This is a genomic window from Haladaptatus litoreus (assembly GCF_900156425.1).
Classification (GTDB): domain Archaea; phylum Halobacteriota; class Halobacteria; order Halobacteriales; family Haladaptataceae; genus Haladaptatus; species Haladaptatus litoreus.
The window spans coordinates 1-56,093 of sequence record NZ_FTNO01000006.1; the positions used below are offsets into that span (position 1 = coordinate 1).

Here is a 56,093-nt window from a genome sequence, read left to right on the forward strand (position 1 = left end):
AAGTTGTAGTGAGAATCTCACCGAGAGCTTTTAGCTACTGCGGTGCAGCAAGCGGTTCGTAGATGAGGACGGTATGGTTACTTCGGACGGTAATGAGATAGTTCTCAACCGTGAATCGCACCTCGACGCCACTCTTTTTCGACGCGCTTGCTTCGATGATGTCTTTGAGGGCATCTGGGTTCACGTATTCGTACAGTGAGAGCGTGGTCTGGCCGCCTGCTGGCTCCATTACGTCAATGAGTATGTCGACGACACTCGTAACGAGCTCCGAACTTGAGGATTCGAGGTCAATCGTCTCGGATGCGACCAGTGCATATTGTGGTGGTAGACTTGGTTCAGAGTGCTCTGTGGTGGAGCCGAACCAGCTGGTCGTTTTCGTTCTCATTGATTCACTGTTCATATCTTCTATTCATCCTCCAGAACCTTGAGTAACGGCTGCTTACCGCAGAATTCAATGAATTGAAAGAAAGAGGCGCTAGATAATTGAGTGTGATGAACACCGTCTGATTATTTAGGTAAATTGAACTGTGCCGAAGGGATTTCAACCCATGGATGTATATCATCTACTAATATGTGTGCTAATAACGCTGAAACAGTTATCAACAATTATTACGAAGCGCTTCGGCAGGGTGACGAGTTGGCTGTGTTCTTCGCTCCCGATGACTCATTAGTCAAGTTCGGCATTTCTGAGCAACTGACTGGCTACGAAGAAGTAGCTGACGGACTCGGTGAGCAAACACGCCACTCCAAAGAGTGGAAAATAACAAGTCATGACTTGCAAGTAACTGAACGAGACGATCATGCTTGGTTTAGCGACACAGTCGATATGGCGTGGACAGATACCACGACCGGTATCCGTCGGAGTTTTAATTCCCGATGGAGCGGCACATTAGAGGATCGAGATGGCTGGAAAATTGTCGGCATGCATGTAAGTGCTCCTCATACTCTCTGATCGTTTCAAAATCGAGACTTTCGAACACAACTCATTCTGCGATTCCAACTATTCTGCCGAGTTCGTCTGAAGAGAAGAAGTAACTGATGTCGATTCAGAAGCAGAAGCAACAGGTCCATTGACAAAGAGTGCATGCCCGATCAGGAGGACAGAGACGGTTGCACCGACTGGGACAGCAGCTGTCAGCGAAAGTCCAGCAGCGCTGACTATACCGGTTACACCAATCAATGCGAGTGGGATCAAGCCGAGAATGAGATCATAATATCCTGTCATAACCTATTCTATAAAATGAGACGTAGGTCCATAAGAGTTCTGCATAGCTACTCTAGAGGTTCTCCATTCTCATTGTATAACAGCTGGAGATTCAACCCATAACTTATGAACGATAGTTAGTTTTGTTGCAGCTCTCAGTCAGAAAGGATACTGTCTGATAGCAACGGTTAAGTGTGGTAGCATACCACGTAATACTGTCGTCGTATAGTTGTGTAATCAAGCCGGTTCAGGATTAGTTCACCTGTCATCCACGCCAGAGGTAGACGTCGTCCTGTCGTCTGCTTTCAATGCGCTCACAATTTTATTAACTTCGATTCTTACTCACCAGGACGCATCGCCGCGATCCTTGCTTGCATCTTATCGAGTTGTTCATCGAGGTTCTCGATAAACGAGGGAGTCTGATCAGTGCTTACGGCCCCTTGTTTCGTTGGGTTGATGAGATTCGCTTCCTCGAGTTTACGAAGTGAGTAGCGAATTTCATGACGGGCATGATCTGATTCGTTCGACATCTTCACAATCCCAATCGGTTCGTTTTCGCGTACCATTTCGAGGACGTGTAAATGCCGCTCGAGCATGTCGACTTCCGCCTTCACCGTATCGATCATTGTACGGAAACTCAGGAGTGTGATGAGTTATTCCTTCAGATCGCGGCAGTGTTTGACTCTCTAAATAAGAGCAAATCCACTCACGAAGAACTGGAGCGAATAGTCAGCCTTCGATGTCGTGAATTACTATGCTGTCTCGAGTGGTTCATAGATGAGAACGGTATTGTTACTGCGAACGGTGACGAGATAGTCCTCTACCGTAAATCGAACTTCGACGTCACTCTTTTTCGATGCACTTGCTTCGATGATGTCTTCGAGCGCATCTGGGTTCACGTATTCGTACAGTGAGAGTGTGGTCTGGCCAGCTGCCGGTTCGATCACGTCAATGAGGACGTCGACGACACTCGTAACAAGCTCCGAACTCGAGGATTCGAGATCTATCGTCTCAGAGGCGATCAATGCATATTGTGGTGATGGACTCGGTTCAGAGTGTTCTGGAATGGAACCGAACCAGCTGGTCGTTTTGGTTCTCATTGATTCGCTATTCATACTTTCTAATAGCTCCCCAAATAGTTGATTAACGGCCCCTTACCCCAGAATTCACTGGATCGAAAGAAAAAGACACTAAAAATCGAGGGTGATGAACGCCGTCTGGTTATTTGATCAAATTATATAATAAAATCAATCTATGTCTGACAAACTTATTTGACTCTTCGGATCGTTGGTGGAGATACGCTCTCACAGAGACCACCACCACGACACCGTCTGGCGCCATCACCCGATCGTGTCGTCGTGCTTGGTTGTGAGGGCTAGTTCTCCCTTTCCCCCGCAGTCTCTTCCGATACATGAATACATTTGTTGGTCAGTGGTTGCGTGTTGAGAGTCGTAGTTTCGGAAGTCCGAATCGGAAACGATTGGAAGAGGTCGAATTTCGTGACCACTAGCTGGTCTCTCGAATCGTGATTGACGGTGCTCGATCCGTGCACGACGCCGTCAACGGAGGGGGAATCGAACCATCTATAATTCTCCTTCGAACGGCCCTAAAAGTGGCGTGAAATTTCCCCAAACTCATCGACCAATATATTCGACATCATCACGCCCGCATCGAGATTTTGCGACCGGAATGTGAGATTCATCCCGACCAAATTTCAGGAATATCTCGAGTTTCCAGTGGGCTCCTACCGATGTAGTTGACCGGTCGAAAGTAGCGAGTAGGCAGAGTGTGTTCTTTCTCCACTGTGACGACTAGCACGACCGACACTCACTCCAATTACCATCGATATTTCCGGTATTGGAATATTCGGAAGCGACCCGGGCTTGCCTATCTGATACCCGGTAAATATGTTATCCGTGATGATGAACCAAACATCACCAGAACTTCCCTCACTTGAGCCTGGAATCACACTGCTCGAAACCGACGAGCGCATGACTGGCTCGCTCCAGTCACTCGTGCTCGATCAACTGCTCCTTGAGCAGGGCTCAGCCATTTGGATCGACGCCCACGGGCACGGAACAACACACCCGCTGACGCGAATTACTCCCTCAATGCGAGTCCTTGACCGGATTCACATTGCTCGAGCATTTACTCCGTGGCAACACCAGAGTCTCGTTCGAGATCTTGTTGGAGATATTATGGACGAAACCACGATTGCCGTCTTACCCGCTCTCGACTGGTTTTACCGATCAGAGGATCTGCCGCGTGGCGACGATGAGCGTATGCTCTCGACTGCGGCTGAGCGGATCGAATCACTTACCAAGCGATTCGAAATTCCGGTGCTGCTGACGTTGCAGACGGACGATACGCTAACAGCACCAATTCACGAGATTGCTGATCAGACGATTCAGTGTGAGCAGACCAAGTTTGGCCCACGATTTGCAGGGAAGGAGTACGAGACGTTGGTCTACCCGCTGGAGAATGGATTGGTACAAACAACGCTCGCGTATTGGAAGCGTATTCTTGCGAATCGACATCCCGCGATCGTTGATGCTGACGTTTCACCGGAGGTGAGCGTGAATGGGGCGTACTAACGCGACGTATCGTGATTTGCTCCAGGCGATGGAATCACGATGGCAGGAGTACCGACGTGCACTCCGACAGGCTGACCAGGCTGTATTCGATCGGCTCTTCGAGTATGCCAGGTTGCATGCGGACGCGAGTGGGGTTCAGAACCACCAATTCATCGAGATTCCCGCGCTAATTTCGATGCTCGTCGAACAGCAAAAGCAAATTGAGGATTTAGAAGAACGGCTTGATCACTTAGAGGACGATTTGAACGATCGAGGATGAGGTCATGGTGTACAAAATCGACTACATCGACGGCGACGTACTCCGGTGATCGGTAACTGAGACAGGAGTGAGTTGTGAAGCGGATGAGTCGTATACGCCGACGATCTACGTGTCGGTGCATGGAGACGGTGATTTTTCGACGGCACGTGCTGCACTTCGTGATCATCCTGCCGTTGTTCGGGTTGCTGTGGTCGATGAACGCGTGAGCTTTCGGCACGACCCCGAGCAGGTACTCCGAGTGGATGTGGTCGACCTCAAGGCGGTGAATTCGGTGGCACGGATGGTGAGAAAATGGGGCTCGTCCGGTGAGTATCGCTGTTACAACGTCGATCTCTCGCGGGAGTTCCGCTACTGTCTGGAAGAGGGGGTTGACCCGCTGCCAAAACACGAACTCTCACAGCTGCAGATAGCTGTCTCGGAGACGGAACTTGCGAGTGAGAGGGTTACCGAACTCACGATCGACGATGAGGTGGTGACTGGGAGTGGGGCAGACGTGTTAACGGCATTGTCGGCTCGCGTTGAGTCGGTTGACCCTGACGTTCTGTTCTTGAATACCAGCGACCTCATTCCAGTCCTGTTCCAGCAAGCCGATCGACTTGACGTAGAGTTTCAGCTTGGACGACGGTCGGGGTGGCAGCAATTGGCGGGCGAATCGACGTACGAAAGCTACGGGCAAGTCGGCCACTCCCCAGCACGCTACAATCTTCCCGGTCGGGTGATCGTCGACAGCTCGAATACGTTCATGTGGAATCAGACGAACCTCGATGGCTGTCTGTATCTCGTTGAACAGTCGGGCAAACCACTCCAGGAGTTGGCGTGGTCGTCGATCGGGAATATTCTGACAGGGATTCAGATCCAGGAAGCCCGCGAACGGGATGTCCTTGTCCCGTGGCGGTCGTGGCGTCACGAGAAGTTCAAAACGATGCGCCAGTTGCACGACGCCGACCGGGGTGGGTTCACCTTTGCACCGGACGTCGGGTTACACGAGGACGTTTACGAACTCGATTTCTCCTCGCTGTATCCGAATATCATCGTCACGCGGAACGTGAGTCCGGAGAAGATTCGGTGTGAGTGCCATGCCGGTCGGGAGGACGTGCCGGGCATCGGGTATTCGATTTGTGACGAGCGTGGCTATCTTCCGGATGTACTTGAGCCGTTGATTGAGGATCGGGATGCGATCAAAGCCGAGATTCAAGAGACTGAGGACGAAGACCGTCGCGACGAGTTGGAAGGCCAATCGAGTGCGATTAAGTGGATTTTGGTCTCGTGTTTCGGCTATCAGGGCTTTTCGAATGCGAAGTTCGGGCGGATCGAGTGCCATGAGGCGATCAACGCGTATGCACGGGAGATTCTGTTGGAGACGAAAGCAGTGCTCGAGGAGCATGGGTGGCAGATTGTGCATGGCATCGTCGATAGCGTGTGGGTGACGCCGATCGAAGGCGAAGAACAGACGTCGCTGTCTGCACTTGCATCGGAGATCTCTGAAGAGGTGAAGATTCGGCTTGAGCATGAATCCCACTACGACTGGATATCGTTTGTGCCGTTGCGTGATTCGGATGCTGGTGCGTTGACGAAGTACTTCGGAAAGGTCGCTGGGGAGGACGAGTACAAATATCGGGATATCGAGTGTCGACAACGGAGTACGCCGTCGTATATCGATGCAGCGCAGAAGGAGCTGATTCGAGCGGTGGATGAGTCTCGTGATCCGGAAGCGGTTTCTGAGGAACTGCGGCCGTGGATTGATCGCCTTGAGCGGGGAGCGGTTGATCCGAATGAGTTGGTGATCACGAATCGTGTCTCGAAAACGAGGGAGGAATACACGCAATCGACACGGAGTGTGGCGGCGCTACAGCGGGCGGCGGATTTGGGGCTGGCTCGTGCGCCTGGTCAGAGTGTGTCGTATGTAGTGGTGGACGATTCAGAGGGGTCGCGTGAACGGGTAATGCTGGCAAGTGAGGAGTTAGACGAGTATGATGTTGGGTTCTATCGAGAGTTGTTGGTTCGTGCAGCAGCGAGTGTACTGTCGCCAATGGGTTGGCGAAAATCAGATATTGAGGAAGAATTGGGGCAATATACCGAGTCGAGTTTGGCGTCGTTTGGTTGAGGATTGGAGAGAATCTCTATGAGATAGCGCAACTTTGCGCTGAGAGATGGAAGAGAAAAACAAGTGGTGAGTTGAGAGTAGTCTCCCTTCTCGTCATAGTCAAAAATATTCTCTGAGTGGGCCATAAGAATAAAAATCCGGATAGCCGTGTGTACAAAAAATGGGATTTGACACTGTTGATTCACACCTTGTCAAATATCAAAAATTAAATGGATCTACTGATGTCTACCTTCTCCTCAACTAAGTGATCATACAATGATACGGGAACACAGTTCAGCTGAAACGTCGCTTAACGCACTTTTTGAAATATTCGCCAATCAACATCGTCGGTATACCCTTCACCATCTCTCGAACATGGATGGCGTGACAGCAACGGTCTCTGCGCTCATTGAGACGCTTGCCCAGTTCAGCACGACATCCTGTAAGCGTCTTCGAATACAGTTACATCACTGCCATTTGCCGAAGATGGCTGCGTACAACTTGATTGAGTACGATTCACGGAGTCAAACCATTCGATATCATGGCGATAATCGCGTTGAGACGCTTCTAGCGGTCAGTCGGACCCATGAGATAGAGTGATCGGGAAAGTAAGCTCGAGAGTTGTATTCTCTTTGGAGGCAGTGCTGAGCACTATTGGACAGAAAAGCTCCAATAGTTACTTAATGATGGCTCCAGTTTACCGACTCGTCAAGGACAATCGCTCAAAGAACACCTTGCACGATCAGGGTGGTTGTTCTTGTGGGAGACACAGACGAATATGGATTCAACTGATGTCAGGAATGGATCAGCGACTGGTGGTGCATCTGATTCACTAACTGAACGAATCGTCGCTGCGGTCGCAGAAACAGACGACCAATCGGTGGACGACCTCGAACCGCTATACGAGGTAATTGATCCAGATGCACTGAATACACTCTTTGGACCGCATGTAGATGGCTCGTCACGAACCGTGGGTGAAATCTCGTTTCAGTATGCAGGCTATTGGGTGACTGTGTCGAGTGAATACGTCATTGACATCGAACCGAAAGACGGCTAAGTACGAAAAGTCGTGTGTGTGTAAATATATTCTCCCAGAGACACTATGTGGAGTCAGAGTGAACAACAGACAAATCGATGGCTACTATTGTTGAACTCTCACTCCCAGCGACGGAGTTTCCGCTCGGTCGCTTGCTTACCGCAGGGACAGAAACTCAAATCGAATTTGAGCGCATTGTCCCCGTCGGAACGAATGCTATTCCCTTGTTTTGGGCCTGGAATACGGATTTAGATGATTTCGAGCGACGTGTTCGGGCTCATGAGCAGGTGTTAGAACTCTTGGAGGTGGAGGAGGTCGACAATCGTCGATTGTATCTCCTAAATTGGGACGTGCCTGAAGGCGGATTTTTTGAGGGGTTTACTGCCGCCGAGACGATCATTCGGAGCGCATATGGCTACGACACTGAAGCGTGGGAGTTCGAGATCCTTTTTCCCGATCAAGAAGAGCTTACCATATTCCATAATCATTGCCGCGAGAACGATATTCAGTACACTCTCGGCCAGATGCACACGCTCACCGAAGCGGGAGACCATCTCCTTGAGGATGTCCTCACCGAAAAACAACGTGATGCCCTGTTGTTGGCCCTTCAACGGGGCTACTTTCAGACGCCTCGCCAAGTCACGCTTTCAGAGTTGGCGGAGGAATTTGATATCAGCCAACAGTCGCTCTCCGATCTGATCCGACGTGGGAATGAGGCACTACTCGAGCACGCGCTTTTGAACGCTTCTGAGACGACGCCACCCGAATAAGACGTTCTGTCGTAGTTAAACAAAAACACCCTGTTCGAACAGCCCCAGTGTATGTACAATTTGTCCTGGTACATCCAACGAGATGGCCCAGCATCAACGTCCCTCGCTTCCACTGAGTGAGGCCTGTCAAATTTTATCAAGCCATTATCGACGCCAGCTTCTTTGCTATCTCCAAACGAAGGATGCTGACGTCGCAAATCTTGACGAGCTTGTCACACACATCCACAAAAAGAGTAAGAGGGAAACGACACCTGAGCAGGTGCGAATCTTACTTATCCATACCCATATTCCGAAACTCGCTGATTATGGGGTCATCGAATTCGACCGGCGAAACAAGGATATTCGCTATCGTGATGGCACGAAACTCGAAGATTTTCTTGAGCTTCTGCCTGCGCATACTCATTCAACGTAATACAGTGTGGAGCTTCTCAGAAGAAAATGTACCTCACTGCATCTCGGCCGCGAATGTAACCGTGATTCTTTTTATCGTGCTGAAAAGCTTCACATTCTGTCCTCCAAGACTACTAGAATAGTTCAACATATGTAACAAAATGGCTCACGATACATGGTTATACTTGACACATCCATCCAGTACTATTGGACGCAGCTGTTCTGCTCTATCCGAACTGTAAGTGACACTCGAGATTGTGACTCAAATAGTCGGTGTCTATTTGCGAATGTCGACACTGTGGGAGGATGCTGACGGCCACTGAGCAGGCGTGTTCTATCTGTGGGTCAACCGAAATCGTCGAGTTCGATGTTTCCTGATCCCCTAGCTACGTACTTAGATTACTTATCACGAGCTTTCAACCACTGATCGAGGAGTTCACGTATTGCCGCATCACGGTTCTCTCGATGATGAGCAAATGCAATGTTATCAATTTGATCGAGTTCCTCGGCTGTAAATTCGAGGGTAATCGAGTCCATATCAAGAAAATTCTGATCCATTGAGAGAGGTCTTGGACGCTACCGTTAAGTAAATTCGTCAGACGTCCGTCTGGCTCACGGGATAGGCACTCATCGGTTTTGCAACTTTCCATAATTCGGGCCACACCAGATAAAAATTGTCCAAAGTATTATATTGATTCTCACTCTCTATTTCTTCCATCGAATACTGCTACGTCACCGCATATCACCATGACTCACCAACCTGATCACGACACAGATGCCGAAGAGTTTGCAGCACGCATCGGTACTGAAACCACTTTTTTTCGTGACCTCGTCGAACATGCACTCGATGGGTTTCTTACCCTCGATTCGAGTGGAACCATTGTATTCTTAAATCACGCGGCTGAACGCCTTTTTGGGTGGTCTGACGATGACCTTGTTGGTCAATCAATACTGCAATTGTTCCCAGAGCGTCACCGCGAAGAGTATTATGACTCATTCTCTCGACGCGTCCACGATGATACGCGGGAGATAGATCACGAGTACGTCGAACGAGTCGGAGTACATGCAGATGGATCTGAGCTTTCCTTGGCGTTCTCGTTTTATGAACACGAGTACGAAGGACTGCAACTTTTCACGGCGATTATCCGTGATATCTCGGAGCGAAAGCAACGAGAGACAGAACTCAAGAATACCAAGGAGAAGTACGCAAAACTCATTGAGACCGCTCCTGATGCAATCTTCATTGCGGACGCTGAAACAGGAACGGTTGAGGACGTTAATCAGGCTGCAGTATCGCTCACGGGCAAGACACGTGAAGAACTGTGTGGACTGCATCAGTCGGAGTTGCATCCCCCAGAACAGGCCGAGCAGCATAGGGCTAACTTCCAAGAGCATGTCGAGCGTGGTGGCGTCCGCGGTGATTCGACAGGTGTGATTCGGCACGATATTGACCAGCACGTTGTCCAGGACGACGGCTCTTGGATTCCTATCGAAGTGAGCTCTGGTGTCACTGAATTGAACGGAAAAACAGTCATACAGGAAATCTTCCGTGATATTTCCGAACGGCAAGACCGGGAAAAAGAGCTCCGACAAGAACGCGATCTCACCGAACGAATTCTCGAAACGAGTCCGATCGCAATCGGCGTCTTCACACCAGACAGGCAACTCGTTCGGGCGAATGAACAAGTCGCAGAGATTCTCGGGCATTCCGTCGATGAGTTGCTGGGTCTTCCGTCACTGTATGATGACTTTACGCTGTACGATTCCGAGAATCAGCCTATCGATCCTCAAAACGGTATAATGGCAAAAGTCATCGAGACTGGGTCCGCGGTGTATGATTATGAAACGATTCTTGAACGAGCGGATGGAAAGCGACTGTGGATTTCGCTAAACGCTGCACCGCTCTGGTCGCCAGATGGTGAACTCGAATATATTGTCCTCGTTGGCGTGGATATCTCCGACCGAAAAGAGCGTGAGGAGGCGCTTGAACAGCACCATGATCGCCTCGAAACGCTGAATCGAATTAATCGACTCATCCGTGAGGTCAACCAAACACTCGTTCGAACGACAACGCGGGACGAAATTGAGACCAGCGTTTGTGAGCGACTCGCTGCGTCTGATCTCTACCAGGACGCGTTCATCGGTGAACGTTCGTTACCGAGTGGCGGAATTAAGCCCCGCACAGGTGCAAACCTTGATGCAAATTATTTTGACCTACTAGACGAAATGGATTCGGTCGAGACGAGCACTGGTGGTGCTGCCGAAGCGATCCGGACCCAGAAACCACAACTGATCACGTCGATCCAATCTGACCCTCGATTTCCCGATTCATTGCGAGACGAAGCACTTGCACGTGGCTATCGCTCTGTGCTGTGTATCCCGCTTGTCTATGGTGAGACGGCGTATGGTGTGTTGGTCATCCATGCCTCCCGGTCTGATGCGTTCGGCGAACGAGAACAAGTCGTCTTCGAGGAATTAGGCGAGACAATTGGCTACGCAATTCATGCCGCGGAGAGTAAAAAGCTCCTCCATACGGATAGCCACTATGAGCTTACGTTCGATCTCACCGAAACGACCGCGTTCTTTGTCACTGCATCTGCTGATTTAGAGTGTTCAATCACCCTTGAAGACGTCGTGCCTTCAACAGACAAAGAACTGCTCTACTATATCACACTAAAAAATGCTCCAGCCGACGCATTTCTCGAGCTCGCACGCAACCAGCCGATTGTTAAAAAGGCACGCTGTATCAGTACAGAGGCGGAGACCAGTTTGCTTGAAATCGTATTTATGGGTGCCTCGACGTCCCCACAAGTTCTCATCGAACGGGGTGCCCGCATCGAACACGCGAAGGTGACTGAAGGGAGGGGGTCGCTTGTTGCTGAGGCCTCTGCTGATGCTGATATCCGTGCGCTTACGGATGCTGTGCAGTCAATTTATCCAAATGCTCGTCTCACAGCGAAACAGGAGGTCAAGCGTTCTCCCCCACCGCTCAGAAAGCAGCACGCGCGCCTGAGAGATCAGTTGACTGACCGCCAGCAAGCATCTTTGACTGCAGCATATAATGCAGGCTTCTTTGAATGGCCGCGTGAAAGTACTGGTGAAGCGGTCGCAGATTCTCTTGGAGTTTCGGCACCGACGTTCCACCAGCATCTCAGAGCAAGCGAACGCAAGCTTTTGGCAGTGTTCTTTGGAGAAGCAGAACGAATGGACTAGCACGTCGTTCCTAACTGTTTAGGAATGCTGCTTTTTGAGGGGAGTATACAATCAGGATCCATGAGTACACCGCAATCGACAAGTACGGAACATCTCTCCAAAGAGCAGGTAGCAGGCCTGTTGCGACATAAACAGCGCCGTGCGATCATTAGGTATTTCAATCAGAAGACGACCGATTACACCAGCCTTGACGACCTCGTTGAATACATTGTTTCTTCGGACTCGAAGAGAGGAGCAACGTCAGTTGGGCACAGTAAGCGCATAACGATCGGGTTGCTCCACAACCACTTGCCGAGATTAGCGGATGCTGGAGTGCTTGAATACGATCAGCGGAGTGAAACGGTACGCTATTGGGGTGATTCTCGACTCGAAACCCCTCTCGAGACTGCTCCCAGCAATAAAAAATCGATTTGACTCTTCACCCAAGCGCCGGAAAGCGGAATTGAGCGAGAGAACGTACGTTCTATACTAGGCGGAAGTTACACTCATGAGATGTTTGTGGGTCACCAAACGCTGTACGATCGTGATTACGTCCTCTCTTTCCGCGGTTGTCGCCAAAGTGTACCGTCGATTATACCGTTGTAATAGAGGGGGATCGCGAGAGCGACCCCCTCCATTTCGCAGAAATAGACGCAGAAATAGACACACTCCACAGTAGCCGTACAACCGTTACCACCGTGTGTCACCAGCAATGCAGTGTGAATCTCTTGTGGTGGCGTCGCCGAAATGGGGGTTCGTTGAACCCCCGTGATTACAACGCTCTAATCAGCGTCCTCAGTTTCCTCCCGCGTTCACTTCGTGGGTGTGCATCCACCCGGCTAAGTCGGGATGGGCGAACGTGATCTCGATGTGATGCCCGCCAACACCCATTGCGTCGTCAACACACAACGTTCGAGATTCCTTGTAGGTCACACCGGGTACACGTTCAGCCATCTCCTCCATCACCCGATAGCCGTCGTTCTTGTACGCACAGCCGTAATGTCGCAACCTCCCGATAGCCCAACCGTGCGACCATCACGTCGTTCGTCTTGGCGACGTTCTTCGCGTGTTCGAGGACATCGAGGTACTTGTCCTCGACTTGTTGGCTCTCTGCGCGCTTCTCGCGTCGACCTTGACTAAATGTGTATATGGGTACTTGCCACGAATGTGGGAACAGAGTTATACATGCCCACTCCCAATCTAATAATGGGTATGTCGGAAATAGCTACTGACGAACGGGGTCGTATCACGATCCCGCAAAAAACACGCGAACGATTTGGCGAGCATTATCGCCTCGTCGAACTAGAGAACGGGATCAAACTCATTCCGATTGATGATGACCCACTTGAAGGCCTTCGAGACGCTGTCGGGGATGCGTTTGCTGACAAAGATGCCGCCGAGCTGAAAGAAGCGGCTCGAACGTCTGCGACTCAACAGATCAACGAGCGGCATCGCGATCGTAGCAAAACAGAACACGAACAGAGTGAGGAATAGCTTGTGTACGTTGAGACCGATTTTCTCACCGCCTTGGTGAAAAACGACGACTGGCTGCAAGACTCGGCACTGGATGCCCTCGAAGAGTACGATGACATCCACACCTCCATTCTTTCGTACGCCGAGGTTCTGGTCCTCTTCTATGACCACATTGAGGCAGAGTATGAGATCGATGCGCCGCGAGCTATTACGAACTTGCTCGAACTCGTTCCTATCGTCCCAGAAATTCACGAAGATGCGATTCTCGCAGCTGCAACGTATATCGACGAGTATCATATGACGCCATTCGATGCTCTCCACGCTGGTCTTGTCGCGACGAAGGGCGAGCAGATACTTTCAACCGAACTAGATTATGATACTGTTGGTCTTGATCGGGTACCGCTTGCTCCATCAGAAGCGGATGACTGATTCTACGGTTGGTTCTCGATTGACTGGCTGTTAGTATTAGATACTAACGCAGACGATCAATTGGAGACGAAAGCAGTGTTTGAGGAGAACGAATGGCGGATTGTGCATGGCATCGTCGATAGCGTGTGGGTGACGCCGATCGAAGGCGAAGAACAGACGTCGCTGTCTGTGCTTGTCTCTGAGATTTCTGAAGAGGTGGCAATTCGGTTTGAACACGAACACTACGACTGGATAGCGTTTGTGCCGTTGCGGGATTCGGATGCTGTGCCTTGACGACGTACTTCGGGACGGTCGCAGGTAAAGACGAGCACAAATATCGGGGCATCGAATGCCGTCAGCGGAGTGCGCCGTCGTATATCGATGCGGTGCAGAAAGCGTTGATTCGAGCGGTCGATGCGTATCGTGATCCAGAAGCGGTTTGCGAGGAATTGCGGTCGTGGGTTGATCGGTTTGAGCGTGGAGCGGTCGATCCGAATGAATTGGTGATCACAAACCGTGTTTCGAAGAAGAAAGAGGACTACACGCAGTCGACACGGAATGTGGCAGCACTAGAGCGGGCGGCTGATCTGGGGTTGGGGCGTGCCCCTGGTCAGAGTGTGTCGTATGTGGTGGTGGATGATGCAAGGCATTCGCGCAAACGGGTGCTGTTGGCGAGTGAGGAGTTGGGCGAGTATCATGCCGGGTTCTATCGGGAATTGTTGGTTCGTGCTGCAGCGAGTGTAGTATCGCCATTGGGCGGCGTGAGAGACGCATTGAGCAATTCCTCGCGAGTCATGTCGAAATTAGCCTCAAATCGTATCTCTCACGACCACAGGGTAGAGACTGGATCAGTTGCACACTTTTTCTTCTAACGAATCACAAATTACAGCTTCGCTGGAAACCCCTCAATTGATAACCGATTTCGCGGTCGTGCTGATTGCAGAACCGAATCAAGCCAGCCACGAGCAGACACAGGAGATGGGTGGGTTGTTCAATACACAGAAAACAGATTTCATATCAATACTGAACAGGTAGCCAACCAGTTCTCACCGCCATTCTGGCTGGAATTTATGTTAGTTTAGAGACAGCACTTTGTAGAAGTCCATCGTATAGAGTGCGAGTCGAGTGAGGCAGTGTTGTTGGGCACCGCACGAGAGAAAGGAGGACATGAGCCATGGACAAAGACACACACAACAAAACGGCTGAAACGGAATTCGAACCACTGCAAGCAACACGTCGAACCGCACTTCGCGGGGCAGGCCTCGCCAGCTTGCTTGCGATGGGTATCGGTAGTGCCAGCGCTGACCAAGACACGCCAAGCCAGACTACCACCCAAGCCGAGCAACAGACGACGGACAAGAGTGGTGCAGTCCCTGTGACATGGGCGAACTACCCCCGCGCCAACTGTCATGCGTCATTCCAGGCAACCGTCGACGAGGGTGGGTTCGGACAGCTCTATAATTTCAGAAATATAACTCCTGTCAGTAACCAGTTGGACGTCGAGCCAAATCGTGACACGATCTACTCACTCGGGGTGTTCGATCTGACCGAGCCAGTCACCATCACACTCCCAGACAGCGATGACCGATACATATCAATGAATATCCAGAACGAGTGCCAATATGCGAAGCTGAGCGTCACCGAGCCTGGCACGTACACGATAACACAAGATATGGTAGGGACTCGGTATGCTGGCGTCCTGATCCGCATGTTTGTTGACTCGAACGACTCGGCCGATGTAAAGCAAGTCCGGCAACTCCAGGACGAGATCGGCGTCGAACAAGCATCGGCTGGCTCGTTCGAGATTCCCAACTGGGAGCAACAATCATTCAAACAACTCGACGACGCGCTCACGGCTGTCTTTACCACGCTCGAGAATTTCTCGGGCGCGTATGGTGACGTCGGCCAGGTCGACCCGGTGAAATTTTTCGTCGCCAGTCCGTCGGGGTGGACCGGCGTCCCGCAGCCGTCAGAAGCGCTCTTCCTCCAACGGATTCCCACCCGAAATGATGGCACAACGCCATACGAACTCACCGTCGACGAAGATGTTCCCGTCGACGGGTTCTGGTCGGTCACCGTCTACAACCGGGACCTCTATCTCGAGGAGAATAAGTACGACGCGTATTCGATCAACAATGTGACCGCAGAGCGAGCCGATGACGGTAGTGTCACGATCCATTTCGGTGGTGATCCCGACCAGCCGAACTTCATCTACACGCCAGAAGGATGGCACTATATCGTCCGGCTCTACCAACCGCGCACGCCAATCATCAACGGGAGTTACCAGTTCCCCGAAGCCCAACCGGTCGAGTGAGGTACGCGGGCGGCTGGCAGCTGTGAGCGCTATTGGCGACCGTTTTGCTGTGATGGCGAATTTCGATTTTTCTCATCTTCTACAGGCGGAGCAGGCCGAGTGCCCCGGGGTCGTTTTGAAGACGACGTCTTCCGTAATGACAAGAGACGGTATCTCTCGAACCACTTGACCCGAGACGGTTCACTGACGGTCGTGCTGAACTTATCCTCTATATTCAGCAAGCCGGTTGTGACAGCAGCTCGGTAACTTATCATGCTGGTGTAAGATCCGAGGTGAGAATGCAGCACGCTCACGATCTCGAAACGGAACGAATCTGGCTGTTCGGTGGCGAGAGAACCGATTTCAGATTTCAACTGAATTGGTTGCCCAAAAATTACTATTTCTATTCTGTAAACATATTATGTGATTAAGCCACCCTCTCTTTATTTGGAGTTGTCGTAGGAGAGTGGGAGTTGGGTGGAGCAGTACCGCTGGGCACTAGATGAGAGAAGGGGGACATGACCCATGAACAACGAGACACACGACACGCCGGCTGGCGCCGAATCGGGCTCCGAACCACTACAAACAACCCGCCGCACCGCACTTCGCGGGATGGGCCTCACCAGCTTACTTGCGATGGGCGTCGGCAGTACCAGTGCCCGCCAACCCCGGAATGAGATGTCTGCAGATGACGGAACAGATGCCAGGGTGGCATCGATCGCAGAAGACGCCTACCTCTACGGCCTCCAGCAAGTCATCTTCTACGAGACGCGCTTCTCACGAACGTTGACGAACTCCGTATTCTGTTTTGAGCGCTAAACTGTCTCGAAGAGCTGCACGCATGGTGAGCATGGTGAACAAGCGGGGCACTCTCGCTGAGTATCGATGCTACAACATCGACTTCTCGCGGGAGTTCCGCTACTATCTCGAACCGGGATTGATTCGCTTCCGACCCACTACCGCTCGCAAATGCACATTGCTATGCCGGAGACAGTTGATTGATCTTTCGCTAGTCAGAATTTTGGCAAACCTAAAAATTCAAGACAACCTCCTGTCTACCTGTAGTTGTGACTACTGCGATAGGAGAAGGGTCAAACTTCACCTTTGACGATGTGAGCGTCGTTATGGGCACGTACAACGAAGAGGCTGCAATCGAGACCGTCCTTGTCGATATTGACAGGGTCACAGATGGCCAAGCAGAAGTGGTTTGTGTGGACGGATCAGATGATCGCACGCCAGAAATCGCTAATGAACTTGGCGCCCGAGTGATTCGACAACCTCCGCGTGGGTATGGCGTTGCGGTGCGCGAAGCCCTCGAAAGTGCATCTCGACCGATTATCGTTACCACGGATTGTGACGATACGTATCCAATGGAGCGCTTACCAACGATGCTCGACGCGATCAACGCAGGCTACGATGTGGTGAGTGGCGATCGCCTCTACTACGGCGCTGATGCAATGCCACGGTTAAATCGAGTAGGAAATCGCCTGTTAGCGGTTCTAGCGAGTTTGGTCGTCGGTCGGCGTGTCTACGATGTCACGACAGGAATGCGGGCCTACCGTCGCGACGTCATCGAATCGATCGACTGGACCGAAAATACTGGGCTCTCCGCAGAACTCCTCATGCGACCGATCAGACGTGGGTACAATGTTCGCGAACTCCCGATCGAGTATCGAGAACGCCGCGGTGCAACCACGCTTGACCCGTTTTCCGGTGGTCGAGAAATCGCGTCGTCCATCGTCAAAGTGGGACTCGAAGAGCGATTTGGGTAGCTACAATGAACGCACCACGTGATCGGCCGCTTTTAAGGCCAGTGCAGCGATTGTGAGCGTCGGGTTCATTGCGCCACTCGTTACGAAGACGCTGCTCGATGCGATCCAGAGATTGTCGAGGTCATGTGTCTGCATCTTCGCGTTGACGACGCTTTCGGTTGGATTTTCCCCCATCCGCGTTGTCCCCATGTGGTGAAAGGCAGGGCCTGTGTTCTCGGGCCCGACTGTCCACGTCACGTCGACGCCGAGTTCCTCAAGAATCGCGCGTTGTATCTCGTTCGCCCGTCGAATCGTTCGCTTTGACCGCTGATCCACCTGCCATTCGATCTGTGGAACCGGGTTTCCGTGATCATCAGTCGTTGAACGGTCGAGGCTGACACGGTTTTCTGCCCGTGGAAGTTGGCCAACTAATCCACCCATTGCGATGTGGTTGCCATATTGGTCACGAAGGGTCTGTAATAATTCGTCCCCCCACGTGTCACCGTTTAAGGCGATCTCGACAGGTGACGGACCTGCGTAGTTGAGAAATTCAAGTTTTATCGGACCGTGGTCGGTATCACTTTCTGGAATCCCGTTCTCGGTTCCTCGCGTCTTTTGTCCCGGATTGTCGTAGAATTGATGGCACTCGCTAGTAATAAACCCGATGTGATTTTGGCGAGTTTTCTCACGAAGGGTTCCACCCATCCCGACGAATAGATGATCCATGAAGTATCGACCGACGAGACCACTTGAGTTAGCGAGTCCCTGAGGGTAGTGCGACGATTCCGAGAGCAGTAACAGTCGAGGAGTCTCGACGCCACCACATGCCACTACGAACGCTCTTGCTTCTTGTCGGTGAGTGCTCCCGTCGGGAGTCGCGTAGACGGCTGCTTCAACTTGCTTGCCGTCGGAATCGTGCTCTAAACGCTGAACAGGCGCTCGATCAACGATTCGAGCACCCGCCTCTGCTGCCTTTTGGGCATGAATGTCGGCGCCGTATTTCGCCCCGGATGGACAGACTGGGTTACAAGTACCGTATCCAACGCATGCGCTCCGGTCGTCGTAATTCGTCGAATTACGAGCGTTCGGGACGGAATGCATCGTAACGCCGAGCCGTTCACACGCTGCTGCGAACAGCGAATCGCTATAGGATGGCGGAAATGCCGGTTGTGGGAACGGTTCGTCCCGCAAGGGTGCAAACGGGTTGTCGAGTGCTCCTGCAACACCGAGTTCGCGTTCTGCTCGAGTATAGTACGGTGCTAAGTCAGCGTATTCGAGAGGCCAATCGGCGGCAACACCGTCGTGCGTTGATCGGTTGAAATCCTGTTCGTGCAGGCGCATTACCATGCCTTGCCAGTGAAGCGTTGAGCCACCAACTCCCTTTACACGAGCGCGGTTCAGCGGATAAAACTGCTCTCCCGTCGAGGTGTACGCGTCGCGGGGGCCACCCATGTTCCACACGGAGAGCGGATCGTGTGCCGATCGGATATCCCGTTCCATTCGTTCGAGTCGATCGTCGGAATCGAACCGTTCACCTGCCTCCAAAACAACGACCTCTAACCCCTGATCCGTAAGCTCGGCGGCGATTAACGATCCAGCCGGTCCCGAGCCAATGACGCACACATCGACACGCCGATGAGGAGTGCGATCCATTACCGAGATCTCCGTTGGTAGCTTGCAGTACCGCCTGGATACCCCTGCGGATTTTCGATGCCGACGAGTGTGCCGCCAGTCGGGGAGGTGTAAAGCGCATACAATAGTTCGTTGATCAAATAGTATCGAACTCGCTCGACGTCAGTACCGTCCGGAACGGGATCCACGACATTGAGTCCCATCTCCGAGAGCAGACGCGCTTGTGTTTGCCTCTCGAGCTTGCGGTACGCGTCATCGTACCACGTCTGGGCATATTCGTCCAGTGTCGCAATCGCTTCGAGTATTCCTCGCCTATCGGTCGACCGATCCTGAAACCGACCGACGACGTACGTCTCCACGAACCGTGGAATTTCAGAAACGGTCGAGGGATAAATAACGCGTGCGACCGCTTCGAGCGTTCTGGATTCGTGCTCACCCACGCCATCATCATCGATATTAGCCCATCGAAGTGCCGCGGTACCACCGATAACCGTGCCGCCGGCCGCAAGCGCCGCGAGCGCGTCGCGTCGCGTGAGCTTCATTGATGAACCACTAGGTCATCCTGACCTAATGGCTTTCTGTCTCCCCGCTGATTCGTCTCAGTTTGGTTTTTCACCAGTCGTGTCTCGACCGACACGTCGGGGACTGTTTCGCCAGGAATATACATCGCTTCTCCGCCACAGCGCCGTGGATCTTGGCAAACCTCGACGTACGGCGTGAGTACACCTACCGTCCCATTGGAGCGTTCGACCGGCATCCGTACCCGATAGTTGAACCCGGAGCCAGTTCCTTGATCGACGAACGCCGTTATCTGGACGCTATCTTGGGGGCCAATCGGTACCGAACGGTTTCCAAGCGACTCGACTTCTCCTACTAGATGGACGTTCCGCTCGGTTGTGACGAGTCGGAAATCGAGTGACTTTCCGGGATCATCCGCCGCATAATACGCATAGCCCTGGTTAGTGGCGAGGCGAATTGAGATACTGCTGGCAGTGGCCGGAACCGTAAGGTGGTTCTCGAGGACGATCCGCTCGCCGCGGACGACCTGAACTCGTTGGAGATTTGCGTCGACCGGCGAACCAAAAAATGGACCCCATTGTCCGCGATAGCCGTAGCGATAGAAGGTGCGGTTAGGGTATGCGTCGACGACTGCGAACTGATTTTCTTGAATGGCGTAGAGTACATTCCCGTCAAATTCGGGATCGTTTCGAAGTGCTTGAAACGGGTGATTGAGCCAATCACCGTACGGTGTCGGGAGAAATACGAGTGCGTTGTCGAACGAGCGGTTCTCGAACGGCTCGTAGCCATCTTCGAGCTGTGTCGAGACCGCAGCATTCTCCCGAAGCGGCTCTGCTACAGTAACTGCCGCTACCCCACCGAACGTTACTGTGGAGGCGAGCAGCACAACTGCAAGGATTGAACCGGTGCGACCGGTGTCGAATCGCCCGGAAATACGGTGTCTCAGCCGTTCCGTTCCGACTACCGCCCCATGAGCGGCAAATGCTGCCGTCGGGACGAGAAGATCGAAGTGGTACTGTGGCCCGTAATAATTGATTAGTCCATCATCAGAGCTCTCGAGCACTCCGAGAATATTGAGATTCCCCCAGAAGCATATGTTCCCTACGATTATCGAACAAAACAGTGCTGCGAGTACCGCCTTTTTACCGTCCCATTGGCGGCGAATCGTGATCGCAAACAGTCCGCCTGTGGCAAGTGCGGTTCCGAGCGGCCCAGCAACGACCCAGTCGCTAAATAGCGCACTGACAACTCGGGCGTTCGCTTCGAGCGCGAGAGCCGGTGTGTATATCCGTTCGTAACCGAGAATCGCTCGATGACCGAACCCGAGGCCGTCATGCGGTGCGAACGCCTGGTACGGAAACAATAACGGTGATCCAGTCATCAGCGCGTTATAGCCCATGGCAATCATGACACCACAAAGACCGACTACGGCGGTCGTGGCTTGCCGCATTCTGGCAGACCGATTATCGCCATACAGCGTCCAGATCGCATGAACGATGAACGGGATAGCGAAGAGAACCGCCGTGTAGGGCCGCGAGAAGAATGCAACGCCGATGAATAGTCCAGCGAGCGCGGCGGTGTGAAGGTCACCGGTACGGTTGGCGCGAAAGTACGCGAACGCAAATGCGAGGTTCAAAGCGGTTGTTGGTGCGTAGGAAAGAAACAGCGCAGACTGTATCAAAAACAGCGGCGACAAGACCAAGAGGAGAGCGGCGATGATACCCGTTCGACGATCGAACACCTCGGTGACGAGGCTGTACGTCAGCCAAACGTTACTACCGGCGATGAGCGATAGGGCAAAGCGATAGGAGCCAAGGAGCTTTCCGAAAGCGAACATCGCGGCTGCGACGGGTGGATATTTCGGGTAAAGTACCGATTTGCTGGACGACACAGCGTTCGACTGAACGAAAAACCATGGGCGAAATGACGCTTCGATCGGTGGTCGTAGCACAAGGGTTCTGTCGAGTATCATCCCTGCTTGCTGGAGATAAACGGCTTCATCGTGATTGGTCGAGTGATACGGAAAAATGTCGACAGATATGTAAAAAATACACCCGGCTGTAACCACTGCAAGTACACCAGCCAGAAGTGTACGACGATCAGCCATGTAACTTACTCGCCCGGATACCAAGCGAGTGTATGGTCGGCAACGAGGTCAACATTCACTCGCTGGTCTAGACTAAACTCTGTTGCATGGTTGTGTTGGCAGTGGACGAGATCGCCTGTGTCCAATTCGACTTCATAGACGAACGACGGTCCTGTGTACTGACGATTGATAATCGTACCGTCACCCATCCCCTCCGTCGGTATCGCTCGAAGATCATCCGGTCGTACGAGAACATCGATATGAGCACTATCGTACTCGTCGGAGATTCCTTTGAGCATCGATCCCCTGAGTCGGCCGATTCCGGTTTCGATGACCCCGTCTTCGAAGCGGCCGGAGATGAACCCAGCCTGCCCGAGGAACTCCGCGACGAACCGTGACGTGGGGTGTTCAAACACCACTTCAGGACGGTCGACTTGTTCGATGTGACCGTCGTGCATAACAGCAACACGGTCACTGATCGACAACGCTTCCTCCTGATCGTGTGTAACCGAGATGGCCGTCACGCCAGCTTTCTTCAGTATACGGCGTACTTCCTCGCGCATCTCGGTTCGGAGGCGTACGTCGAGATTCGAAAACGGTTCGTCGAGCAATAGCACTGCTGGCTCTGGCGCGAGTGAGCGAGCGAGTGCGACACGTTGTTTTTGTCCGCCGGAAAGTTGGTCAGGAGTACGGTCGGCATAGCCAGCAAGACTCACTAACTCGAGCAACTCCGCGACTCGTTCGTGACGCTCGTCTTCGCTGGCGTCGGATAAGCCGAACGCGATATTCTCCTCGACTGTCAGGTGGGGGAACAAAGCGAAATTTTGGAAGACTAGACCGATATCGCGGTTCTCGGGTTCGAGAGTCGTACCGCTGTCTGCAACGACCGTGCCATCGACGTGGACTGCTCCGTCGGTTGGACGTTCGAGCCCGGCGATGAGCCGAAGCGTCGTCGTCTTTCCGCATCCGGATGGCCCAAGCAGGGTCAGTAGCTCTCCTTCACGAACGGAGAGTGAGATCTCATCGACCGCGGTCTCCGAACTGTACGACTTAGTGACGGCGTCGAGTTCCAGCACCGATTCTGAGGGCGACCCGTCCGGGTTGCTGTGCTCGACCGTCGAAGTGTTTGCTTCTGTGTAGCGTTGTTCATTCGACATTGTATCGCTCCTTTGCAATGATGATCATCATGGAGAGACTGGAGACTCCGACGAGGACGAGTGCAGGCACCGCAGCTTGCCCATAGTACCCCGCGCCCGTGACGAGCCAAATATGGGTGACGATCGTCTCGAAACCGGTCGGGTGCAGCATCAACGTGGCAGGAAGTTCACGCATCGTCGTGAGGAAGACAAGCGCGGCTCCGGCGGCAATGCCGGGCGCTATCAGCGGTAGCGTCACGCGACGGAACGCGGACGATGGTGAGTGATCGAGTGTCCGCGCTGCCTCCATCAGTCCCGAATCGACCTGCAGTATCGACGACCGAACGGTACCAACCGCTTGAGGCAGAAAGCGAACCACGTACGCGAACAGCAGCACTGGAATTGACTGATACAGCACCGGAATTTCTTGAGAGGCGGAGACGAGCGCAAATCCGAGAACGATTCCAGGCACGGCATACCCGACGTAAGTGGCGCGATTCGCGAGTCGAGGGAATCGCGTATCGCGACGTGCAGAGAGATATCCGACGGGAAGTGCCGCAAGCACGCAGGCAACCGCCGCTACACCCGCCACAGCGATTGTATTAAAGACGACCGTCCACTCGAATGTGAATCCGCCGCCATAACTCGCTTCGGGACGTACTAACCACATCAGAAGAATTCCTAGCGGAACAATCAGCGTCATGAAGGCAACCAGCGCGCAGAAGGCGACCGCGGGCAGCTTCCACGCACCCAATTCGAAGGTACCCGCTTGGCCACTGGCACCGATGCGCGTCTCACTGGCGTCACCAAGTTGTGATTCGAGCGAGAGTATGGCGACGGTGACGACAACCAGCTGGAGCGACAGCAGCGCGGCCATCTCCGGGTTAAACGCGTTCGACTCGACGTAGATCGCTTGTGTGAACACCTCGTATCGCATAATGGCAGGTGTTCCGAAGTCTGAGAGCGTGTACAACGCCACCAATAGCGCGCCCGCACTGATGCCCGGCATCAGTTGTGGAAGCACGACCCGCCGGAACGCCGAGAGTCGCCCGTGGTTGAGAGTACGCGCCGCCTCGATGAGTTGTCCGTCGAGAGAGAGTAGTGCGGCTCGCGTTGCTAAAAATACGTACGGATAAACGAACAGCGCAAGCACGAGTGTCGCTCCCGGAAATCCGTATATCTCCGGAATGCGCTCGATGCCGACGGGTGCGAGTACGGTCGTGAGGACGCCGTGTGGACCGAACGCAGAGACGAACGCGAATGCACCGATATAGCTCGGAATTACAAGGGGGAGCGCTGCGGTGACGGTCCAAAATCGACGGAACGGAAGGTCACTCCCGGTCGTCAGGATCGCGAGCGGAACCCCGAGGAGGAGTGACCCAGCAGTGACGCCCACCACGAGCGTAACGCTATTGAACAAGATATCCACATTCTGCCCACTTGTGATCGTCACGAGTGCTTCTTCGAAGCCGACGCGGCCTGCGCGAATGAATATCCAGAGCAGCGGCGACAGGACGGTCGCGGCGATAGCGCCACTAAGAAGAACGAGTGCGGTCGCTGGGCCATCTTCATCGGCTTCGAACCCATCGTACTGCGTGATGCGCTCTTGGAGCGACATCAGAGGACGCCCACCTCCCGCATGAGAGAGAGCGTCGGTTCGAGATTCGATAGTTTTTGGAGGTCAATGCTGGGCGGTGCAAGTTCGTCGACGCGTGGAAGTCCACCCACCGGCGGTACCCCTGAAATCATCGGGTACGCAAACGCCTTCGTCGCAAAGAATTCCTGTGCTTCAACCGTGAGGAGGTGGCGCACGAAGTTCGTTGCCAACTGTTCTTTCTCGGTTCCCTGTATGATTGCTGCCCCAGCAACGTTGACGAGTGCCCCGGCGTCGTTTTTCGTGAACGCGATTTCGATGGGCGCTTTCGGTCGGGATGCCTGTACCCGAAGCGCATAGTAGTGATTCGCAAACCCAACATCGACCTCTCCATCTGCGACTGCGTTAGAGATGAACCACTCGTCGCGGAATCTACTCACACTTTGGTTCTGTACTCCAGTAAGCCACTGCCTCGTCTTTTCGCGTCCGTCAATTATGCGCATGGCGGTGACGAACGCTTGGAAGGCTTCGTAGGTCGGTGCCCAGCCAATCGCGTTTTTGAACTGATTCTCGCGGGCAAACGCAAAAATATCGCTAGGTACCTCCGACGCCGAGAATTTCTTCGTATTGTATGGAATGCTTCGAGCTCGACCAGCGATCCCGACCCATCGGTTGCGCTTTCCGCGGAATGGCTTTGGTACTGGTTCAAGGGCATTCTTCGAAAGTTTCGTCGCAGCACCGTTCTCAGCAACAAATCCGAGTGAACCAGCGTCGACAGAGAGAAAGAGGTCTGTGGAACTGTCACCCCCTTCGACTTCCTGTGTAATCCGCTGAGCGAGGTCGCTCGATGGCTCGATTCGGTGGTTCACTTTGAAATCCGGGTAGTGAGATTCTAATAATTCGATAAGTTCGAGATACAGGCCGCCTTCCCCCCCACCGAGATACAACGTGAGTGTTCCCGAAAGGTCGGGGATCTCATCTATGTGTGTTCCTGATAACTCGGGTCGGCTCTCTACGAGTGGCCCTGACCCACGAAAATCGGATAGGGTTACTTTCTTCGGCTCCTTAGAGTTATTCCCAGAGAGAATACCGGTACAGCCAGCGAGAGACCCGAGTGTCGCTGCTCCGCCAGCATGGAGGAACCGTCGACGCCCGAAAGCAGTTCGTTTCATCATAATCATTTAGGCCCGCCTAAATCGTTTATAGATATCGGTTTTCGGTTAGTCATCCGCGGGAAGGGGACGACGGATGCTATCGAGTTCGGCTAGGCAGTCGAGCCAATCCCTCATATAGGCACCAACGTGATTCAGAAACGCGCCGTTGTTGTACATGCTCCAGTCGCCGTCAGCCAGCACGTCTGCCATGGCGGCAAACACCTCCGCGTAGCTATCACCGTCTGTGCCAACGTCATCGATGATTTGCCAAAGATACTCGTTGAGTTCGAGGCCTGGGGCTTCGTTCGCAAGGTCGTCGAACGTTGGACGCGGTGCTTTGTTGTGTTCACAAAGGGGGCCGCCAGTGAGTATCTGTTTGTCGAGGACGTCCGCGGCGCGTTTCAGGAACACACCGCTCCAGATGTCATCGAAACGTCCGACGTCCCACTCGTTGTCGTCCATCGGGAGTTGATAGAACGCCGGAATAACCTCACGCTTGAAGGCGAGGTTCATCGAGCAGACCGTCAGGTACTGGTCTGGTGCCGTGGCAAACGTCCCCGTGAAATCGCTCGCCGTAGTGCGCGTCTGAGCCTGTCCTTGTAAGTCACCATCCATCAAGATACGAACGGCGTCGAGGTCAGGTACGTTGGTCCAGAGACCCTGTGATGCGACGACATCGTCGACGTATCTCGTCTCTGCTGTGATTGATTCTCCCATCGCTGTGTAGGGGTACCCCCGTGGATAGAGGCCGTGGTCTTCGACATTCTGATAGAGTACGTTCACCCAATTCGAATTGGAGCTGACGCAGTCGATCTCGCCTTCATAACCAAGATTGTTCAGGTGGGTGCCAAAGTAATCGAACTCTAGATGAGGGAGCGTGTCATCGTCGATGAATAGTCCATACGTGAAATCGTTCGCCCACATATATAGGAGCCCAAAGCTTGTTTGGGCGTGACTTGCCTCGGGGATGAGGTGAGTGTACTCCGCGATTTCGTGCTCTTCGAACCACTGGCGGCGGCGAGTGCCATCAAATACTTCCCCATCAACGTCCGCATCGTCAAGGAGTGATTGCATTTCTGCAGTCGAGCAGAAATCTTCGGTGACGAGAACGATATGTAAGCGGTCGAGATCGAAGTCGTGTTCTCTCGCATTCTGGAAGTACGAACGAAGACATTCAAATTCCCGAATGGTTGGCATTATCACACAGATATCTGGGCGCATCAGTTGCTCCGTATTTTTAGGCAGTCCTAAAATCATTATCGCTTTCGACTCCGACCACAGACGCGGTGGCCGGTACTACCTCTCCCTCACCCGCTGGTTTGTAGCCGATAGATACCGATACAACCGCCGTACTTACGAGTAACCGTACGGCGTCAGTCCCGAACTGTGTCAATTCGGGGCGTCCACTTCCGCGTTTGTGTGGGGTTTCGTGTTAGATTTGTGTCCCTCTCGGGCGTGAGTTGGTTCCGACCACGTTACTTTCCGGCAACCCCGTCTGTGGCCGGACTGTCGTCCGTGTTGCCGTTCGTCACCTCACCGGGAAGCTCAACGTCCGACTTGAGCACGAGACGTGTCTCTTGGTATCTTAGTCCGTCTTTGGACCGCTGACGTTTGATTTTCCCGAGCCGTCCGTTCGAGAGCTCATGCATTGCGTCTATCGTCCGGCGAGCGAGTTCCTGGCTGTACTTCTTGCTCACACCAGACTCTTTGAGTCGAAACCATTCGGCGAGATCCGATGCATCGAGATAGGCACGGATCTCTCCACTGCCCTTCGACCAAAGAGAATAGCGACCCGAGTCGTCACGTTCGCGCCACACCTTGGCGGCGAGCTCGTCGGGTTTGCGATTCGTGACGGACGCCAGCATCTCGTCGTCATAGCGGGCGAGTCGTTGCAGTGGGAGGAGATCCGCAGTCGAGTGAGCGACGGCACCCCCGCGACCGAGCGCATCGTCCTCACCGGGGAGTCGGAAGTAGGTCTCTCCGTCGTCTTTCGTGATGCGTTCGAGTTTGTTCCCTTCGACGAAGATACGGTCTTTGTCGACGTTGTCGGCGAGCAGGTGAGCACCTTTCTCGAACTCGCGGGCTTGCAACTCATCGATGCGTTTGCCAGCGGACTGCGTTTTGCGGGCAATCGCGTTCCTGTGGGCTTTCGCTTTGGCTGCTTTGTCTTCTCTGGTATCGACTCGCTGTTCGAGTTCATCGATTCGTTCGTCTTTCTGGGTGACTTCTTCTTCGAGGTCGTCGATACGATCACTGAGCGATTGGACGTGCTTAGCGAGGTCGCTAATCAAGACATTTTCGAGCGTGGTAGCTCCGGACGTGGTGGGGTCACTCATTGGCAGGCACCTTCACTGGAACCGCAGTGTCCTCTGTTGGCGTGGAGAGACGCGGGAGGTGGGCGATGGTGGTGAGCGAACCGATATAACGGGAAGTCTTGTCAGTGGCGGTGTGAATGTACTCGAGAACAGTCATGGCAGAATCGGGCTGACTGGTGCAGTGGAAGGTGGCTTGCTGAATGTCGTCCTGTGCCGTCGTGGTGATCGGTGGAGCCGTCAGAACGAGATGCGGTCCACAGCATGTCGGTGGATTCGTCTCCCTGACGGTGAGGATCGTCCGCGGGAGCTCTGTTGTGGTGATACGAACGCGGTCACTCGGTTCGAGGTGTGTAACGAGTGCGTCGGCATCGCGAGGATTCAACGGCGTCAGGGCATACCCACTCACGCCTGCTCACCTCCCGTTGGATTGGTTGTTGACCACTGGGGTGATTCGGGTTGGTTGATTCATTCTTCGGCTTCCGGTACCTGCCGTGGCAAGAACGTCGATGCGATAAGCAGGAGCAGCACAAACAGTACGAGGAGGAGCAGCGCCGCCTGTTGAGCGTCGAACATCGCAGCCTCAAAGATGCTGCGGAGTAATCGTCGTTGCGGAGGAGTAAGTTGGTTGAGGAAGTGTTGCTGCGTGGCTTCGGTCGCTGTCTCTGCTGCATTTTCGAGCGCTATCACCAGATCATTTCGTTGTCCCACTGAAACGGTCACGTGTTCTGCTCGTAGTACTCTATCGACGACACTACCATAGAACTGGCCGAGAAAAAACGAGCCTACAACTGCTGTTCCCAGGGCAAATCCTATTGAACTGCTCACGTTCAGGACGCCGGATGCCTCGGCGGAGTCCCCGGTAGGGACAGCCGACATTGTCATATTGGTGATCTGTGCCAATATGAGTCCGACACCGGCTCCATAAAGTGCCACTGGGATAGCCATCCTACTGATCGTCTGACCGGGGCCTGTTTGCTCGTACAATAGCATCAGCCCAAAGCCCATACACACGATGCCGACCTGGATAAGCGTCTTTGGCGAGATGTACTTCCGCCAGCTGGGCGTAAACGTCGCAAAAAGGATCGACGCAAGTGAGTACGGTAATAATGCTAGCCCCGTTTCAAAGGCGGTGTATCCGAGTACGGCCTGGAGATAGACCGGGAAGATAAAAAAGAAGCCAGCCGAGATTATCGAGCGAATATTGTATGCGATAACACCAGATAAAAAAGGGCGGTTCGTCAGTACATTCAGTGGAACGAGCGGCGACTTCCCAGCACGTTCCATCCGGCGTTCGTACTGAACAAAGGCGGCGAACGCGAGCATTCCGACCCCAAGGAACCATATCGCCGGGGATGTGCCGAGCGGGTTGAACTGCACGTCACCGACGAAAAACGGTCGCCTCACGAGGAGCCACCCGTACTTCCCGCTGAGAAGGAATCCCGTAACGAGCGTCGTCGCACCGACGATAGACAGAGCCGTCCCACCTTTGTCCAGCGAACTACGTGTTTCTGACAGTGGTTGCGGACTCACATACCGAACGAAGAAGAGAATAACTCCCACACCGATAATTTGGAGCGCAAATCCCCACCGCCAACTGGCGTATGTGGTTAGTGCTCCACCGATAATCGGTCCAAGAGTTGATCCAACCCCGCTCACGCCAGCCAACAGTCCGAATGCCTTCGCCCGATCATCGTCTTCGTAACTGACTCTCAATACAGTGTATGTCAGGGGAAATATCACAGCGGCCGCGGAACCCTGGATGAATGACCAGCCGATATAGAGGACCGTCGTATTCCAGCTCATCGCCGCCACCAGCGTCCCACTGGCAAATACGATCAGTGCAACTGCCATTACACGCCTACTACTATGCCGAGACGGCAGCGTACCGGCTGGGAGAATCAGCGCAGCTATCACTAGCGAGTAGAGTGACACTGCCCCTTGAATCACGGTGACGGTGGTACCAAATTCATCCACCATCGTGGGAATGGCCACGTTCATCAGGGATGCATTGAGAACCACAAGGAACGTCGTCAGACTCACGGCGATTGCTGGGGCCCAGTATTGGATCCTTGTCTTCACGTTCGTAGAGAGATGAGAACTTCCGTTGGAAGTAGACTCATCTGGAGACATACAGTGGTCTACAACTTTGACCCTCAAATAGCATGGACGCGGTTCGATCGTTTAGTGTCGATCGAACCTATATCAGATTCCAATTGAATTGGTCGTTCAACTATTCTCACCACCATCATATGAAAAATTATGAAATTTTGACACCATCTCTTTATCTGGGGTTGTCGTAGGAGAGTAGGAGTTGGGTGGGGCAGTGCTGTTGGGCACTGCAAGAGAGAAGGAGGGTATGAGCTATGACAAACGAGACATACGACACGCCGGCTGACGCAGAATCGGACTCTGGACTGATGCGGACAACCCGCCGCACCGCACTTCGGGGAGCGGAGCTTGTCGGGTTACTCGCGATGGGTGTCGGCAGCGCTAGTGCCAACCAGGAGACGTCGAGCCAGACCACCAAACAAGCCCTGCAACAGACGACGGATAAAACCGAGACGGTTCCAGTGACGTGGAAGAACTTCCCACGCGCACAATTCGGTTTCGAGATGGCGAGCTACGTCAAACGGGGTGGGTTCGGCAAGTTCTATCATCACCGAACGCTCTTTCCCATCAACAAGCAGGTCGAAGCGGCGACCAATCGAGACACGCTCTATTCGGGTGGGTTCTTCGACCTGACCAAACCGGTCACCATCACCAAACCGGATACCGATAATCGCTACCAGTCGATGGTTGTCATCAATGCGGACCAGTACCTCAAGATGCTCGAATACGAGCCTGGCGAGTACACGTTGACTGAGGACGATATCGGAACGCGGTATGCTGGTGTCCTAGTCCGCACGTTCGTCGACCCGAAGGATCCGAACGACGTAGCGACCGCCCACCGATTACAGAACGAACTCACAGTGAGCCAAGACTCGGCCGGCACGTTCGAGATTCCAAACTGGGACCGCCAATCACACGATGAACTCTTCGACGCGCTCACAACAGTCGGGAAAACGATGGACAACTTCGATGGCGCTTACGGCGACGTCGGCCAGGTCAATCCCGTGAAGTTCTTGCTCGCGAGTGTGACACCGTTTGGGTTTCCGGCATCTGAGACGATCTTCCTTTCGAGGGTTCCCGCCCAGAACGACGGCACGACGCCATACGAACTCACCGTCAAGAACGTCCCCGTCGACGGGTTCTGGTCGATCACCGTCTACAACCACAACTGGTATCTCGAGAAGAATAAGTACGACGCGTATTCGGTCAACAACGTGACCGCCGAGCGGAACGCTGACGGGAGTGTCACGGTGCATTTCGGTGGCGATCCTAATCAGTCCAACTTTCTCTACACGCCAAAGGGATGGAACTACATGGTTCGGCTTTACCAACCGCGCAAGGCGATTCTCGACGGCAGCTATCAATTCCCCAAAGCCCAACCGATCAAGTGAGGCGAGCGTGAAGTGCCTCGGGGACTAGACCCGAGGCACTCGCCTTGTTCGTCTGTAGATCGCCTGCTCGATGGGGATGTCGCCACCGGAGATCCTGATTGTTTCAACAATTATCCACTCGTTTACAAGATAGGTGACGACCGTCTGGGCGACATCGACACGTGGGATGTCCTCTCCACCGTCGCCACGGTAGTCGAAGCTAGCGAAATGCGTGGTCTCCGCTTCATCGGGTGCTCTTACTTGGGTTCGGGTGCGCGAAGCGCTAAGAGGACACCAATGAAGGCGACCCCACCGGCGACGAGGAACGCTGGACCGTAGCCTGCACGGTCGATAATGGTGCCGGCGGCGATGGGTGCGGCAAACGCGCCCAACAGGCCAACGCTCGTCAGCAGCGAAACAGCTGTGGTTCGCACCGGCGGTGGGACGAGTTCGACGATGTACGAAAAGAGTAGTCCAGTAACGAGCTGGATGGCGAAGCCGACGACGACCACCGCCCCGCCGACGAGCCAAAGCTGTGAGACAAACGCAAAGGCGACGACGACGGGTGTGGCGACTACGAACGACGACACGACAACGGGGCGACGTTCCCCGCCGAAAACTCGGTCGGAGACGACACCGCTGCTTGACCGTCCAAGCGCTCCAATCGCCGGGAACAGCGCGGTCAGTAGACCGCTTGCCGCTAGCGAGATCCCGAATCTGTTGACGAGGTAGCTCGGTAACCACGTGTTGACAAAGAGATACAGCGAGTAGGCAAGAAAGCAGAGCACACAGACAATCCAGACCGCTTGATTGGTGAACAATTTGCGCAGCGTTGTGCGGTCCGGCGCAGACGCATTAACGCCGGGAACGTGGCGACGGGTCGCGAGCAAGAAAATAGTGACGCCGACGACACCCATAGCGGCATACAGTGGGAGGATTGCAGGCCAACCGGCAATGGTTGCGATGAGGGGACTGCCGAACTGGCCGAGCGCGAATCCAACGGGTGCGCTTGCGGTAAACACGCCGACTACGGTTGCCCGATGGTGAGATGCAACGGCGCTTCCGACGACGTTCGCACCCGCGTTCCAGAAGATGACATACGCGACCCCGCCGAGCACGCGCGAGACGAGCAACCAGAGAAAGGTGCCGGCGGTGGCCGCATACCAGCCCCAGACACCCGCGACAACGAGTGCGACGGTGCCGAAAATGATCATCCGACGCACCGAAAAGCGGTCGATGGCGATACCAGCGGGGACGCTGGTGACGACCGCAGTCGCGTACATAATGCTGACAAGCCAACCTGCCGTGCTCGCCTTGAGCTTGAGGGATTCTTGAATCACCGGCAAGATGCTCGCCGGGGCGATCTCATAGGCTGCGGCCGCTGTCGAAAGCAGAAAAAAGCCGATGAGCAGACCGAGCGTCTCCCGTTGAGAAGCACCTGTAGTTGGTCGATCACTCACAGTCTGTGTACTCGGTTCTCGGAGCGTTGTCAAACCCTTTCTGTTTCTTCGTAAAGACAGAAATTCGAAGACCCGGGGGAGACAAAGACAATGAATTTGCGCTATATATTCACAACTGGACGCACTGCCGAATTGCTGTTGAGAGCACCATGTGGTGGATAAAGGTTGCATCGAGCGAGGTCACATCCTCTCGAATCACGCTTCTAGAACTCAACTGCTAACGAATATCCCGTTTTCAATCAAAAACAGTTTCCAGTCTCAAAAAGAGGACTCCATTTTTGGTCGATGGAGCCGTATGTGATCTATGGCGGGGATCATCACTATTTTTGGAACTGGTGAGGGACAGACAGCGAAAGTGGCCGAGCGAATCGACGCCGAACTTCGAGCTCGCGGCCACGAGACGACGACAGTGAACGTAAAGGAGATCGACCCCGGTCTTGACATTGACGACTTTGATGCCGTACTCGTCGGGGCGTCGATCCACATGGGCAGACAGCAAAAGGCGGTCCGCAAGTTCGTCAACGCCAACCAGGCCGTACTGGCGAGAAAGCCAAACGGCTTCTTCCAAGTCTCTGGGTCGTCCGGCGAGGAGACCGAGGAGGGTGCAGCGGAGGCAGCGCGGTACGTCGATGAGTTCATCGAGGCCACAAACTGGCACCCGGATAGGATCGGTCTCTTTGGGGGCGCGCTGCGGTTTTCAGAGTATGGGTTCCTGATGCGTGCGCTGGTTAAATTCGTCGCTCGAGTGGAGTCATCGGAGGAGAATCCCCTAGCCGACGTCGAGTACACCGACTGGGAGGAGGTTGAGGCGTTTGCCAACGAGTTCGCAACGTTCGTCGAGGAACGGTTGGGCGAGACGGCTGAGGATTGAACGGTATTCGTTCGGTACAACGGCGGGTTTACATCGGAGATCCCCGAGCAGATAGAGATCCGACTCGAAGACGAAGCCCTCTACGACAGGATTACGCTTGTCTCGTTGCGTGATTCGACTGTACGGATTCTCCGACAACGATGCTAAGCCACTGTGTAGCATAGAGAAAAACGGGGGTGAATCATCCTATGGCAGAAGCAACACCACCAGATTCAGGTGGAGAAACGGAAACGGTCACATCAGCAGATGGTACGACGATTGCATTCGAGCGGACGGGGAGCGGGCCACCACTCGTGCTCGTGCACGGGGTTACCGATGTTCACGAGTTCTGGGACTTGACTGGCGTTCGGTCTGCCTTTGCAGAACACTTCACGGTCTACGCGCTTGATCGACGTGGTCGCGGCGAAAGCGGCGACGCCGTCGAGTACGAACTGGACCGAGAGGCCGAGGACGTGGTTGCGGTCGTCGATTCGATTGACGATCCAGTAATCTTGCTCGGCCATTCCGGTGGCGCCCTCTATTCGTTGGAGGCGGCCCTGCGAACCGATAATCTCCGTAAACTCATCGTGAATGAACCACCAATTCAGGTCAGCGAGCACGAACTTGAGGTCGAAGAGGTGGTCGCTGAAATGAAGCAGCTATTGGACGACGGTGAAAACGAGCAGGCGCTCATGCTGTTCCTGCAAGCAGAAGCCCACCTCACACCGGATGAAATCGACGTGGCTCGCTCGGCTCCGATCTGGCAGGATATGGTGGACGCGGCTCATACATTGCCCCGCGAGTGGCAAGCGATCGCCGAGTACGAGTTTAATCCTGCTCGGTTTGCGGACTTGACCACGCCGACCTTGGTGTCGGGCGGCGGCGAGAGTCCATCATTCTACAAAAATGCGACGGATGCGGTCACCGAGGCACTCCCGAATAGTCGGCTTATCAGGTTCGACGGGCAATCACACGAGCCGATGAACACCGCGCCAGACCGTTTCACCGAGGAGATACTCATGTTTATCCGTGACTCGAACTAAAACCACAAGGTCACGAATCACCCGCTTACTGGGACGTTCAGCTCACTTTGGCACTCTACACGTCCTATTTCGAATAGAAGGACAATGAGCAACTTTCTTCCGGTAGTCCCGGTATCACCGACTCCACTTGTCGGAAGATCCTGGTGAGTCGATTTTGGCCACCACTTGGCATTTCAACGGAGACACGCTACTCTCGCTTCCATTTGAAATATTCCATCGCCGTGAAAAGAAGCAAACTCTTATCCCCGCAGAAATACTATTTAATCAAATGGACGATGTCTTTGTCGGGAGTCTTATGTCCTCGCCGGTGTACACTGTAAGTAACGACACGTCACTCCAGAACGCTGGCGAGACAATGCGCGAACACAAGATTGGGTCGACAATCGTCGTCGGTGATGACGACCATCTCGAAGGGATCATCACTGCAACTGACTTCATTCATGTCGTCGCAGAAGGCGATCCGGATCCGAATGCAACTGTTGCCTCTGTTATGAGTACAGAGGTCATTACAACGACCGCAAGTGAATCGGTTCAAACTGCGGCGGATATAATGATCGAACACGGCTTTGATCATCTCCCTGTTGTTGACGGAGAAGCGGTCATCGGTGTTATCACGACGACTGACCTCACGGCTTATCTTTCGACGACAGAGGATCCGAGCCCATCATAAGGGCATCTGAGTCGGGAAGAGTCGATGGTCAGTTGGCGAACAGTAGCGTTCCACACGATGGCAAACAGAAGTCGGTACTCTGACGATGTCGCTTAAGGCAACGGCTGGTGAATGTGGGACCGAAACCAGCACAAAGGTTGTTCACTCCTCGAACGCTTCGTCGTGTTGATCGTAGTGGATAGTCAGCGTGCCTGGGGTAGGACGTCTGGTCGCGTTGCGTATGGCCTCGAACGTTTCGAGCATCTCGGTTGAACTGTCTTCGTCTCTATATATTTCTCGTGTTTCTTCACGTAAGGCGTCATAAACCTGTTCCGCAAGGAGTCTGATTGCTTCTGCGTCGGATTTTGATTCGATTTCGAAAACGGCCTCGTAATGGGACATGTAACTAGTTGGTTCCCCAATGAGTAAACCCATACCCTATAATCGTTGACAAGGAAAGGTCTCCCTGAGTACCGCCTTCTCGTAGGATCGAGATATCTACAATGCTTTACAAACGTTGATTTGTGTTCCACTCCTTTAGATTGCATGGCCGAATTCCCTGACGAGAGAGAACTCGTACTGCGAGTGCGTTCCCAGTTGGAACAATGGACGAACAATGCCCGAACACAAGCATATAGTGAATTGTTCGAAGGCGATGATCCACTCCTTACGACCGAAGAAATGCAACGGCTTGATGCGCTCGATTCTGTAATGGAACGGAACGGTGGCGATGGTGTGTGGGGCACCGATCAGTACGGAATCCACACAGCGGGAACCACGAGTTCGGACAGTTCGATCGGAATCGTCTGTGTGTATCACCCGCAAATCACCAAAGATTCCGTCCTTCAGGGAGACGACGGTATCGATGACGAGACCGAGGAGAAATTCAACGCAGCACTCTGGCAATATAGCGAACGCGTTGTGACACTCATCGAAGAACGGCTTGACGAGTTCATCCGCCAAACACAGAGGTAGCTCTGTGTTCGATTCCGTTTCCTGAAATTGGTCGACTCATCGATAACTGGAATGGCCCTCCCAGCCAATACCGCCACAAACGAGGAGAGGAAACGACGACGATCAGTACGACACCGCTTGTCCTTTAGAGGAACAGGTCACCAAGTTCAGCCCCGCTTGCTAGCAAGCGAATCGTACCGCCCGGAACGATTGCCTCCCGTGTACTGGAAGTCAAGACCGTTACCCGCCGAGCCACCACCCGTAGAGTTGCGCTTGTTCCTCTGTGTCCGGATGCTTCTTCGACTGGCCGTAGGTTTTACCCTTAAGAAGTTGGCGTTCGACCGCATTCGCGGCGAGACGAAGTGCATGCGTAGCGCCGTAACCCTCTCCTTTAGCGGTGAAGTAACCACGGTCAGTGACTAGTCGAATCCGTGCCAGCACCAGTGGCACTCCTCGACTCTTTTCTTTGTGCTCATGCAGTTCGATACTGGCCTTGATCACACTCATCTCCCCATACTTCGAGGTCATGCTGTCGATCAACGCAGAAACGTCATCGTAGTCCATCCCATCGAGTAATTCGAGACCGAACACCTGCACGGGACGTCGTTCTTCCTGCTCCCAGGTGAGTGCCTCGATGACGTCCGTCTTTGTGATGATTCCGATCGGTTCGTCCGTCTTGTTAGCCGTGACGACAAGTGAAGAAATCTCCTGATCGAACATCGTTTCGACTACCGCATCGAGCGGTGTGTCTCGCTGAACTGTCGCAGCTACATCGGACATCAGGTTCCGCACTGGCAGATCGAGCATCCGGTCGGAAGTACCGTCCCGTTCACCAAACCCGCCGCGGCCACTAAACTCGTCTGACGAGCCACCCTGACTCTTGTTCCCGCCGCGTGTCGTGAATTCGATGACATCGTATAGGCTCAGTATGCCTACGAGTTCGTCATTGTCGATGACTGGTAGGTGTGCGATACGTGCTTCCCGAAGCGTGTTGAGGGCTTTACCCATCGTGGACGTCGGAGCCACACTGATCAGCGTTGTCGTGTATGCATCGTCGACAGTCACCGCGTCGAGAAACGGGCTCACGGCCTCCAAGACGGCATCTGCGGTCACCACACCAACGACGCGGTCTTTGTCCAGCACTGGGAGCGTCTTGGCGTTACTCCCGATCATGAGTCGTGCGACTTCACGGACATCCTCGGTTCGGTCGACGGTTGGGACGTGTTGCACACGTGAGCCAACCTTCGCCGAGGGTTGATTGGATGACGAGGCCAGTTGTCGGCGGCTGACGACGCCACGATACTCCTCGCCGTCCGTAACGACGACGGCGTCGAGTTCTTGATTCTCGAACGCACCGGCGACCTTCGAAAGGGGTGCCCCGATATCGAACTCGGTGAACTGTGTTGAAACTATCTCAGAGATATCCATTGTGTACTCACTATTAGGAGGGTCCGCGGACGGTTACGCTTGCTTCACTTTTTGGTGACACGATGCCGCTGATTTGTGGTGGTCCCATTTAGATGTGAGGAGACGTATCGTAACACGGTCCGGAATTCGTCGGCTTCGATATCGACGATGGGAGAGAAAGTCCACAGATTTTGACGCAGAAAATGGCTATGGATGGTCAGCGATGAGTATACGTATGGGCCTCACGGAGACTGTCAAACATCGACTCGAAGTTCGTGAATACGCTGATAAGCCCGTTTCCGACGACATCGAACGTGCTGTGATAGAGGCTGCACGACTGGCTCCCTCAAGTCGAAACCGCCAGGACTGGCACTTTCATTTGATCGATGGCGACGCTCTCGACGATTTGGCTACGGTGAGCACCAGCGGGAAGTGGGTCGCGGATGCTGCCTTTGTTGTCGTTGTCCTCACTGACGATTACCCCTCCTCCGGCGTCGATGTCGGACGTGCAGTCAGCCACATGCAATTTGCAGCTTGGGATCACGGCGTCGGCTCTTGTATCTACACTGGCATTCAAGAGAAGGCCCTGAAGAGTCGGTTTGGTATTCCACTCGAACTCGTCAGCGGCGCTGTTGTCGGCTTTGGCTATCCCAAAGGGTCCGGGATGGGAACGAAACGACGGCGATCGATTGCGGAAGTCGTCTCGAAGAATCGGTTTGGAGAGTCGCTATAGGCTAGTCGATTTCGTCCTTGATCACACTATCCTCGGTTGTCGCCACTGTGGATGGCTGATTACACCAGTGTAATAGAGTAAAATCGCGAACGAAATCCCCTCTGTTTCGCAGAAACAGACGCACTCCACTGTACCCAACCGACTAGTACCATCATGCCACCGGCAACGGTGTGAATCTCGTGTGGTAGCTCGGTTCGAAAGGGGGTTCGTCGACCCCCCGTGATTGCAACGCTCTAATTAGCGCCCTCCGTTCCTTCCTGTGTTTGCTTCGTGTGCTCGCATCCACCCGGCGAGGTCGGGATGGGCGAACGTGATTTCGATGTGATGGCCACCGACACCCATTGCGTCGTCCACCGACAGCGTTCGTGACTCTTCGTAGGTTACGCCAGGGACACGTTCGGCCATCTCCTCCATCACTCGATACCCGTCGTTCTTGTACGCACAGCCGTAGTGAGTCGCGACTTCGCGATAGCCTAACCGTGCGACCATCACGTCATTCGTCTTGGCGACATTCTTCACATGCTCAAGGACGTTGAGATATTTGTTCTTGACTTGCTGGGTATTTATTCACGTTAAAATGAGGCAAACGCCGGTGCTTACCGGTTCGATAACGTCATCTATGAATCATCGATGATTTCTTCCGGTGAACGCGCTCCTGCTTCAATCAGTTCCTTGTCGAACGAGACCAATGTCGTGTCTTGGCTCTCGGCACAGGCTAAAATAAGACAGTCCATCGGATAGAGCAATGTCTCTTGATGGCGTTTGTTGGCAGCAAGCATATCGGATGCATCCGGGACGACAATTTCAACTTGAGAGGTAACTCGCCGCTCTAATTCGGCCACGCGCTCTTGTTTGAGTTGCTTCTTTTTCCCGAGGACACTCCGCAACTCCATTACATTCAGGAGCGAGGTGTAGAAGTCTGCCTCGTGATTTAGAAAGTCGACTGCAACATCTCCTCGGTTGGGTTCGTCTGTGAGTGCTGCAAAAAAAATTCGTATCGATAAAATATCTCATTCGCGTTCCCGTAGCTCCCGAACCGCAGCAACAGAATCCACGTCCAGTTCGCTTGCCTCACCAGCAAGCGCGTCACCTAATCGCTCTTTTTCATCGGTGGTTTTCGTCAGATCCGTGAAGTCGCTCGCTAAGATACTCATTACGTAGCCATTTGTGTGCCAGCCTAAGAAACCTTCCCCCGTATTTGCGGACCAGACGTAGCACTCAAGCAATCACGGGATTTCGGTGTCCCGCTCCGACCACAAACGCGGTGGTCGGTCCCACCCTTTTCCCCTCCCACTGGTTTGTAGCCGATAGATGCCGATACAACTGCCGTACTTACGAGTAGCCGTACGATCGGTGACGTTCCCGCCGCTATAGAGACTCAATTACAACGTTTCGGGCTTGGTCGTTCGGAAGCTGCGCACAAGATTGACAAGTTAAAACAGAAAGGAGAGGTGTTCGAACCTCAGACAAATCGCTTGGCGACGACGTAACTTGGTGCTGCCCCAAATCCCCTTTGTTAACTATATTTGCTAAGCACAGAGAACGATTTGCACGCATTTGTAGTCCTGTTAAGCACTCATCACTGATACGAATCACGTGCGGAATGTGGGAGCATATCGACTGTGGAAACCTTCCTGATTTCGACGTTACTACAGACGAGATAGATATCACGACTGCACGAAACGCCCGCACTCAATCCTTGACTGTTATCTGGACTGATCCGACTTCTTGGCCTTGAGGAAGTTATCGCGGAGGTATTCCAACTCGTCAAATCCATAACTTCTTACAAGGTCCTCGACTTCTTGTTTACTACTTCCCAGACGTTCTAATGGCTGGTCGTGGGTTACGATGTATACCAGCCGCATTTTTGGCGATGAAAAGGCCGCTGAACCGCCACGAAGTAGATTAATTTCTTCGCCAACGATATCCGACATGATAACAGTAGGCGATGGGACACCATCATCCCTGATGACGCTATCGAGCGTTCGAACTGGTGTTTCTTTCCCCTGGCCCGAATGGCGAACTTCTCCCATTCCACCCGGCGTATCGTGTTGAGTGTCGAACGCTATTGTCCCATCTGAGTTTGAGATGGCACAATCCATAACGAGGGCGTCAATCTCATTCAATTCAAGGTTCGTCTCTAGGCTCGCTCGTGTCTGGGGATGAGGTTCGAAACAGACGATACCTGTCTCAGGGTACCTTCGACCGATTACACAGCTGTTGAGGCCAATGTGAGCACCGATATCGAAGAAGACATCGTCTTCATTCATTTCGGAAAATATGTTCCTAAATATCTCATCATAGATTCCGACATCGTCGGGACGAAATCGGCGTCCTTTCTCTGACGCCACACGGAACTGCACGTCGACGCCGCAGATCGTCGTTTGTACGGATTTCTCGAACGGCTGCTCTTCGTCTCGGTCCATGGTTTTGATAAGCAGATAGTAGGGAAGACGCGATATAACGATACGGCTCGGTGGTTCCGTTTGTCGGTGTGATACACGGGGGTGGTGAACTGGTTCATCACCCCGATCGGGTCTTAACCGCCGAGAACACCACACAAAAAACCACACTACGGTGGGCGGTCCGAAACCTCCGCTGGACGGAGGTGAGAAAAGAAAGGTCGATTACTTGGAAGTAAACTTGTTATTGCGGAGTTTTTGCGGTAGAGGGCTGCTATTCGCCGTCTGCTGGCAAACCGAATTTCACCCGGTAGGGGTGATGAACCAGTTCACCCACCTGCCGTGTGAAGCTCAGCAGGTGAACTCGTTCACCCCCCTTCCCGATTTCTCGGGAAGGTCGCTCGTCGCACCGAATCGGGAACAGACCCGCCGAGGGAGTCGAACCCTCGTGTTGACCGTGCGCAAAAGGAGTCTAATTCGAGTGGTCGATGAGTATCGTGATCCAGAGGCGGTTTGTGAGGAACTACGGTCGTGGGTTGATCGACTCGAGCGTGGTGCGGTCGATCCGAGTGAGTTGGTGATCACGAATCGAGTTTCGAAGAAGCGGGAGGACTACACGCAGTCAACGAGGAGTGTGGCGGCATTAGAGTGGGCGGCTGATTTGGGGTTGGGGCGTGCTGTTAGCGGGTGAGGAGTTGGACGAGTATGATATCGGGTTCTATCGGGGGCTGTTGGTTCGCGCGGCAACGAGTGTGTTGTCGCCGCTTGGGTGGCGTGAGTCGGATATTGAGGGGGAATTGGGGCAGTATACCGAGTCCAGTTTAGCGTCATTCAGATAACATTCGGGTATTGCTGCGGATTTTCACCAGTCACACTATAGTGAAGGAGCCGGCTAGGTCAGGAGCGACCGTCCAAGATACAGAGCGCTTATTCATCATGTGACGATAGGAAGTTCGACGCCACTGTCTCTGACTACTCGCCCATGGGCTCAGATGTGGAAGCTCCGTTTCCGCCCGAGTCCCCTCCGGCGCCACCGCGCTGGCCGAGTTCCTGATCAATCATCAGGAGGCCGGGACCGTCGTCACCGACGTGCTTGAGTTTATCCAGAACGGCCTGTGCTGTCGCCTCCTCCTCGACCTGCTCCGCAACGAACCACTGGAGCATGTTCTCGGTCGCGTTGTCGTTCTCTTCACGGGCGAGTGCGACGAGGTCGTTGATCATCTCGGTTATTTCGACCTCGTGTTCGTAGGCTGCCTCGAAGGCGTCAGACGGACTGGACCACTCCCTTGGCGGACTGTCAATAGTATCCAGAGTAACCCGTCCGTCGCGCTCGATGACGAAGTCATAAATTCGCATCGCGTGAGCACTCTCTTCGTCGGCCTGGGCCCGCATCCACGACGCGAACCCGGGCAGACCTTCATCCGCGTAGTAGGCCGCCATCGAGAGGTACAAGTACTCCGAGTAGAGTTCAGCGTTGATCTGTTCGTTCAATGCCTCCTCGAGCGAATCTTTGAGCATAACTTCTAGGTTGACGCTCGGCCATGGCATCATTGTTGGGGTCATCGAAGCCCAACCTTATTCAAAGTCCATGACTGGGAGGAGATTGGTATGTGCAGTACTGGAGATACTGACTACATCCTCTCTATTCAGCACGCCGTTCCTGACAGCAATCGATCAGCGAAGTCAAAATACATGTCTTGTTATGGGGTGCCTCTGGTACGACCCGACCCTGGCTTTCGCAAGCCTTTCAGGCAGCACGCACTTCGTCGGTTTCAAGGATGGTCTTCAGATTCTCGCCTTCCTCTCTCATGTGCACCCGGACAGCATTGAATTCACGCCGGTTGAGCCACGCACCGATCGGGCCGGTTCGTACCTTGATCCGTTGAGTGAGATCACAGCCGTTCTCGTGGGGTATGATCGTAAAACTGATCAACGGCATAAGTATCCCGACCAGCCGTGAGGTGGGTTTGAACTCGATGTATCGGTCGGGAACGACCTCCGTGAACTGGACTGTCTTCTTCTGTCTCTTTCCCGCGATTCGTTCCTCGAAGGAGGCAATCGCTCCTTGTTCTAACCCGTCTCCAGTATTCCATCGGAACACGATATGATCGGGATGCCACCGTTGATAGTTTACATCCATCGTTTCGAAAAAATGGTAGACTTCCCCCGGAGATGCGTTCACTTGCGTGGTTTCCTCTAATATCATCTCTGTCCCTATAATTGTCTACGCAGACGATAGCTGTTTGTTCAAGAAGCGGGTGGTTTCCCGTATCGTACTACGATGAGGGACGCGTCCTCTCTATCTTGCACACCATCCCTAACCGATGATTGGACGGTGTCTTCTAACTGCTGACTCGTTACTTTGAAACACTTCAGCACGGTCTCACTCACCTCGTTCTTGACTATCGCTAGTGGTGCTTCAACTGTCGATTGATTGGTTCGTATTTTATATGCCAAAGGAGAGACTCATGATCTGACAGAACCGCCGTGCAAGATGTAGAGGATATACTCAGCAGAGTGTGGGAGAAATAGTTCACCTGGAATTCCGGCTCTCGATCAACATTTTAGAAAGATGTAGGAGTTAGACTGTCTCACTGGATGACTTCCTGACGAGCAAAAACTCGATTTAAATGGCTGGCGTAAACGTTTGGGAATACCTGTTATCGACCACAGAGCTATCCGGATGGAGAGTCCAAGTCCTAGGATGGCAGACGATAAGCGCGGTCGAGACAAGCAAGCACACGACGCTGAAAGACGCCAGCAAGAGCGTGAGGTCGCCACAGAACTGGAGCGCGAGGACGAAATAGAGCCACCGGTGGAAGCGGAGAAAATCGCCGATTTTGAGGCAGAACTCGAAGAGCTGACATTCCCGGCGACGGGGATTGAGATCGTCGCGGCGATCGGCGATCGTGAGATCGAATCGGTCGAGGGGAGCTACAGTATCGAGGAACTAGTACCGGAGATAGACGAGGAGACGTTCGACTCTCCAGCTGCCCTCCGGGTGCAGGTACAGCGGCCGACAGTTGCCGCGGCCATGAAACGGGTCGTGGAAGCCAGCAAGACGCTTCGGAATACGGATTTCAGTTGGACACAGCGCAAGGCTTACGAGAAGACCTTCCAGGAACTCAAAGCGATCGACGCCGATGACGACGATGAAGGGATCCAAGTCATCAGCGACTGGATTGTCGAGCGAATCCGCGACAAAGAAACGCTCCCGACGTCCCGGGCGGTACGCCGAGAAGCGGCGAAGTTCTGTCGGGCGAACGGATATCAGGTCCGAAACGACGAGTGGCTCGGGATATAGACCGACGATCACGGGCGATTGTTGCCATGACTGCTGTCAAGCTCCAAGCGTGACCGATACGCGCCCTCTATCCAGTAACGGGATATTCTCTTGCGAGAGGCGTCTCATTTGGAACTGCGATGGGCTTTATTGTGTTACCAGTGAAACCACAGGTATGGCGCTCGATATAGAGGTCCCGGAACCACCAGACCTCTCGAACCGAGGAATGCCGCGCGAGTTCGAGTGGCAAGAAGAGACGCTCGGGTCAGAGGACTTCTACCGCGAGGACATCGAAGACCTGCTCCAGGAAGGTGCGTGGAAGGAGGGATTCAACGAGTGGACCGAGTACACGAATCTCGATGAAGAGCACGTTCGAATTGTCAGCGACCTCGGCCTGTTCCAAGCGTTCGACTTCTACTGGGACCCAACCGAAGACCGCCTTCGCTTCGACGCCCCAATGATTTCGGACGACTGGAGGGAGCGAAACGCGACTGAGTCGCTCGATTCGAGCACGGTTTCAATGATTGACGGTGAGTTAGATGATCTCGGCCGAGCGGTACAAGAGGTACTGGAGGGCTACCTCGAACGGAACGACGAAGCGTCAGACTATGGTTGGGGTGAGGAAACGTACAGTAAACGCGAGGAGTGACTGGAATCACTCCACCCTGTTCGACGGCGTCCGAGATACAGATTTTCTCGGTAGTAAGCAATCGGCTCTGCTCCTCGATTGCGATCGGAACGTGCTGACTATGCGCTCTGTATCTCGCACACCGTAAGAGAACTATCTGCTATCGGATATCAGAGCGTAGCACTTTGAATCCATCAGTCCCTGGTTGACGGACCACTAGAGGGCGTAGTTGATTATACTGTTGTAATAGAGGGGAATCGCGTAAGCGACCCCCTCTGTTTCGCAGAAAATGACGCAGAAAAAGACGCACTCCACCGTATCCAACCGACTACTACCACCATGTTTCACCGGCAATGCGGTGTGAATCTCGTGTGGTGGCATGGTTCGAGCGGGGGTTTGTCGAACCCCCGTGATTACAACGCTATAATTAGCGCCCTCCGTTTTCTCCTGTGTTTGCTTCCTGGGCTCGCATCCACCCGGCGAGGTCGGGATGGGCGAACGTGATCTCGATGTGATGCCCGCCAACACCCATTGCGTCGTCAACACACAACGTCCGTGATTCCTTGTAGGTTACACCAGGGACTCGTTCGGCCATCTCCTCCATCACCCGATAGCCGTCGTTTGTGTACGCACAGCCGTAATGCGTCGCAACTTCCCGATACCCGAGTCGTGCAACCATCACGTCATTCGTCTAGGCAACGCTCTTCGCATGCTCGAGGACATCGAGGTACTTGTCCTCGACTTGCTGGCTCTCGGCACGTTTCTTGCGGAGGTTGGTGACCTCAGTATTCTTTCCAAGCGCTAGGCTGTCTCGAGAAATTGGCGGCCAGCATTCGCTATTTACTCAGAATTCGGCTGTAGCAGTTCGATTCCGCGTTCCACAATTGCATCAGTAATAAAGAGACTCGTCTCTGTCTGGAGGCTCCGCATGAGTGATGCAGCCTCGCTGCTGGGGACGATCTCTCGATGATACGCAAGTGCGATAATGCCAATCGAGCCGTGGACTTCGATATTCTGGTCCTGCGCGAACTCTCGTGCTGCCAGATCGTCGGTAAGAAAGACGACGTTGTCTCGCTCGAGAGCTACTGCCAGTGCCGCTCGCTCACCTGCGTCCAGTTCAGCAGTGATCTCGACAGGATCCACAACCTCGATTCCTTCCCACTCAAGATCTGAGAACTCGGGTGGAATCCCGCTTTCTTCGAGTTCTTCATACGCTGTTTCAGGGATTAACAACTCGTCAATTACCGTCAGCAAGTCGAGTGCGTCGATTTCTGCAAAGGTGGATAAGTGGGCCTGTATCCGCGACTGCAACGATTGTCACGAACTGAGGCCCCAGTCAATGTCTTCTTCAACAGCTGCTGCTTCGCGATCGGCTCGCCGGACGTTTTCCAGTCCAACCTGTTCAATCGCTTCCTCGCGAGATAGCTCGCCATCCACGTATTTTCCGAGGACGACGTTCTCCCACAGGTCCGCGATTCCGAGTTCAAGTGCTTGCTCGAAAACCTCCGACTCAGGGACTCCTCGTGCGTCGGCGATTTCACGGACACGATCGGAGATTTCAGCTGCCATAGTAGAGAATATGGGTCGCGTCACTTAACCATCATCGCCATTCCCGATTTGACGGGGACGAACTCGGTTGACTCAATCATGTATTCCCGACCACAGACGTGGTGGCCGGTACCAGCTCTCCCCCTCCCGCTGGTTTCTAGCCGATAGATGCCGATACAAATGCCGTACTCACGAGTAGCCGTACGGCGTCTGTCCCGAACTGTGTCAATTCGGGACGTCCACAACCGCGTTTGCGTTGGTGTTCGTGTTAGGAAGAGCGAACGCCCGCCGGCCTAGCTCCTCCTCCTGCCCGCCGCCGATGAAGAAGACGACGACGTGGACAGCGCCGGCGACCACCGCGAAGGGCGGAGGTACCACGAGCGCATAGGCGTACCACCGAATCGGGATGCGAACTCGAATGTTCGGGATCCATTTTGGGATACTCCGTCTGGACGCAGCCAGTGCGACGACTGCCCCGACGAACGGTCCGAACCCGCCAACCCTGACGAGTACCCCCGTTACGGACGACGGAACGATCTCCAGCAATAGCAGTGCCCAGAGGGCCCAGGAGAATGCGAACGTCCCTCCGAGGAAAAGACTAAATGCCGGAAAGGAATTAATACGAGCTGTCTCCGCGTGTTCTACGGGTTCTGACTCGGTACCGGACTGCGGGGGCGTTTCGTTCGTCATAGCCGTAATCGAAGGTAGACGAGCAGGCGTCGGACATTCTCACGTGCCGAACGACCGTCGCGTTCCACAGACTCCTCCGGCGTCACATCTCACACCTCCGCATCCTGCGACTCGGACGACGTACGTGGATACGGGGGTTCACTGAACGGTCCAGCCGCGGTGCGATAGCCAGCGTATCCGACCGCAGCGAGGACGCCCCCGGCAACACCGGGTGCAAGGAGTCGGAGAAGCGATTCGCTTCCGCTACCGGGAAGCAAGGCGAATACCCCTCCCCCTGCGCCGATCACGACGAGAAGCATCACGGCGAACATATACCCGACGAGGGCCCACTGGCTCGGCGTCGCCACCTCGTAGCCCTGATACGTCCGCTGGGAGTCCCGCGACGGGAGGACCGATCCGATGCCGACCCCGACGCCCGCGCTGGCGACCGCCAGTACAATGGCGAGCGTCACGAGAATCGCGGCCGTCGGTATCGAGACACCCAGCGACATCGCGAAGACGGTAGCACCGACCACAGCAATAGGTATTCCCGCGAGAAGTCCCGCGGTCAGGTGCCCGAGCAGGAGTGTACGAAGTCGCGTCGCGGAGAGGTACTCCAAAGTTCGCATCTCGCCTGCTTCGCCCATCGGGTTCAATCCGAAGATTGCACCGGAGATGTAGACGCCGGCGAAGACGAGTACGCCCCCCACCACAACCGGCAGCGACTCGGGGTCGCTGACGGCTCCGAAGAGGGCGGTCACGATGACGATCACCAGCGGGAATAGCGGAGAAAACCGCGTGGGAATCCGCATCCAGCGAATCCACAGGCCGAGGGCGACACTCAAGGTTCGTGATTGGGTTCTCGGCGGGAACGATCGCCCGGTCTGCTCCGTCGTCTCCAGAGACGGCGTCGCTCCCGTAGCCGTGGTCGCATCACGCTGCATCAGGCCGGTCGGCGTCGCGTCAGCGAACCATAGTAGCGGTGCGAGCTGATTCGCCACCGCGAACAGGACGGGGATGCTAGCGACGACTATCGCCCCGACGACTATCGCCCCCGCATCGAGTTCCGGACCGAGCGGTGTTCCGAAAAACGCGAGCGTCAGGTACTCGATAGCGGGCAGCGCCAACCCCGAGAGCGCGGCGAGCGGTTCCGCTGCACCCGTCACTGGCGCCATGGCGGCGTAACTCAGCGCCATCAGCACCAGCAACAGCACGAGACCGAAGGCCTGACTGACTGTCCGGAGTGTCTGGCTCCGCAGCAGACCCAGGACAACCAACTGACCGACTATAGTGCCTAACACTGTTATCGCCGTGAACAACGGAACGACCGCCAACACGGCGGTCGGAAGGATGGAGAACATCCCAGATCCGAACGCGAAGCCGCCGGCGAACAAGAGCGTTGGGAACATCACGAACCCGACGAGTTGTATTGTCGAGTGAACAGTCACTCCGATGAGAACGGCGCGCGGACTCGTCGCTGTCAACAGCAGAGCGTCACCCTCCGGTCGTCCCTGCTGGACGACGCGCAGGGCGCCCATAACGATAAACACGACGACGAGGAGGGACACCTGTATGCCTAGGACGTCGAGCGGGAGGGTACCCTGTGCCGCGGCCTGTTGGCCTGCGGAGTACGCGATACGGTACCAGAATATCAGTAGTGGTGTAAACAGGGCGACGACCCCGAGCACCGTCAGCTGCCGCTTTCGGGTGCCGAACGACTTCCGGAGGGAACGCCGAAGTTCAATACGTGCAATCCCCAGCCCATGTCGGACGTCGTTCCGAAGCGAACTCATGTGGGGACCTCGGCTGACTCTTCGTCTCGATGGTCGGTGGTCACCTCAAGGAACACCTGTTCGAGGGTGCGTTCCTCGCCCGTTTCGGCGCGGCGTTTGAGATCTGCCGGCGATCCCTCTGCGACGAGGCGTCCCTCATGGAGGATGCCGATGGTGTCGGCGAGTTCGTCGACGACCGACAAAATATGCGTCGAGAGGAAAACCGTAGTTTCCTCGTCAACCAAGTCCTTGAGCACATCCAGCACTGTCCGAGCCGCTCGCGGATCGAGTCCGCTGGTGGGTTCGTCGAGGAAGAGGACTGCCGGTCTGTGGAAGAGCGCCTGAATCAGACCAATCTTCTGTCGCATTCCCTTCGAGTACGTCGAAATCGGACGATCTGCAGCGTCGGTGAGGTTGAGCTGGGCCAACAACTCGTCGATGCGGTCGGCTGCGACACTGTCGGGGACGTCCTGGAGGAAAGCGACGTACGACAGCTGCTCCCTCCCCGTGAGCTCCTCGTATACCGGCGGCTCCTCAGGGAGATACCCGAGGTGTCGCGTGACTGCCTGGCGTTCAGAGAGCGGCGTACCTATGATCGCCGCTGTGCCCGCTGTCGGTGGCATCAGCGCCGTCAGCATTCGCATAGTGGTAGTCTTCCCCGCACCATTGGGCCCCAGGAACCCGTAGACGTGTCCCTGCGGGATTGCAAGATCGAGCTGATCAACGGCGACGTGATCTCCGAAGCGCTTGGTAAGTCCCTTTGCCTCGATGGCTAACACCTCGGGCTTTCCAGGGAGGCGAGTGGTGTCTTCGTCCATTTGTGTTTTCCTAATTGGTGATTGGCTTACGTCTCGGTGTTCCAGTCCGGGCTGACCCGGTAATCGTAGAGGTGGGCGCCGGTTACTAAGACGATGAACAGAATGACCGCCCACGTGAGAACCGCATGCGACCCGTTCAACGTGACGAGCGTACTCCAGTCAATGGTATCACCGACGAGGACGACATCAAGGTCGAGCGGGACCTGCCCTGTCGTTGCGTTGTCCGTTCCGTGCATCAGCATCGCTAGCAGTACGCTCCCGTTCGAGCCGTTGAACACCCACCCGAGGAGCACCGAGAACGCGATAATCCCAACGAAATAGGCGACGACGAGTTCGAGCGGCCAGTCGTCCCGGAACCCGCCGGGAACGAACTGGGGCAGATGCCATAGCCCCCAGAACACGCCAATGACGAGGGCCGCGGCCAAGCCGCCATACCGTTCTTGTAATTCGGGCTGGGCGAATCCCCGCCAACCGAACTCCTCTTGGCCACCGCCGATGAACGTCCCGAGGACGATTCCGATGACGATCGTGATCGGGTCGAAATCGAACGCCGCCCAGTCGATCGGACCGCCGAGAGCCCACGACGCGACTCCTGCTGCGTAGGTGATAGCGAACGGGATCAGGATTGCTGCGGCGTACCACTTCGGATGGACACGCCAAGTGAAGATGTCTCGGAGCCACTTCCTGACACTCTCACCACTCGCCCATAGGACGATCGCAGCAGCGACTCCCGGTGAAAGCGGGCTCAGGAAGCCTTCGATAAACCACCGACCCCAGGACGGCTCCATCCCGAGGAGCTTCGGGATCGCATCGAGCGTCCACGAAAGCGCGTACGCCAGTACGAAGAACGACGTGATTCGATACTGACCGATCTGTTGCTTTAGTAGCGATGCCATGGCTCCTTAAACGCCTCTGTCGAGAGAAACCGATTTCGTCGGGAGGCGGGCGATTTTCGTATTTTCGTTTATCATCATCGTAATTTGTTGTGCGGTATTTGGACAGTTGGGGCTACAGGTCTGCGACGTTGAACCGGTAATACCCAATGAGGAACGGGACGACGAGCCAGAGTGCGAGAACGACGATTCCCACCTCCGGGCTCAGGTAGAACGGGTCCGGCTCAACTGCTTCGACTCCGACGCCCGTTTGGGCGGGCGTTGCACCGGCCACCTCCGCGAACCCGGGCAGGAGAGCGACGACCGTCGAGAGATACGCCGAAGACGGCGACACCTGACTGACGAGGAAGACCCACTCGGGCATCGTAGACGGAAGGCCGAACCCGTTGACGATGTAGACGACCGCCATGGGGACGACATCCCATAACAGTTCGAAGACGACGAAGAATCCGAGGGCGAGCGTTGTTGCTCGCGAGGTCGACCCTGTTGACGCCGAGATCCCGACCATGATGCCCGCATATACTGCAGCGAAGCTTAGTGTCACTGCCAAAAACACAAAGGCAGCAAAAATATCAATCCCTCCAAGCAGGAACGACCCAACCCCGAGTCCAAAGAGGAGGCCGACCCCAAGACCGACCGTGAGAACAGCGGCTCGACCGAGGACCTTGCCAATGAAAACGTTGAAACGATTCGTCGGCAAGGAGAGCAAAAGCTTGATACTGCCGAGTTCGCGTTCGCCAGCTAGTGACTTGTAACAGACGACGATGGCGGCGAGCGGCACAAACAATCCACTTAACCCGATAGTGAAGAACAGCAATCCCGCGAACGAAGCTCCGCCGGCCCCACCGAACATTTCGGGGACCTCCACGTACGCATACGTCGAGAATACTGAGAGGACAACAAATACGGCGACAAGTGCCCAGAGTGCTCGAGACTGAATGGCATCTCGGAAGTCCTTTTTTGCCACGCTGAGCCACGTCATATCTGGACCTCCTGGGCATGGTTAGTATAACGGACGAATAAGTCCTCAAGTGAAGATTCTACGACTGAGAAGTCCTGGACGGGGATTACGTTGGCGTTGATGGCGTTTAGTACAACGAACTTCGAAGCATCAGCCACCGTTACCCGGAGTCGACCATCATCAATCGACGCAGTTCTGACTCCGTCGATTCGAGTGACCTCTTCAATACTCATGTTGTTGAGTTCTGCAACGTCGACGTAGAGAACTTCTCCTGTCTCCGTTGCGTCCCGAAGTCCGTCGATTGAATTAACGGTCACGAGTTCACCGCGATCGATGATTGCTACACGATCACAGACAGCTTCAACCTGCTCCATCACGTGGCTAGAGAAGAAGATGGTCGTCCCCCGCTGGTTTTCCTCGCGGATGATCTCACGCATCTCACGAGCGCCATTTGGGTCCAGACCCGTTGAGGGTTCGTCGAGAACAAGGAGATTTGGATCACCGACTAACGCCATTGCCAGCATGAGTCGCTGGCGCATTCCCTTCGAGTAGCCGCCAGCTTTTCGGTCAGCGGCATCAGCGATTCGAACTCGTTCAAGCAACGCATCAGGGTCCTCGTTGACGTCCTTCATTTCAAGGACGAATTCAAGGTGTTGGCGACCAGTGAGACGGTTGTAAACCTGATATCCATCCGGAAGGACGCCAATCTGCCGACGGACAAATTCACCCTCTCGCTGAGCGTCATGACCGAGGACACGTACTGCTCCCGAGGTTGGTCGTATGAAATCGAGTAGAATGTCTATCGTTGTCGATTTGCCTGCCCCATTCGGTCCGAGGAAACCGAAGATTTCGCCTTCCTTGATTCGGAGATTGAGGTCGTTGACAGCGACGACGTCGCCGAATTGTTTTGTTAGGCCGTCGATTTCAATTGCAGCCATCAAAACACCTCATATTAGTATAGTTCTTGGTCTTACATAGTCTCATGGGATCCATAGAAGGTCAGAGTCGTTGTCACGCTATAAGTATTGTCATATGGATTACATTTTGACAACGGGCCAACTCAAAAATGTTTGAGTTACAGATAAGAATTGTACGATCTCTGGAATTGGGTGGGAATTGACACGATAATTGGGATCAACAGCCGCAAACGCTTACTCGTCGTTCTGCCACGATGTAACCGTCATTTGCTCATCCACATGCAGAGAGAGCATCTTATTGTCCAGCGTTATTTCAAAATCTGCTTCAAACGGATCAGAAGAGACGATATCCACTTCAATTACATCGGACACGATGTACCCGAAAAACTCCCAGAGAGGAATATCCAGGAGAAGAACGTCGTGTTCCCAAAACAGATGAAGAACAGCAGGATGGAAGATAATTGAAACTTCTATTGGAATACTCAGTACTACCCCACATTCACGGCATGAATTAACGTGAATCGGGCGTGTCTTTCCATTGTGTTCATACACGTCAACGAATCTGTCAACATATCCGAAACATTCAGGACAGATTCGTTTCTGTAGTAGCATGCACATGCTCCAAATATGGTGGCCAAAGCTCTCAATGATCTCCGAGGTGCTTCTGTACCGCGTTTGACTCCGGGGAAAGAAGTCGGTTATAAGAATCGCATCACACGAGGTACAGCGAATAGTAAACCGTTCGTCTTCAAGTGCTGCTAGAAGAGACTCATTTTCACAAAATAGACAAGTGCCAGTGAGTTCATGGCTTTCAAACTTCGAAGTGCTTTCGTACACACCCGAGTTGATCACACGAGCAATTTTGTTACCACTATATGTAAGTCTGTATCCTTCAGGTGTTTCACAAATAAACTTCCCAATGAGCCGATCAAGATGATAGGAGAACTGTGACGAACTCCCGACATCTACAGCGTCATAGAGTTCCGTAAACGTCATCATATGCCACTCATGGTGCTCCCATTCTGGCTCGTACAAAGCAAACAAAATCTCTAATCGAGTTTCATTTCCAAGCGAGGCTATCGCCTCAATTACCTCCTCAGTAATCTCTGCACTTTGATCAGCTACCATGTTCAGCCTTCTACTAGTCCCCTGTACTCCTATGGGGATAAGAACACTTCTCCCACCGATCGACTTCTCCTTATCCGTCTACTGTCTCGTATCGACAGGCGTGCGGAATCCATCCTCTATTTCTGGCACACCATTTCTAACAGATGACGAGTGAGCAACGTTCAGCCGCTAGCTCGTCAACTCGGAACACTTTGTCACGTTCTCAACCAAGCCGTCCTCGACGATCGCTGGTGGGGTAGTCGATTATACCGTTGTAATAGAGGGGGGGGGGATCGCGAGAGCGACCCCCTCCGTTTCGCAGAAGTAGACGCAAAACAGACGCACTCTACCGTACACAACACACTAGTACCACCATGTGTCACCGGCAACGCGGTGTGAATCTCGTGTGGTGGCTTAGTCCGAGAGGGGGTTCGTCGAACCCCTGTGATCACAACACTATAATCAGCGCCCTTCGTTCCCTCCAGCGTTGGCTTCGTGGTCTCGCATCCACCCTGCCAAATCAGGGTGGGCGAACGTGATCTCGATGTGATGGCCACCAATGCACATTGCGTCGTCAATCGACAGTGTCCGTGATTCCTTGTAGCTCACGCCAGGGACGCGTTCGGTCATTTCTTCCATCACCCGATAGCCGTCGTTTGTGTACGCACACCCGTAGTGAGTCGCCACCTCTCGATACCCGAGTCGTGCGACCATGACATCGTTCGTCTTGGCGACGTTCTTCGCGTGCTCAAGTGCATTGAGGTACTTGTTTTCGACGTGTTGACTCTCGGCGCGCTTCTCACGGCAGTTCACGAGTTCGGTGTTCTGTTCTGAGTGCTAGACTGTCTCGAAGATTTGACGGCCTGCAGTGGCTGCTTCCGCGGCGAGATTCAGCGAATCATCGTCAACACTCTCTTCGGTCTCGTAATCCCGCACGAGATTGATTTTCTGCTATTGAATTCTTGTGGTTCGATATCTACTTAGAAATATCCCCAAAGTAAAATTAATCAAATAAAAATGGGTCTCAGTTATTTGTTTTCACCTCGACTGGAATTCTCCCTGATTGTTGTTTTTCTGCCCTCTGTTCTTAGCTGCGTTTCCGGTCACAACCTCAAAAGGACGCATCATCGCATGGTCTTCGTGTTCAAGGATGTGACAGTGCCAAGGGAACTGGCCCGCAAAGTTGCCAAAGCGAACGAGAATCCGTACCGTCTCGTCCGGATTGACCCGAACAACATCTTTCCCTATTCGTTCATTTGGAGCAGGGTCGTCAGTTCCGTTCGGACCACGTCCGATAACACTGAATTCGACTAAATGAAGATGAATTGGGTGCGTGTGATGGGTCTTATTTTCCAGTTCCCATATCTCGGTTGTCCCAAGCTGCGGTTTCACAATTGTTTCATCATGGAAACGTGAGTTGTTCAGCAAATGCAAGGCAAGCCCATGTTCATCTCTGATCATGTTCATGGTCATGTGCCGAATCTTCTTAGCAGCCTGTTCATTGACTTTTGACCCACCAGGAAGATCCAGATTCGTTGGATCTGCACTGGAATCCGACTGCCCTTTAGCAGAATCCAAGACCCGAATCTGGAGAAGCTCCCCGAGGTCGCTTCCTTCAGTCTTCCCCTCGAAGGGGAACTCGGCATCATTGGTGACAGTGAACGTTTCGCCTGCGTACTCGGAGAAGTCGACGACGATGTCAGCTCGTTCGAATGGGGACAGGAGTAGTGAGTCGAGGTCGTGGCTTGCCCCGATTGGAACTGTCGACTCAAAGAAGCCATGGCCAGCTCCGGTCTGATACAGGGTCGGGACGTTTGTGCCAGATTCATTACTAAGGCGGAGGTTAAACGTACGCCCGTTCGACTGATTTATACATCGGAAGCGATATCGACGCGGCTCGACCTCTAGATACGGCCAGACGGATCCGTTGACAACGGCTGTGTCACCGGCGAAATTCGGTACAAAGGACTTCGGATAGTACAACGAACCGTCCTCGTTAAACGTCCGGTCTTGGAGCATGAGCGGAATTTCGTACTCGCCACTGGGTAAGTCGAGTTTTTCTTCCGCTCGACTCCGGATAAGATAGAACCCCGCAAGTCCAGCGTAGACATTGAGACGACTGATACCAAGTGCATGGTCATGGTAGGTCGATGTCAATTTGGATTGGCGGTTCGGAATGTCATGTATCTGTTTGACAAATCTCGGGCCAGTGATCTCTCCCGGGGATTTCCACATCTCGGCCTGTCCGTCACTTTCGGGCTCAATATTGAGCCCGTGGAAATGTGTCACCGTTCGGACTTCAGGGACAGGCCCATCGTAGTTCGGATAATCCTCTGGTTTCGTTCCATGAATCTGCTCATCCACGCTTAAGAGGTGTTCTGTTGGAAGCTGACTATTGTCAAAGCGAACTTTTAGCCGTTTGTTCCGCCGTCCCTCGATGATCGGGCCAGGAAAAGTGCCGTCGAATCCCCAGAGGGTGGTATCAGGGAGATCCGGGTGGAGACTTTGGGTGAACTCCGTTACCGATACTTTGTGGTAATCCGCTCCCCTTCGTTTCCCTTCTGGTTTCCTTACTGTTGGGATTGGCAATGGCTGCACATATTTTTCGAGGGAAGGCGATGTCTGTGCGAC

Annotated in this window: 61 protein-coding genes and 2 pseudogenes (1 of these 63 running past the window's edge); 26 read left to right on the forward strand and 37 right to left on the reverse strand. The window is 53.9% G+C overall.

Features of this window, described 5'->3' with window-relative positions; genetic code table 11:
- Positions 1 to 34: 34 nt before the first annotated feature.
- Positions 35 to 400, reverse strand: a complete 366-nt coding sequence (locus BW974_RS27060) for a HalOD1 output domain-containing protein (protein ID WP_368275065.1) — start codon at positions 398 to 400, stop codon at positions 35 to 37.
- A 171-nt stretch (positions 401 to 571) separates the two neighbouring features.
- Between BW974_RS27060 and BW974_RS19940 the strand changes: the two genes are divergently transcribed.
- Complete coding sequence (locus BW974_RS19940) at positions 572 to 952, forward strand: AtzH-like domain-containing protein (protein ID WP_076432306.1); 381 nt, start codon at positions 572 to 574, stop codon at positions 950 to 952.
- 48 nt (positions 953 to 1,000) lie between these two features.
- Here BW974_RS19940 and BW974_RS27295 read toward each other — a convergent pair whose 3' ends face one another.
- The 3 genes from BW974_RS27295 to BW974_RS27065 form a co-directional block, all read right to left on the reverse strand.
- Positions 1,001 to 1,225 (reverse strand): DUF8015 family protein, encoded by a 225-nt coding sequence (locus tag BW974_RS27295; protein ID WP_076432308.1) that lies wholly within the window; start codon positions 1,223 to 1,225, stop codon positions 1,001 to 1,003.
- Between the two features lie 317 nt (positions 1,226 to 1,542).
- Positions 1,543 to 1,830, reverse strand: coding sequence for a hypothetical protein (locus BW974_RS19950; RefSeq protein WP_076432310.1), 288 nt, complete (start codon positions 1,828 to 1,830; stop codon positions 1,543 to 1,545).
- 126 nt (positions 1,831 to 1,956) lie between these two features.
- Positions 1,957 to 2,319, reverse strand: a complete 363-nt coding sequence (locus BW974_RS27065) for a HalOD1 output domain-containing protein (protein ID WP_368275066.1) — start codon at positions 2,317 to 2,319, stop codon at positions 1,957 to 1,959.
- Between the two features lie 807 nt (positions 2,320 to 3,126).
- Between BW974_RS27065 and BW974_RS19960 the strand changes: the two genes are divergently transcribed.
- The 7 genes and pseudogenes from BW974_RS19960 (at position 3,127) to BW974_RS24945 (ending at position 8,358) form a co-directional block, all read left to right on the forward strand.
- Positions 3,127 to 3,798, forward strand: coding sequence for a P-loop NTPase family protein (locus tag BW974_RS19960; RefSeq protein WP_245800211.1), 672 nt, complete (start codon positions 3,127 to 3,129; stop codon positions 3,796 to 3,798).
- Positions 3,785 to 4,057 carry a DUF8156 family protein gene (locus BW974_RS19965; protein ID WP_076432314.1) on the forward strand — a complete coding sequence of 91 codons (273 nt, stop codon included), beginning with the start codon at positions 3,785 to 3,787 and terminating at the stop codon, positions 4,055 to 4,057. Before BW974_RS19960 ends, BW974_RS19965 begins: the two co-directional genes overlap by 14 nt.
- Positions 4,058 to 4,061: 4 nt before the next feature.
- Positions 4,062 to 6,161 (forward strand): annotated as a pseudogene (locus tag BW974_RS19970) (type B DNA-directed DNA polymerase).
- 255 nt (positions 6,162 to 6,416) lie between these two features.
- The gene (locus BW974_RS27555) at positions 6,417 to 6,740 is read left to right on the forward strand and encodes a DUF7344 domain-containing protein (RefSeq protein ID WP_449267260.1); all 324 of its coding nucleotides are present in this window, start codon (positions 6,417 to 6,419) and stop codon (positions 6,738 to 6,740) included.
- A 178-nt stretch (positions 6,741 to 6,918) separates the two neighbouring features.
- Positions 6,919 to 7,197, forward strand: coding sequence for a DdfA family disk-determining factor (locus BW974_RS19980; RefSeq protein ID WP_076432316.1), 279 nt, complete (start codon positions 6,919 to 6,921; stop codon positions 7,195 to 7,197).
- Between the two features lie 77 nt (positions 7,198 to 7,274).
- Positions 7,275 to 7,946 carry a helix-turn-helix domain-containing protein gene (locus BW974_RS19985; RefSeq protein ID WP_076432318.1) on the forward strand — a complete coding sequence of 224 codons (672 nt, stop codon included), beginning with the start codon at positions 7,275 to 7,277 and terminating at the stop codon, positions 7,944 to 7,946.
- A gap of 82 nt (positions 7,947 to 8,028) precedes the next feature.
- Positions 8,029 to 8,358, forward strand: coding sequence for a DUF7344 domain-containing protein (locus BW974_RS24945; protein ID WP_139328954.1), 330 nt, complete (start codon positions 8,029 to 8,031; stop codon positions 8,356 to 8,358).
- A 377-nt stretch (positions 8,359 to 8,735) separates the two neighbouring features.
- Here the strand turns inward: BW974_RS24945 and BW974_RS19990 are convergent, their stop codons facing one another.
- The gene (locus tag BW974_RS19990; RefSeq protein WP_394329574.1) at positions 8,736 to 8,873 is read right to left on the reverse strand and encodes a ribbon-helix-helix protein, CopG family; all 138 of its coding nucleotides are present in this window, start codon (positions 8,871 to 8,873) and stop codon (positions 8,736 to 8,738) included.
- Between the two features lie 210 nt (positions 8,874 to 9,083).
- Here BW974_RS19990 and BW974_RS19995 point away from each other — a divergent pair, with 210 nt between their 5' ends.
- Complete coding sequence (locus tag BW974_RS19995; protein WP_076432322.1) at positions 9,084 to 11,549, forward strand: PAS domain S-box protein; 2,466 nt, start codon at positions 9,084 to 9,086, stop codon at positions 11,547 to 11,549.
- A 60-nt stretch (positions 11,550 to 11,609) separates the two neighbouring features.
- Positions 11,610 to 11,963, forward strand: coding sequence for a DUF7344 domain-containing protein (locus tag BW974_RS27560; RefSeq protein WP_076432324.1), 354 nt, complete (start codon positions 11,610 to 11,612; stop codon positions 11,961 to 11,963).
- A gap of 360 nt (positions 11,964 to 12,323) precedes the next feature.
- Here the strand turns inward: BW974_RS27560 and BW974_RS26660 are convergent, their stop codons facing one another.
- The gene (locus tag BW974_RS26660) at positions 12,324 to 12,482 is read right to left on the reverse strand and encodes a hypothetical protein (protein ID WP_245800212.1); all 159 of its coding nucleotides are present in this window, start codon (positions 12,480 to 12,482) and stop codon (positions 12,324 to 12,326) included.
- Between the two features lie 252 nt (positions 12,483 to 12,734).
- Between BW974_RS26660 and BW974_RS20010 the strand changes: the two genes are divergently transcribed.
- The 7 genes from BW974_RS20010 to BW974_RS20035 all read left to right on the forward strand — a co-directional run bounded on the left by BW974_RS20010 (position 12,735) and on the right by BW974_RS20035 (position 17,474).
- Complete coding sequence (locus tag BW974_RS20010) at positions 12,735 to 13,022, forward strand: AbrB/MazE/SpoVT family DNA-binding domain-containing protein (protein WP_245800213.1); 288 nt, start codon at positions 12,735 to 12,737, stop codon at positions 13,020 to 13,022.
- 3 nt (positions 13,023 to 13,025) lie between these two features.
- Positions 13,026 to 13,430, forward strand: a complete 405-nt coding sequence (locus BW974_RS20015; RefSeq protein WP_076432328.1) for a PIN domain-containing protein — start codon at positions 13,026 to 13,028, stop codon at positions 13,428 to 13,430.
- Positions 13,431 to 13,505: 75 nt separating this feature from the next.
- Positions 13,506 to 13,703 carry a hypothetical protein gene (locus tag BW974_RS26665; RefSeq protein WP_245800214.1) on the forward strand — a complete coding sequence of 66 codons (198 nt, stop codon included), beginning with the start codon at positions 13,506 to 13,508 and terminating at the stop codon, positions 13,701 to 13,703.
- On the forward strand, positions 13,700 to 14,281 hold the full coding sequence (locus BW974_RS20020; protein ID WP_245800215.1) for a DNA polymerase domain-containing protein: 582 nt from the start codon (positions 13,700 to 13,702) through the stop codon (positions 14,279 to 14,281). Before BW974_RS26665 ends, BW974_RS20020 begins: the two co-directional genes overlap by 4 nt.
- A gap of 302 nt (positions 14,282 to 14,583) precedes the next feature.
- On the forward strand, positions 14,584 to 15,723 hold the full coding sequence (locus tag BW974_RS20025) for a DUF1214 domain-containing protein (protein ID WP_084186402.1): 1,140 nt from the start codon (positions 14,584 to 14,586) through the stop codon (positions 15,721 to 15,723).
- 504 nt (positions 15,724 to 16,227) lie between these two features.
- Complete coding sequence (locus tag BW974_RS20030) at positions 16,228 to 16,521, forward strand: hypothetical protein (protein WP_076432330.1); 294 nt, start codon at positions 16,228 to 16,230, stop codon at positions 16,519 to 16,521.
- A 305-nt stretch (positions 16,522 to 16,826) separates the two neighbouring features.
- Entirely contained in the window at positions 16,827 to 17,474 is a 648-nt protein-coding gene (locus tag BW974_RS20035; protein WP_084186403.1) for a dolichyl-phosphate hexose transferase, read from the forward strand.
- Here BW974_RS20035 and BW974_RS20040 read toward each other — a convergent pair whose 3' ends face one another.
- The 10 genes from BW974_RS20040 to BW974_RS20085 form a co-directional block, all read right to left on the reverse strand.
- Positions 17,475 to 19,106, reverse strand: coding sequence for a GMC family oxidoreductase (locus BW974_RS20040; protein WP_076432334.1), 1,632 nt, complete (start codon positions 19,104 to 19,106; stop codon positions 17,475 to 17,477).
- On the reverse strand, positions 19,106 to 19,627 hold the full coding sequence (locus BW974_RS20045) for a gluconate 2-dehydrogenase subunit 3 family protein (RefSeq protein WP_076432336.1): 522 nt from the start codon (positions 19,625 to 19,627) through the stop codon (positions 19,106 to 19,108). Before BW974_RS20045 ends, BW974_RS20040 begins: the two co-directional genes overlap by 1 nt.
- A complete protein-coding gene (locus BW974_RS20050) occupies positions 19,624 to 21,441 on the reverse strand; it encodes an ArnT family glycosyltransferase (protein ID WP_245800216.1) in 1,818 nt (605 codons plus the stop codon). Before BW974_RS20050 ends, BW974_RS20045 begins: the two co-directional genes overlap by 4 nt.
- 275 nt (positions 21,442 to 21,716) lie before the next feature.
- Positions 21,717 to 22,847 carry an ABC transporter ATP-binding protein gene (locus tag BW974_RS20055; RefSeq protein ID WP_076432340.1) on the reverse strand — a complete coding sequence of 377 codons (1,131 nt, stop codon included), beginning with the start codon at positions 22,845 to 22,847 and terminating at the stop codon, positions 21,717 to 21,719.
- Positions 22,837 to 24,444, reverse strand: coding sequence for an ABC transporter permease (locus tag BW974_RS20060; protein ID WP_076432342.1), 1,608 nt, complete (start codon positions 24,442 to 24,444; stop codon positions 22,837 to 22,839). Before BW974_RS20060 ends, BW974_RS20055 begins: the two co-directional genes overlap by 11 nt.
- Positions 24,444 to 25,367, reverse strand: a complete 924-nt coding sequence (locus BW974_RS20065; protein ID WP_245800217.1) for an extracellular solute-binding protein — start codon at positions 25,365 to 25,367, stop codon at positions 24,444 to 24,446. The genes BW974_RS20060 and BW974_RS20065 overlap by 1 nt, the downstream gene beginning before the upstream one ends.
- Positions 25,368 to 25,640: 273 nt before the next feature.
- Positions 25,641 to 26,795, reverse strand: coding sequence for an alpha-1 4-glucan-protein synthase (locus tag BW974_RS20070; protein ID WP_076432346.1), 1,155 nt, complete (start codon positions 26,793 to 26,795; stop codon positions 25,641 to 25,643).
- Positions 26,796 to 27,049: 254 nt separating this feature from the next.
- The gene (locus BW974_RS26670) at positions 27,050 to 27,910 is read right to left on the reverse strand and encodes a DUF8008 family protein (RefSeq protein WP_076432348.1); all 861 of its coding nucleotides are present in this window, start codon (positions 27,908 to 27,910) and stop codon (positions 27,050 to 27,052) included.
- The gene (locus BW974_RS20080; RefSeq protein ID WP_076432350.1) at positions 27,903 to 28,295 is read right to left on the reverse strand and encodes a hypothetical protein; all 393 of its coding nucleotides are present in this window, start codon (positions 28,293 to 28,295) and stop codon (positions 27,903 to 27,905) included. Before BW974_RS20080 ends, BW974_RS26670 begins: the two co-directional genes overlap by 8 nt.
- 59 nt (positions 28,296 to 28,354) lie before the next feature.
- Positions 28,355 to 30,019, reverse strand: coding sequence for an MFS transporter (locus BW974_RS20085; protein WP_175609755.1), 1,665 nt, complete (start codon positions 30,017 to 30,019; stop codon positions 28,355 to 28,357).
- Positions 30,020 to 30,252: 233 nt separating this feature from the next.
- Here BW974_RS20085 and BW974_RS20090 point away from each other — a divergent pair, with 233 nt between their 5' ends.
- The gene (locus tag BW974_RS20090) at positions 30,253 to 31,389 is read left to right on the forward strand and encodes a DUF1214 domain-containing protein (RefSeq protein ID WP_084186405.1); all 1,137 of its coding nucleotides are present in this window, start codon (positions 30,253 to 30,255) and stop codon (positions 31,387 to 31,389) included.
- A 236-nt stretch (positions 31,390 to 31,625) separates the two neighbouring features.
- Here the strand turns inward: BW974_RS20090 and BW974_RS20095 are convergent, their stop codons facing one another.
- On the reverse strand, positions 31,626 to 32,828 hold the full coding sequence (locus BW974_RS20095; RefSeq protein ID WP_076432352.1) for an MFS transporter: 1,203 nt from the start codon (positions 32,826 to 32,828) through the stop codon (positions 31,626 to 31,628).
- A gap of 304 nt (positions 32,829 to 33,132) precedes the next feature.
- Here BW974_RS20095 and BW974_RS20100 point away from each other — a divergent pair, with 304 nt between their 5' ends.
- The 3 genes from BW974_RS20100 (at position 33,133) to BW974_RS20110 (ending at position 35,391) form a co-directional block, all read left to right on the forward strand.
- The gene (locus tag BW974_RS20100; protein WP_076432354.1) at positions 33,133 to 33,699 is read left to right on the forward strand and encodes a flavodoxin domain-containing protein; all 567 of its coding nucleotides are present in this window, start codon (positions 33,133 to 33,135) and stop codon (positions 33,697 to 33,699) included.
- A gap of 188 nt (positions 33,700 to 33,887) precedes the next feature.
- Positions 33,888 to 34,721: an alpha/beta fold hydrolase gene (locus BW974_RS20105; protein WP_076432356.1), complete on the forward strand. Its 834-nt coding sequence runs from the start codon at positions 33,888 to 33,890 to the stop codon at positions 34,719 to 34,721.
- A gap of 127 nt (positions 34,722 to 34,848) precedes the next feature.
- Complete coding sequence (locus BW974_RS20110) at positions 34,849 to 35,391, forward strand: CBS domain-containing protein (protein WP_245800218.1); 543 nt, start codon at positions 34,849 to 34,851, stop codon at positions 35,389 to 35,391.
- A 141-nt stretch (positions 35,392 to 35,532) separates the two neighbouring features.
- Here the strand turns inward: BW974_RS20110 and BW974_RS20115 are convergent, their stop codons facing one another.
- Positions 35,533 to 35,772 carry a hypothetical protein gene (locus BW974_RS20115; RefSeq protein WP_076432360.1) on the reverse strand — a complete coding sequence of 80 codons (240 nt, stop codon included), beginning with the start codon at positions 35,770 to 35,772 and terminating at the stop codon, positions 35,533 to 35,535.
- Between the two features lie 144 nt (positions 35,773 to 35,916).
- On the opposite strand from BW974_RS20115, the gene BW974_RS20120 reads away from it, so the two are divergent.
- Positions 35,917 to 36,345, forward strand: coding sequence for a DUF7539 family protein (locus tag BW974_RS20120; protein WP_076432362.1), 429 nt, complete (start codon positions 35,917 to 35,919; stop codon positions 36,343 to 36,345).
- 219 nt (positions 36,346 to 36,564) lie between these two features.
- Here the strand turns inward: BW974_RS20120 and BW974_RS20125 are convergent, their stop codons facing one another.
- Complete coding sequence (locus BW974_RS20125; RefSeq protein WP_076432364.1) at positions 36,565 to 37,752, reverse strand: CBS domain-containing protein; 1,188 nt, start codon at positions 37,750 to 37,752, stop codon at positions 36,565 to 36,567.
- 202 nt (positions 37,753 to 37,954) lie between these two features.
- On the opposite strand from BW974_RS20125, the gene BW974_RS20130 reads away from it, so the two are divergent.
- The gene (locus tag BW974_RS20130; protein ID WP_084186406.1) at positions 37,955 to 38,464 is read left to right on the forward strand and encodes a nitroreductase family protein; all 510 of its coding nucleotides are present in this window, start codon (positions 37,955 to 37,957) and stop codon (positions 38,462 to 38,464) included.
- A 237-nt stretch (positions 38,465 to 38,701) separates the two neighbouring features.
- Here BW974_RS20130 and BW974_RS20135 read toward each other — a convergent pair whose 3' ends face one another.
- The 4 genes from BW974_RS20135 to BW974_RS20145 form a co-directional block, all read right to left on the reverse strand.
- Positions 38,702 to 38,983, reverse strand: coding sequence for a hypothetical protein (locus BW974_RS20135; RefSeq protein ID WP_245800219.1), 282 nt, complete (start codon positions 38,981 to 38,983; stop codon positions 38,702 to 38,704).
- Positions 38,984 to 39,081: 98 nt separating this feature from the next.
- On the reverse strand, positions 39,082 to 39,471 hold the full coding sequence (locus tag BW974_RS20140) for a type II toxin-antitoxin system VapC family toxin (RefSeq protein WP_084186407.1): 390 nt from the start codon (positions 39,469 to 39,471) through the stop codon (positions 39,082 to 39,084).
- A 3-nt stretch (positions 39,472 to 39,474) separates the two neighbouring features.
- Complete coding sequence (locus tag BW974_RS25880) at positions 39,475 to 39,618, reverse strand: hypothetical protein (RefSeq protein ID WP_175609756.1); 144 nt, start codon at positions 39,616 to 39,618, stop codon at positions 39,475 to 39,477.
- A gap of 552 nt (positions 39,619 to 40,170) precedes the next feature.
- On the reverse strand, positions 40,171 to 40,890 hold the full coding sequence (locus tag BW974_RS20145) for an FkbM family methyltransferase (RefSeq protein WP_076432368.1): 720 nt from the start codon (positions 40,888 to 40,890) through the stop codon (positions 40,171 to 40,173).
- Between the two features lie 295 nt (positions 40,891 to 41,185).
- Here BW974_RS20145 and BW974_RS26675 point away from each other — a divergent pair, with 295 nt between their 5' ends.
- A complete protein-coding gene (locus tag BW974_RS26675) occupies positions 41,186 to 41,557 on the forward strand; it encodes a hypothetical protein (RefSeq protein ID WP_076432370.1) in 372 nt (123 codons plus the stop codon).
- A 281-nt stretch (positions 41,558 to 41,838) separates the two neighbouring features.
- Here BW974_RS26675 and BW974_RS20155 read toward each other — a convergent pair whose 3' ends face one another.
- Positions 41,839 to 42,384, reverse strand: coding sequence for a ferritin (locus BW974_RS20155; RefSeq protein ID WP_139328955.1), 546 nt, complete (start codon positions 42,382 to 42,384; stop codon positions 41,839 to 41,841).
- Between the two features lie 229 nt (positions 42,385 to 42,613).
- The gene (locus BW974_RS20160; protein ID WP_076432374.1) at positions 42,614 to 43,072 is read right to left on the reverse strand and encodes an SRPBCC family protein; all 459 of its coding nucleotides are present in this window, start codon (positions 43,070 to 43,072) and stop codon (positions 42,614 to 42,616) included.
- A 498-nt stretch (positions 43,073 to 43,570) separates the two neighbouring features.
- Here BW974_RS20160 and BW974_RS20165 point away from each other — a divergent pair, with 498 nt between their 5' ends.
- Both BW974_RS20165 and BW974_RS20170 read left to right on the forward strand, forming a co-directional pair.
- Complete coding sequence (locus BW974_RS20165) at positions 43,571 to 44,170, forward strand: DUF5789 family protein (RefSeq protein ID WP_076432376.1); 600 nt, start codon at positions 43,571 to 43,573, stop codon at positions 44,168 to 44,170.
- Positions 44,171 to 44,375: 205 nt separating this feature from the next.
- Positions 44,376 to 44,798 carry a DUF7992 family protein gene (locus tag BW974_RS20170; RefSeq protein WP_076432748.1) on the forward strand — a complete coding sequence of 141 codons (423 nt, stop codon included), beginning with the start codon at positions 44,376 to 44,378 and terminating at the stop codon, positions 44,796 to 44,798.
- A gap of 406 nt (positions 44,799 to 45,204) precedes the next feature.
- Here BW974_RS20170 and BW974_RS26680 read toward each other — a convergent pair whose 3' ends face one another.
- The 12 genes and pseudogenes from BW974_RS26680 to BW974_RS20230 form a co-directional block, all read right to left on the reverse strand.
- Complete coding sequence (locus BW974_RS26680) at positions 45,205 to 45,456, reverse strand: hypothetical protein (RefSeq protein WP_076432378.1); 252 nt, start codon at positions 45,454 to 45,456, stop codon at positions 45,205 to 45,207.
- A 161-nt stretch (positions 45,457 to 45,617) separates the two neighbouring features.
- A pseudogene (locus BW974_RS20180) lies at positions 45,618 to 46,098 on the reverse strand (nucleic acid-binding protein).
- On the reverse strand, positions 46,095 to 46,346 hold the full coding sequence (locus tag BW974_RS20185; RefSeq protein ID WP_076432380.1) for a hypothetical protein: 252 nt from the start codon (positions 46,344 to 46,346) through the stop codon (positions 46,095 to 46,097). Before BW974_RS20185 ends, BW974_RS20180 begins: the two are co-directional and overlap by 4 nt.
- 204 nt (positions 46,347 to 46,550) lie before the next feature.
- Positions 46,551 to 47,015 carry a hypothetical protein gene (locus BW974_RS20190; protein ID WP_076432382.1) on the reverse strand — a complete coding sequence of 155 codons (465 nt, stop codon included), beginning with the start codon at positions 47,013 to 47,015 and terminating at the stop codon, positions 46,551 to 46,553.
- A gap of 89 nt (positions 47,016 to 47,104) precedes the next feature.
- Complete coding sequence (locus BW974_RS20195) at positions 47,105 to 48,787, reverse strand: hypothetical protein (protein WP_076432384.1); 1,683 nt, start codon at positions 48,785 to 48,787, stop codon at positions 47,105 to 47,107.
- On the reverse strand, positions 48,784 to 49,584 hold the full coding sequence (locus BW974_RS20200; RefSeq protein WP_076432386.1) for an ABC transporter ATP-binding protein: 801 nt from the start codon (positions 49,582 to 49,584) through the stop codon (positions 48,784 to 48,786). The genes BW974_RS20195 and BW974_RS20200 overlap by 4 nt, the downstream gene beginning before the upstream one ends.
- 26 nt (positions 49,585 to 49,610) lie before the next feature.
- The gene (locus BW974_RS20205) at positions 49,611 to 50,480 is read right to left on the reverse strand and encodes a CPBP family intramembrane glutamic endopeptidase (protein WP_076432388.1); all 870 of its coding nucleotides are present in this window, start codon (positions 50,478 to 50,480) and stop codon (positions 49,611 to 49,613) included.
- Positions 50,481 to 50,592: 112 nt separating this feature from the next.
- Complete coding sequence (locus BW974_RS20210) at positions 50,593 to 51,459, reverse strand: ABC transporter permease subunit (protein WP_076432390.1); 867 nt, start codon at positions 51,457 to 51,459, stop codon at positions 50,593 to 50,595.
- Positions 51,456 to 52,376 (reverse strand): ABC transporter ATP-binding protein, encoded by a 921-nt coding sequence (locus BW974_RS20215; protein ID WP_076432392.1) that lies wholly within the window; start codon positions 52,374 to 52,376, stop codon positions 51,456 to 51,458. The genes BW974_RS20210 and BW974_RS20215 overlap by 4 nt, the downstream gene beginning before the upstream one ends.
- Positions 52,377 to 52,589: 213 nt before the next feature.
- Positions 52,590 to 53,483 (reverse strand): ArsR/SmtB family transcription factor, encoded by an 894-nt coding sequence (locus BW974_RS20220; protein ID WP_076432394.1) that lies wholly within the window; start codon positions 53,481 to 53,483, stop codon positions 52,590 to 52,592.
- A 441-nt stretch (positions 53,484 to 53,924) separates the two neighbouring features.
- Positions 53,925 to 54,275 carry a hypothetical protein gene (locus BW974_RS20225; protein WP_245800221.1) on the reverse strand — a complete coding sequence of 117 codons (351 nt, stop codon included), beginning with the start codon at positions 54,273 to 54,275 and terminating at the stop codon, positions 53,925 to 53,927.
- A gap of 225 nt (positions 54,276 to 54,500) precedes the next feature.
- Positions 54,501 to 56,093, reverse strand: partial view of a multicopper oxidase family protein gene (locus tag BW974_RS20230; RefSeq protein WP_084186409.1) — the 3' portion only. Its footprint extends 87 nt past the window's final position; the window shows 1,593 of its 1,680 coding nt (coding positions 88–1,680); the start codon falls outside the window, past its right edge — the gene reads right to left on this strand; its stop codon occupies positions 54,501 to 54,503.

Excerpts from the sequence above, each read along its gene's own strand:
- BW974_RS27555 (WP_449267260.1), top strand. The coding sequence starts at position 6,417 with ATGATACGGGAACACAGTTCAGCTGAAACGTCGCTTAACGCACTTTTT.
- BW974_RS26660 (WP_245800212.1), bottom strand. The coding sequence starts at position 12,482 with ATGGCTGAACGTGTACCCGGTGTGACCTACAAGGAATCTCGAACGTTG.
- BW974_RS20115 (WP_076432360.1), bottom strand. The coding sequence starts at position 35,772 with ATGTCCCATTACGAGGCCGTTTTCGAAATCGAATCAAAATCCGACGCA.
- BW974_RS20025 (WP_084186402.1), top strand. The coding sequence starts at position 14,584 with ATGGACAAAGACACACACAACAAAACGGCTGAAACGGAATTCGAACCA.
- BW974_RS20060 (WP_076432342.1), bottom strand. The coding sequence starts at position 24,444 with ATGTCGCTCCAAGAGCGCATCACGCAGTACGATGGGTTCGAAGCCGAT.
- BW974_RS20200 (WP_076432386.1), bottom strand. The coding sequence starts at position 49,584 with ATGGACGAAGACACCACTCGCCTCCCTGGAAAGCCCGAGGTGTTAGCC.
- BW974_RS20100 (WP_076432354.1), top strand. The coding sequence starts at position 33,133 with ATGGCGGGGATCATCACTATTTTTGGAACTGGTGAGGGACAGACAGCG.
- BW974_RS20105 (WP_076432356.1), top strand. The coding sequence starts at position 33,888 with ATGGCAGAAGCAACACCACCAGATTCAGGTGGAGAAACGGAAACGGTC.
- BW974_RS20045 (WP_076432336.1), bottom strand. The coding sequence starts at position 19,627 with ATGAAGCTCACGCGACGCGACGCGCTCGCGGCGCTTGCGGCCGGCGGC.
- BW974_RS20130 (WP_084186406.1), top strand. The coding sequence starts at position 37,955 with ATGAGTATACGTATGGGCCTCACGGAGACTGTCAAACATCGACTCGAA.
- BW974_RS20165 (WP_076432376.1), top strand. The coding sequence starts at position 43,571 with ATGGCAGACGATAAGCGCGGTCGAGACAAGCAAGCACACGACGCTGAA.
- BW974_RS24945 (WP_139328954.1), top strand. The coding sequence starts at position 8,029 with ATGGCCCAGCATCAACGTCCCTCGCTTCCACTGAGTGAGGCCTGTCAA.
- BW974_RS19985 (WP_076432318.1), top strand. The coding sequence starts at position 7,275 with ATGGCTACTATTGTTGAACTCTCACTCCCAGCGACGGAGTTTCCGCTC.
- BW974_RS20090 (WP_084186405.1), top strand. The coding sequence starts at position 30,253 with ATGACAAACGAGACATACGACACGCCGGCTGACGCAGAATCGGACTCT.
- BW974_RS20120 (WP_076432362.1), top strand. The coding sequence starts at position 35,917 with ATGGCCGAATTCCCTGACGAGAGAGAACTCGTACTGCGAGTGCGTTCC.
- BW974_RS19965 (WP_076432314.1), top strand. The coding sequence starts at position 3,785 with ATGGGGCGTACTAACGCGACGTATCGTGATTTGCTCCAGGCGATGGAA.
- BW974_RS20170 (WP_076432748.1), top strand. The coding sequence starts at position 44,376 with ATGCCGCGCGAGTTCGAGTGGCAAGAAGAGACGCTCGGGTCAGAGGAC.
- BW974_RS25880 (WP_175609756.1), bottom strand. The coding sequence starts at position 39,618 with ATGAGTATCTTAGCGAGCGACTTCACGGATCTGACGAAAACCACCGAT.
- BW974_RS20160 (WP_076432374.1), bottom strand. The coding sequence starts at position 43,072 with ATGATATTAGAGGAAACCACGCAAGTGAACGCATCTCCGGGGGAAGTC.
- BW974_RS20190 (WP_076432382.1), bottom strand. The coding sequence starts at position 47,015 with ATGACGAACGAAACGCCCCCGCAGTCCGGTACCGAGTCAGAACCCGTA.
- BW974_RS20085 (WP_175609755.1), bottom strand. The coding sequence starts at position 30,019 with ATGTCTCCAGATGAGTCTACTTCCAACGGAAGTTCTCATCTCTCTACG.
- BW974_RS20035 (WP_084186403.1), top strand. The coding sequence starts at position 16,827 with ATGGGCACGTACAACGAAGAGGCTGCAATCGAGACCGTCCTTGTCGAT.
- BW974_RS26675 (WP_076432370.1), top strand. The coding sequence starts at position 41,186 with ATGAACCAGTTCACCCACCTGCCGTGTGAAGCTCAGCAGGTGAACTCG.
- BW974_RS20185 (WP_076432380.1), bottom strand. The coding sequence starts at position 46,346 with ATGGCAGCTGAAATCTCCGATCGTGTCCGTGAAATCGCCGACGCACGA.
- BW974_RS20055 (WP_076432340.1), bottom strand. The coding sequence starts at position 22,847 with ATGTCGAATGAACAACGCTACACAGAAGCAAACACTTCGACGGTCGAG.
- BW974_RS27065 (WP_368275066.1), bottom strand. The coding sequence starts at position 2,319 with ATGAATAGCGAATCAATGAGAACCAAAACGACCAGCTGGTTCGGTTCC.
- BW974_RS20145 (WP_076432368.1), bottom strand. The coding sequence starts at position 40,890 with ATGGACCGAGACGAAGAGCAGCCGTTCGAGAAATCCGTACAAACGACG.
- BW974_RS20010 (WP_245800213.1), top strand. The coding sequence starts at position 12,735 with ATGGGTATGTCGGAAATAGCTACTGACGAACGGGGTCGTATCACGATC.
- BW974_RS26670 (WP_076432348.1), bottom strand. The coding sequence starts at position 27,910 with ATGAGTGACCCCACCACGTCCGGAGCTACCACGCTCGAAAATGTCTTG.
- BW974_RS20070 (WP_076432346.1), bottom strand. The coding sequence starts at position 26,795 with ATGCGCCCAGATATCTGTGTGATAATGCCAACCATTCGGGAATTTGAA.
- BW974_RS20215 (WP_076432392.1), bottom strand. The coding sequence starts at position 52,376 with ATGGCTGCAATTGAAATCGACGGCCTAACAAAACAATTCGGCGACGTC.
- BW974_RS20155 (WP_139328955.1), bottom strand. The coding sequence starts at position 42,384 with ATGCTCAAAGATTCGCTCGAGGAGGCATTGAACGAACAGATCAACGCT.
- BW974_RS20220 (WP_076432394.1), bottom strand. The coding sequence starts at position 53,483 with ATGGTAGCTGATCAAAGTGCAGAGATTACTGAGGAGGTAATTGAGGCG.
- BW974_RS20050 (WP_245800216.1), bottom strand. The coding sequence starts at position 21,441 with ATGTTCGCTTTCGGAAAGCTCCTTGGCTCCTATCGCTTTGCCCTATCG.
- BW974_RS19960 (WP_245800211.1), top strand. The coding sequence starts at position 3,127 with ATGAACCAAACATCACCAGAACTTCCCTCACTTGAGCCTGGAATCACA.
- BW974_RS19940 (WP_076432306.1), top strand. The coding sequence starts at position 572 with ATGTGTGCTAATAACGCTGAAACAGTTATCAACAATTATTACGAAGCG.
- BW974_RS20205 (WP_076432388.1), bottom strand. The coding sequence starts at position 50,480 with ATGGCATCGCTACTAAAGCAACAGATCGGTCAGTATCGAATCACGTCG.
- BW974_RS27060 (WP_368275065.1), bottom strand. The coding sequence starts at position 400 with ATGAACAGTGAATCAATGAGAACGAAAACGACCAGCTGGTTCGGCTCC.
- BW974_RS19980 (WP_076432316.1), top strand. The coding sequence starts at position 6,919 with ATGGATTCAACTGATGTCAGGAATGGATCAGCGACTGGTGGTGCATCT.
- BW974_RS20125 (WP_076432364.1), bottom strand. The coding sequence starts at position 37,752 with ATGGATATCTCTGAGATAGTTTCAACACAGTTCACCGAGTTCGATATC.
- BW974_RS27560 (WP_076432324.1), top strand. The coding sequence starts at position 11,610 with ATGAGTACACCGCAATCGACAAGTACGGAACATCTCTCCAAAGAGCAG.
- BW974_RS19990 (WP_394329574.1), bottom strand. The coding sequence starts at position 8,873 with ATGGACTCGATTACCCTCGAATTTACAGCCGAGGAACTCGATCAAATT.
- BW974_RS19995 (WP_076432322.1), top strand. The coding sequence starts at position 9,084 with ATGACTCACCAACCTGATCACGACACAGATGCCGAAGAGTTTGCAGCA.
- BW974_RS27295 (WP_076432308.1), bottom strand. The coding sequence starts at position 1,225 with ATGACAGGATATTATGATCTCATTCTCGGCTTGATCCCACTCGCATTG.
- BW974_RS20040 (WP_076432334.1), bottom strand. The coding sequence starts at position 19,106 with ATGGATCGCACTCCTCATCGGCGTGTCGATGTGTGCGTCATTGGCTCG.
- BW974_RS19950 (WP_076432310.1), bottom strand. The coding sequence starts at position 1,830 with ATGATCGATACGGTGAAGGCGGAAGTCGACATGCTCGAGCGGCATTTA.
- BW974_RS20030 (WP_076432330.1), top strand. The coding sequence starts at position 16,228 with ATGAACAACGAGACACACGACACGCCGGCTGGCGCCGAATCGGGCTCC.
- BW974_RS20195 (WP_076432384.1), bottom strand. The coding sequence starts at position 48,787 with ATGAGTTCGCTTCGGAACGACGTCCGACATGGGCTGGGGATTGCACGT.
- BW974_RS26680 (WP_076432378.1), bottom strand. The coding sequence starts at position 45,456 with ATGGTTGCACGACTCGGGTATCGGGAAGTTGCGACGCATTACGGCTGT.
- BW974_RS20210 (WP_076432390.1), bottom strand. The coding sequence starts at position 51,459 with ATGACGTGGCTCAGCGTGGCAAAAAAGGACTTCCGAGATGCCATTCAG.